The 57,312-nt window shown below is 64.9% G+C and carries 50 protein-coding genes (1 of these 50 only partly in view); 19 read left to right on the top strand and 31 right to left on the bottom strand.

From position 1 onward, the window contains the following. Positions 1-44 precede the first annotated feature (44 nt). Complete coding sequence (locus tag D2N39_RS00280; protein WP_119132756.1) at positions 45-644, top strand: hypothetical protein; 600 nt, start codon at positions 45-47, stop codon at positions 642-644. Positions 645-652: 8 nt separating this feature from the next. Here D2N39_RS00280 and D2N39_RS00285 read toward each other — a convergent pair whose 3' ends face one another. The 4 genes from D2N39_RS00285 to guaB form a co-directional block, all read right to left on the bottom strand. After that, complete coding sequence (locus D2N39_RS00285; RefSeq protein ID WP_119132758.1) at positions 653-2,974, bottom strand: hybrid sensor histidine kinase/response regulator; 2,322 nt, start codon at positions 2,972-2,974, stop codon at positions 653-655. Between the two features lie 96 nt (positions 2,975-3,070). Further along, complete coding sequence (locus tag D2N39_RS00290; RefSeq protein ID WP_119132760.1) at positions 3,071-4,219, bottom strand: RsmB/NOP family class I SAM-dependent RNA methyltransferase; 1,149 nt, start codon at positions 4,217-4,219, stop codon at positions 3,071-3,073. Beyond that, a complete protein-coding gene (locus tag D2N39_RS00295; RefSeq protein ID WP_158589752.1) occupies positions 4,216-5,001 on the bottom strand; it encodes an MBL fold metallo-hydrolase in 786 nt (261 codons plus the stop codon). Before D2N39_RS00295 ends, D2N39_RS00290 begins: the two co-directional genes overlap by 4 nt. Then, entirely contained in the window at positions 5,001-6,449 is a 1,449-nt protein-coding gene (guaB, locus tag D2N39_RS00300; RefSeq protein ID WP_119132763.1) for an IMP dehydrogenase, read from the bottom strand. The genes D2N39_RS00295 and guaB overlap by 1 nt, the downstream gene beginning before the upstream one ends. 315 nt (positions 6,450-6,764) lie before the next feature. Here guaB and D2N39_RS00305 point away from each other — a divergent pair, with 315 nt between their 5' ends. Further along, entirely contained in the window at positions 6,765-7,466 is a 702-nt protein-coding gene (locus D2N39_RS00305) for a type 1 glutamine amidotransferase (protein WP_119132764.1), read from the top strand. Here D2N39_RS00305 and D2N39_RS00310 read toward each other — a convergent pair. After that, the gene (locus D2N39_RS00310) at positions 7,463-8,467 is read right to left on the bottom strand and encodes a TDT family transporter (protein WP_119132766.1); all 1,005 of its coding nucleotides are present in this window, start codon (positions 8,465-8,467) and stop codon (positions 7,463-7,465) included. The genes D2N39_RS00305 and D2N39_RS00310 overlap by 4 nt on opposite strands. Before the next feature lie 81 nt (positions 8,468-8,548). Beyond that, a complete protein-coding gene (locus D2N39_RS00315; protein ID WP_119132767.1) occupies positions 8,549-9,340 on the bottom strand; it encodes a phytanoyl-CoA dioxygenase family protein in 792 nt (263 codons plus the stop codon). Between the two features lie 86 nt (positions 9,341-9,426). On the opposite strand from D2N39_RS00315, the gene D2N39_RS00320 reads away from it, so the two are divergent. Together D2N39_RS00320 and speB are read left to right on the top strand one after the other, a co-directional pair. Further along, positions 9,427-10,317, top strand: a complete 891-nt coding sequence (locus D2N39_RS00320; protein WP_119132769.1) for a LysR family transcriptional regulator — start codon at positions 9,427-9,429, stop codon at positions 10,315-10,317. A gap of 39 nt (positions 10,318-10,356) precedes the next feature. Then, positions 10,357-11,316 carry an agmatinase gene (gene speB, locus D2N39_RS00325; protein WP_119132771.1) on the top strand — a complete coding sequence of 320 codons (960 nt, stop codon included), beginning with the start codon at positions 10,357-10,359 and terminating at the stop codon, positions 11,314-11,316. On the opposite strand, the gene D2N39_RS00330 is transcribed toward speB, so the two are convergent. The 6 genes from D2N39_RS00330 to D2N39_RS00355 form a co-directional block, all read right to left on the bottom strand. Then, positions 11,305-12,084, bottom strand: a complete 780-nt coding sequence (locus tag D2N39_RS00330) for a hypothetical protein (RefSeq protein WP_119132773.1) — start codon at positions 12,082-12,084, stop codon at positions 11,305-11,307. The two genes, speB and D2N39_RS00330, sit on opposite strands and share 12 nt — an antisense overlap. Positions 12,085-12,228: 144 nt before the next feature. Beyond that, complete coding sequence (locus D2N39_RS00335) at positions 12,229-13,314, bottom strand: ABC transporter ATP-binding protein (protein ID WP_119132774.1); 1,086 nt, start codon at positions 13,312-13,314, stop codon at positions 12,229-12,231. 13 nt (positions 13,315-13,327) lie between these two features. Beyond that, positions 13,328-14,947 carry an alpha-amylase family glycosyl hydrolase gene (locus tag D2N39_RS00340; protein ID WP_119132776.1) on the bottom strand — a complete coding sequence of 540 codons (1,620 nt, stop codon included), beginning with the start codon at positions 14,945-14,947 and terminating at the stop codon, positions 13,328-13,330. 7 nt (positions 14,948-14,954) lie between these two features. Next, complete coding sequence (locus tag D2N39_RS00345) at positions 14,955-16,082, bottom strand: carbohydrate ABC transporter permease (RefSeq protein ID WP_119132778.1); 1,128 nt, start codon at positions 16,080-16,082, stop codon at positions 14,955-14,957. Beyond that, a complete protein-coding gene (locus D2N39_RS00350) occupies positions 16,082-17,074 on the bottom strand; it encodes a carbohydrate ABC transporter permease (RefSeq protein WP_119132780.1) in 993 nt (330 codons plus the stop codon). The genes D2N39_RS00345 and D2N39_RS00350 overlap by 1 nt, the downstream gene beginning before the upstream one ends. Before the next feature lie 81 nt (positions 17,075-17,155). Next, positions 17,156-18,505 carry an ABC transporter substrate-binding protein gene (locus D2N39_RS00355; RefSeq protein WP_119132781.1) on the bottom strand — a complete coding sequence of 450 codons (1,350 nt, stop codon included), beginning with the start codon at positions 18,503-18,505 and terminating at the stop codon, positions 17,156-17,158. A gap of 247 nt (positions 18,506-18,752) precedes the next feature. Here D2N39_RS00355 and D2N39_RS00360 point away from each other — a divergent pair, with 247 nt between their 5' ends. The 3 genes from D2N39_RS00360 to D2N39_RS00370 are packed head-to-tail and all read left to right on the top strand — an operon-like array spanning position 18,753 to position 22,089. Continuing rightward, complete coding sequence (locus D2N39_RS00360; protein ID WP_119132783.1) at positions 18,753-19,778, top strand: LacI family DNA-binding transcriptional regulator; 1,026 nt, start codon at positions 18,753-18,755, stop codon at positions 19,776-19,778. Next, a complete protein-coding gene (locus D2N39_RS00365; protein WP_233557013.1) occupies positions 19,771-21,087 on the top strand; it encodes a GH1 family beta-glucosidase in 1,317 nt (438 codons plus the stop codon). The genes D2N39_RS00360 and D2N39_RS00365 overlap by 8 nt, the downstream gene beginning before the upstream one ends. Positions 21,088-21,138: 51 nt before the next feature. Continuing rightward, the gene (locus D2N39_RS00370) at positions 21,139-22,089 is read left to right on the top strand and encodes a glucokinase (protein WP_119132785.1); all 951 of its coding nucleotides are present in this window, start codon (positions 21,139-21,141) and stop codon (positions 22,087-22,089) included. A 52-nt stretch (positions 22,090-22,141) separates the two neighbouring features. On the opposite strand, the gene D2N39_RS00375 is transcribed toward D2N39_RS00370, so the two are convergent. From D2N39_RS00375 to D2N39_RS00435, 13 genes are all read right to left on the bottom strand, one after another. After that, positions 22,142-22,927 (bottom strand): FAD binding domain-containing protein, encoded by a 786-nt coding sequence (locus D2N39_RS00375; protein WP_119132787.1) that lies wholly within the window; start codon positions 22,925-22,927, stop codon positions 22,142-22,144. 10 nt (positions 22,928-22,937) lie between these two features. After that, complete coding sequence (locus D2N39_RS00380) at positions 22,938-25,310, bottom strand: xanthine dehydrogenase family protein molybdopterin-binding subunit (protein ID WP_119132789.1); 2,373 nt, start codon at positions 25,308-25,310, stop codon at positions 22,938-22,940. Between the two features lie 58 nt (positions 25,311-25,368). Beyond that, complete coding sequence (locus D2N39_RS00385) at positions 25,369-25,854, bottom strand: (2Fe-2S)-binding protein (RefSeq protein ID WP_119132791.1); 486 nt, start codon at positions 25,852-25,854, stop codon at positions 25,369-25,371. A gap of 40 nt (positions 25,855-25,894) precedes the next feature. Then, on the bottom strand, positions 25,895-26,416 hold the full coding sequence (locus tag D2N39_RS00390) for a CoxG family protein (RefSeq protein ID WP_119132792.1): 522 nt from the start codon (positions 26,414-26,416) through the stop codon (positions 25,895-25,897). Positions 26,417-26,489: 73 nt separating this feature from the next. Further along, entirely contained in the window at positions 26,490-28,709 is a 2,220-nt protein-coding gene (locus D2N39_RS00395) for a hybrid sensor histidine kinase/response regulator (protein ID WP_119132794.1), read from the bottom strand. A gap of 6 nt (positions 28,710-28,715) precedes the next feature. Next, a complete protein-coding gene (locus D2N39_RS00400; RefSeq protein ID WP_233557014.1) occupies positions 28,716-29,849 on the bottom strand; it encodes an FIST N-terminal domain-containing protein in 1,134 nt (377 codons plus the stop codon). Between the two features lie 8 nt (positions 29,850-29,857). Further along, entirely contained in the window at positions 29,858-30,535 is a 678-nt protein-coding gene (locus tag D2N39_RS00405; RefSeq protein WP_119132798.1) for a response regulator transcription factor, read from the bottom strand. 100 nt (positions 30,536-30,635) lie between these two features. Further along, positions 30,636-32,267 carry an alpha-D-glucose phosphate-specific phosphoglucomutase gene (locus D2N39_RS00410; protein ID WP_119132800.1) on the bottom strand — a complete coding sequence of 544 codons (1,632 nt, stop codon included), beginning with the start codon at positions 32,265-32,267 and terminating at the stop codon, positions 30,636-30,638. Next, on the bottom strand, positions 32,264-34,381 hold the full coding sequence (glgX, locus tag D2N39_RS00415) for a glycogen debranching protein GlgX (protein WP_119132802.1): 2,118 nt from the start codon (positions 34,379-34,381) through the stop codon (positions 32,264-32,266). The genes D2N39_RS00410 and glgX overlap by 4 nt, the downstream gene beginning before the upstream one ends. Then, positions 34,378-35,808, bottom strand: a complete 1,431-nt coding sequence (glgA, locus tag D2N39_RS00420; RefSeq protein WP_407645516.1) for a glycogen synthase GlgA — start codon at positions 35,806-35,808, stop codon at positions 34,378-34,380. The genes glgX and glgA overlap by 4 nt, the downstream gene beginning before the upstream one ends. A gap of 76 nt (positions 35,809-35,884) precedes the next feature. Then, entirely contained in the window at positions 35,885-37,159 is a 1,275-nt protein-coding gene (glgC, locus tag D2N39_RS00425) for a glucose-1-phosphate adenylyltransferase (protein WP_119132806.1), read from the bottom strand. A gap of 30 nt (positions 37,160-37,189) precedes the next feature. Beyond that, complete coding sequence (glgB, locus tag D2N39_RS00430; RefSeq protein WP_119132807.1) at positions 37,190-39,385, bottom strand: 1,4-alpha-glucan branching protein GlgB; 2,196 nt, start codon at positions 39,383-39,385, stop codon at positions 37,190-37,192. 21 nt (positions 39,386-39,406) lie between these two features. Continuing rightward, a complete protein-coding gene (locus D2N39_RS00435; RefSeq protein WP_119132809.1) occupies positions 39,407-41,821 on the bottom strand; it encodes a glycogen/starch/alpha-glucan phosphorylase in 2,415 nt (804 codons plus the stop codon). Between the two features lie 306 nt (positions 41,822-42,127). On the opposite strand from D2N39_RS00435, the gene D2N39_RS00440 reads away from it, so the two are divergent. Then, entirely contained in the window at positions 42,128-42,562 is a 435-nt protein-coding gene (locus tag D2N39_RS00440) for an RrF2 family transcriptional regulator (protein ID WP_119132811.1), read from the top strand. Positions 42,563-42,566: 4 nt separating this feature from the next. On the opposite strand, the gene D2N39_RS00445 is transcribed toward D2N39_RS00440, so the two are convergent. From D2N39_RS00445 to D2N39_RS00455, 3 genes are all read right to left on the bottom strand, one after another. Next, positions 42,567-43,631 carry a dipeptidase gene (locus D2N39_RS00445; protein WP_119132813.1) on the bottom strand — a complete coding sequence of 355 codons (1,065 nt, stop codon included), beginning with the start codon at positions 43,629-43,631 and terminating at the stop codon, positions 42,567-42,569. Between the two features lie 63 nt (positions 43,632-43,694). Beyond that, a complete protein-coding gene (cueR, locus tag D2N39_RS00450; protein ID WP_119132815.1) occupies positions 43,695-44,087 on the bottom strand; it encodes a Cu(I)-responsive transcriptional regulator in 393 nt (130 codons plus the stop codon). After that, positions 44,084-46,504 (bottom strand): heavy metal translocating P-type ATPase, encoded by a 2,421-nt coding sequence (locus D2N39_RS00455; RefSeq protein ID WP_119132816.1) that lies wholly within the window; start codon positions 46,502-46,504, stop codon positions 44,084-44,086. The genes cueR and D2N39_RS00455 overlap by 4 nt, the downstream gene beginning before the upstream one ends. Positions 46,505-46,657: 153 nt before the next feature. Here D2N39_RS00455 and D2N39_RS00460 point away from each other — a divergent pair, with 153 nt between their 5' ends. The 3 genes from D2N39_RS00460 (at position 46,658) to D2N39_RS00465 (ending at position 47,656) form a co-directional block, all read left to right on the top strand. Further along, a complete protein-coding gene (locus D2N39_RS00460; RefSeq protein ID WP_119132818.1) occupies positions 46,658-46,861 on the top strand; it encodes a heavy-metal-associated domain-containing protein in 204 nt (67 codons plus the stop codon). Between the two features lie 208 nt (positions 46,862-47,069). Beyond that, entirely contained in the window at positions 47,070-47,207 is a 138-nt protein-coding gene (locus D2N39_RS22765; RefSeq protein ID WP_158589753.1) for a hypothetical protein, read from the top strand. 101 nt (positions 47,208-47,308) lie between these two features. Next, the gene (locus D2N39_RS00465; protein WP_119133298.1) at positions 47,309-47,656 is read left to right on the top strand and encodes a TfoX/Sxy family protein; all 348 of its coding nucleotides are present in this window, start codon (positions 47,309-47,311) and stop codon (positions 47,654-47,656) included. A 46-nt stretch (positions 47,657-47,702) separates the two neighbouring features. Here the strand turns inward: D2N39_RS00465 and ndk are convergent, their stop codons facing one another. Beyond that, positions 47,703-48,125 (bottom strand): nucleoside-diphosphate kinase, encoded by a 423-nt coding sequence (gene ndk / locus D2N39_RS00470; RefSeq protein ID WP_119132820.1) that lies wholly within the window; start codon positions 48,123-48,125, stop codon positions 47,703-47,705. A gap of 206 nt (positions 48,126-48,331) precedes the next feature. Between ndk and D2N39_RS00475 the strand changes: the two genes are divergently transcribed. The 5 genes from D2N39_RS00475 (at position 48,332) to D2N39_RS00495 (ending at position 52,582) form a co-directional block, all read left to right on the top strand. Continuing rightward, positions 48,332-48,601, top strand: a complete 270-nt coding sequence (locus tag D2N39_RS00475; RefSeq protein ID WP_119132821.1) for a hypothetical protein — start codon at positions 48,332-48,334, stop codon at positions 48,599-48,601. Between the two features lie 45 nt (positions 48,602-48,646). Then, positions 48,647-50,500 carry an ABC-F family ATP-binding cassette domain-containing protein gene (locus D2N39_RS00480; RefSeq protein ID WP_119132823.1) on the top strand — a complete coding sequence of 618 codons (1,854 nt, stop codon included), beginning with the start codon at positions 48,647-48,649 and terminating at the stop codon, positions 50,498-50,500. Between the two features lie 128 nt (positions 50,501-50,628). Beyond that, a complete protein-coding gene (locus D2N39_RS00485) occupies positions 50,629-51,249 on the top strand; it encodes a nitroreductase family protein (RefSeq protein ID WP_119132825.1) in 621 nt (206 codons plus the stop codon). A gap of 84 nt (positions 51,250-51,333) precedes the next feature. Continuing rightward, positions 51,334-51,951: a MarC family protein gene (locus D2N39_RS00490; RefSeq protein ID WP_119132827.1), complete on the top strand. Its 618-nt coding sequence runs from the start codon at positions 51,334-51,336 to the stop codon at positions 51,949-51,951. A 58-nt stretch (positions 51,952-52,009) separates the two neighbouring features. Beyond that, positions 52,010-52,582: a retropepsin-like aspartic protease family protein gene (locus D2N39_RS00495; protein WP_119132828.1), complete on the top strand. Its 573-nt coding sequence runs from the start codon at positions 52,010-52,012 to the stop codon at positions 52,580-52,582. Here the strand turns inward: D2N39_RS00495 and D2N39_RS00500 are convergent. Both D2N39_RS00500 and D2N39_RS00505 read right to left on the bottom strand, forming a co-directional pair. After that, positions 52,572-53,045, bottom strand: coding sequence for a DNA polymerase III subunit chi (locus D2N39_RS00500; RefSeq protein WP_119132830.1), 474 nt, complete (start codon positions 53,043-53,045; stop codon positions 52,572-52,574). The genes D2N39_RS00495 and D2N39_RS00500 overlap by 11 nt on opposite strands. Positions 53,046-53,049: 4 nt before the next feature. Next, entirely contained in the window at positions 53,050-54,519 is a 1,470-nt protein-coding gene (locus D2N39_RS00505) for a leucyl aminopeptidase (RefSeq protein WP_119133299.1), read from the bottom strand. Positions 54,520-54,678: 159 nt separating this feature from the next. Here D2N39_RS00505 and lptF point away from each other — a divergent pair, with 159 nt between their 5' ends. The 3 genes in view from lptF to D2N39_RS00520 are tightly spaced (each overlapping or abutting the next) and all read left to right on the top strand, a layout consistent with a single transcriptional unit that may run on beyond the window. Beyond that, on the top strand, positions 54,679-55,800 hold the full coding sequence (gene lptF, locus D2N39_RS00510; protein ID WP_119132831.1) for an LPS export ABC transporter permease LptF: 1,122 nt from the start codon (positions 54,679-54,681) through the stop codon (positions 55,798-55,800). Beyond that, positions 55,797-56,891, top strand: a complete 1,095-nt coding sequence (gene lptG / locus D2N39_RS00515; protein ID WP_119132833.1) for an LPS export ABC transporter permease LptG — start codon at positions 55,797-55,799, stop codon at positions 56,889-56,891. Before lptF ends, lptG begins: the two co-directional genes overlap by 4 nt. Then, on the top strand, positions 56,891-57,312 hold the 5' end (the start) of the coding sequence (locus tag D2N39_RS00520) for an LPS-assembly protein LptD (RefSeq protein WP_119132834.1). It continues 1,741 nt past the right edge of the window; only the first 422 of its 2,163 coding nucleotides appear in the window; its start codon is at positions 56,891-56,893; its stop codon lies beyond the right edge, outside the window. Before lptG ends, D2N39_RS00520 begins: the two co-directional genes overlap by 1 nt.

Below are 57,312 nucleotides of genomic sequence, written 5' to 3' on the forward strand. Positions count from 1 at the left end.
CGCCGGCGGGACCAAAGACGCCCCGATGTGAAAAAGAGGCAGGAATGCTCGTATTCTGGCACCAGCGGCTCACCATGCTGGCCACACCCAAGACAGGGACCACCGCAATCGAGGCCGCCCTCGAATCACTTGCGCATCTGGCAATCCAACGACCGCCGCAACTGAAACATGCCAGCCTGCGCAAGTATCACCGCTTCATCGGTCCCTGGCTGGAAAGTGCCGCCGGCGCGCCCTTCGATGTGATCGCCACGATGCGCGAGCCACTGGGCTGGCTGGGTAGCTGGTATCGCTATCGCCAGCGCGAGGATATTGGCGATGCCACCAAAAGCACCGCGGGTATCAGCTTTGATCAGTTCGTGCGCGATTACTGTTCCGACACGCCGCCGGCCTATGCCGCCGTGGGTGCCCAGTCGCAGTTTCTGGCCCCGAAGAACGAAAAGGGGCTGACACGTCTGTTTCGTTACGAACAGATCGAGGATCTGATCCACTTTCTGGAAGACCGTCTGAATTGCGAGATCATTCTGCCTCGCCTGAATGTCTCGCCGGTGATGGAACTGGGCCTGGATCCCGCAACGGAAAAGCTGTTGCGGAAAACTGCCGCGAAGGATTTTGCGCTCTACGAAACCTTGACCAACGTCGGGTGACGGTCAGATCAGTGCAATTGCTGTTGCACGGTATCGGTCAGATCGCTGAGCGAGAAAGGCTTCGGCAGGAACACCGAATTCGGAATGCGTGCCTGTGAGTGTGACAGGCAGTCCTCGGCATAGCCTGATACGAAGACCACCCGCACATTCGGCCGAGATTCCAGTGCCTGCCGCACCCAGCTTGGACCATCCATCCCCGGCATCACCACATCGGTGACAAAGATATCCACGTTCAGCGCCGGGTCCTCCAGCGTTTTCAGGGCTGTCTCGGCACTGTCCGCCTCCAGCACGGTATAGCCGCGCAACCGCAGGGCACGGCTGGCGAAGGCGCGCACCGGCGCCTCATCCTCGACCAGAAGGACAACCCCCTCGCCCTGCCGCGCCGGGTTGCGACGCCGGGCCGGACCTGGCTGCGCCGAGGTATCCGCCGCATTGATCGGGAAATACAAATGAAACACGGTGCCGAGACCGGGCTCACTATCAACAAAGATGAAACCGCCGGATTGCTTGACGATCCCATAGGCCGTGGAAAGACCCAGACCCGTACCCTCGCCCACGCGTTTGGTGGTGTAGAAAGGTTCGAAAACCTTTTGCAAACGATCCGGCGGGATGCCGCAGCCGGTATCCAGAACGCGGATCACTGCATATTCGCCTGCAGGAACGACTGCACGGTCGCGTCGCAATTCTTCTTTCAGGCTCAGCGCTTCGGTCTCTATCCGGATCGTGCTACCGTCGGGCATCGCGTCACGGGCATTCACCACAAGATTCATGAGCACCTGCTCCAGCTGCCGCTTGTCGGCGCGGATCGGCCCCAGCTCGGGCGCATGCGCAAGCCGCAGGCTTACCCTTTCCCCGACCAGCCGGTTGAGCAGATGGGTCAGATCGGACAGCAGTTCCTGAAGGTCCAGCCGTTCGGGCTTCAACGTCTGCTTGCGCGAAAAGGCAAGCAATTGCCCGACGAGGCTGGCAGCGCGGTTGGCATTCTGATGGATCTGCACCAGATCGGCATATTCGGGATCGGCCCGGTCATGGCGCAGCAGCAGCAGGTCGCAATGGCCGGAGATTGCGGTCAGCAAGTTGTTGAAATCATGTGCCACGCCACCTGCAAGCTGACCAATCGCCTGCATTTTCTGGCTTTGCACGAATTGTGCTTCCAGGGTCTTGAGGGCGGTCGCATCCGTCAGGACCGCAAGCGCCATAGGGCGCCCGCCCTCGACGATGCGGCGCAGGGTGATCTGAAAGAACCTGTCGGCAGGGCTCGTCCCGAGACGCAGCACCTCTGCCCCGCTGGGAACCCGTTCCGCCATGACATCGGCCAGCCAGTCCAGAACCGGCCGCCCCAGCCCTTCAAACAGGTCGGCAAAGCCCGTGTCTTGATCCGGGTCCAGATCAATTGCCTCGCGCGCGGCGCGATTGGCGACGCGAAGCCTGCCGTCTGCCCCGAATTTCAGCAAGGCAACGGGCACGTTTTCAAAATCCGCGCTGGACAGTTCGGTACTGCCCGGCATCGGCAAAAGATAGATTTCCCGCCGCTCCCCAGGACCTTCGATTTCGGCCAGAATTGCGCGCACCTTGCCGTCAGCGCCATCGACCTCGACTTCCTCGCCGCTCCTCAGGGTCGGCACCGGAAATATCCGGTCCAGACGCCGCGGCCGGCCACCCACCAGACGCCGCATCGCCTCGTTGCTGAACAGGATGACCCCGGCCTTGTTGGCAATCAGCATCGGCAGGCTGAGCGTTTCGGCCCCGCGTCCGACGCCTGTGCGATCCAGAAACTCCTCAAGCCGCCACAGGAACATTGCAGGCCCGATACGGTGGCAGCTAAGCCGGGTATGGGCGTTGCGTGTCACGACATCCTCGCGCGCGGCCCCGCCATTGAGGGCGCGGCTTTGCAGGCGGTAAAGCACCGATGCAGGACTGGCGAAATGATCCTGCAAGGATGCCATGAGCGTGGTTCCGTCACGCGGGCCGAACCGGGCGCGGGCCGCCGCGTTCTGAAACCGGATCACCCCGGCCCCGTCGGTCGAAAAACAGGGCGCCGCATCCTGCCCGACAAGCGATTTCAGGTCACGCTCCAGCCGTCGCAGCCGCAATACCTGCGCCAGTGTGATCCCCCGCAGCCCGAGAACCAGAAGACAGAGCGTCATGCCCACCGCCGCAGCGATCAGACGGTTCTGGCCCGGCGGCGCCAGTGCAACGGTTGCTGCGCAGCCGAGGGCCACAGCCAGCAGCACCCAGGCCCCATGCCCAAACCTTTGCGCAAAATCCGCCACCGTTTCGGCCAGTGGCCGCCGCGACAGTCCGGCGCCCACAAGAGTCCTGTCCACCATCCGCCCTCTCCGGGAATCGTCTGGCTCCATTCGGCAGGGAAAAGGTTAACCGGCGCTTAACTGCGGCCGGCCTGTCCGCAGTCTTTGCCTCGAGCTTTAGCGATCCCGCCGCAGCACGGCGACAAAGAAGCCGTCGCCGCCATCCAGCGGAGTCAGACGACGCTCCCCCTCAAGGCTCCATCCCGGCGAGCGGCCCTGAAACGCGGCAATCTGGGCCTCGTTCTCGGACCGTAAGAGCGAGCAGGTGGCATAGGCCAGCACACCACCGGGCGCGACCAGTGTGGCGATACGGTCAAGAATCTGCGCCTGCACCGCGATCACGCCAGCAAGCCGATCGGGCGTCAGCAGCCACTTGCCCTCAGGCGCGCGGCGCCAGCTGCCGGAACCCGAACAGGGCGCATCGGCGAGGACAAGATCAAAAGGACCCTGCGGCGCTTCGGTCAGCGTCACCCGTGCACCAGCCCGTTTCGCCCGTGCAGGCAGGTCGCGCATCCGGCGCGGATCGGCGTCATGGACGAACAGCTTCAGCCGCGCCCGCGCCGCCATGGCCAGCGCCTTGCCCCCCCCACCGGCGCAATAGTCGAGCACATGCTGACCATCCGCCAGCGGAAGCGCATCCACCACGGCCTGCGAGGCAACATCCTGCAACTCGACCAGCCCTTCGGCATAGGCGGCCGATCCTGCGACCTTGCGCGCACCGCCCGTCACTTGCAATGCGGTCGGTGACAACGGATGCGGGGCGGTCTCGATGCCCTCAGCCGCAAGCACCGCCTGCGCATCGGCAAGGCTGCCGCGCGTGACGTTTACCCGCAGGAACACCGGAGCACGGTGACGCAGGGCCTCCGCGATAGCAATGAAATCCGCGCCCAGATCCTGTTCCATCGCGGGTCCGAGCCAATCCGGCAGATCCTGCGCGGCGTAACCCTCGGGCACATGGCCCGCATCCGCCGATGTCACGGGCGCGGGTGCATGGCCCTCGCCAGTGAACAGCGTTTCTGGCGCCTGCCCGGCCGCGCGCAAACCGCCAAGGATCAGCCCGCGCCCGGTCTCCGCACCGCCGAGCGCGGCAAAGCTGCGCCGACAGCGCAGCGCGTCGAACACCAGATCGCGCACCGCATTGCGGTCACCCGACCCGGCAAAGCGCGAGGCGCGGCCCCAGTTTGTCAGCGCCTTTTCGGCAGGATTGCCCGCCAGGATACGGTCCAGAATGTCGATGGCGGCGGAAAGGCGGGCGGCGGGCGTCATGCGGCGACCGCGCGCCAGCCCTCGCCCGCAGGCTCCAGCCGCAGGAAAGGCAGGCCATGCGCCCCCTGTTCTTGCCCCGGAAGACGGGCATGTCCGGCACAGAAGGCCCAGCCCTCGGCCGCAATCCGCTTCAGCGCCGCAAGCCGGGTCGCCACCGCCTGCGCGGGGTCCACATCAAATTTTGTGGCGATGCGCGGGTCGGGCAGCTGGATGTCGGCGCGGTGCAGCATATCCCCCACGACAGCCACGCGATTGTCGATCACCAGCCCGATCTGGCCGGGCGTATGACCGGGCAAGGACCAGACCCGCAGCCCCGGTGCGATCTCCTCGCCATCTTGCACAAGGCGGATGCGGTCTGCGTTTTCCGACAGCACACGGCCCGATGCAGCATGATCCTGCGCGGCCCAGTAATCGGCCTCCACTGCCCCGACATGCAGCCGCGCAGCGGTATACAGATCGCTGAGCAAGCCGCCGCAGTGATCGCCGTGCAGATGGGTAAGGACCAGATCGCCGATGTCCTCCGGCGCCAGCCCCAACGCGGCCAGCGCCCCGAGAACGCGCCCACCCTTGTCACCGTAAAGTGCGCCCGAGCCGGTGTCGATCAAGACCGGCGCCGCACCGGGACGACGCAATAGATAGGCCTGCACCGGCAGCACAACGGCTTCCGGCAGCGTCGCGCCCCGCGGATCGGGAAAGAAATCCTGCCCGAACTGAACGGCCCCGTCATGGAGGCGGATCAGCTCCGCCCCATCCCAGCGCAAACTGTCGCCCGCGACCCGCATCATCCGATCCGGTAGTTCGGGCTTTCGCGGGTGATCTGCACGTCATGGACGTGGCTTTCCTTCAGCCCGGCCCCGGTGATGCGCACGAAATTGCAGCCCTGCCGCATCTCGGCCACCGTGCGGTTGCCGGTATAGCCCATGGCGGCCCGCAGACCGCCGACAAGCTGGTGGATCACGGCGGCGGCGGATCCTTTGTAAGGCACCTGCCCTTCAATCCCTTCCGGCACCAGCTTGTCGCTGGCGGCATCCTTCTGGAAGTAGCGGTCGGCCGAGCCGCGCGCCATGGCGCCAAGGCTGCCCATGCCGCGATAGCTTTTGAACGAACGTCCATTCCAAAGGATCACCTCGCCGGGGCTTTCATCGGTGCCCGCGATGGCCGAGCCGACCATGGCGCAGGAGGCGCCGCCCGCGATGGCCTTGGCGAAATCGCCCGAATACTTGATGCCACCGTCAGCGATGACCGGGATGTCACCGGCCGCGCCCGCGCTGTCCATGATCGCCGTCAGCTGCGGCACGCCCACGCCCGCGACGATGCGGGTGGTGCAGATCGAGCCGGGGCCGATGCCAACCTTTACCGCATCGGCGCCAGCGCCGATCAGCGCGCGGGTCGCCTCGGCGGTGGCGACGTTGCCCGCCACCACCTGCACGGTGTTCGACAGCGCCTTGATGCGTTCCACCGCGCGGGCGACGCCCTCGGAATGGCCGTGCGCGGTGTCGATCACCACCATATCCACACCCGCGTCGATCAGCGCCTGGCTGCGCTCGAACCCGGCATCCCCCACGGTCGAGGCGGCAGCGACGCGCAGGCGGCCGAGTTCATCCTTGCAAGCCTGCGGGTTGAGCACGCTTTGTTCGGTGTCCTTCAGGGTCAGGAGGCCGGTGAGCTTGCCCTTGCCATCGGTGACCAGAAGCTTCTCGATCCGTCGCGCCTTCATCAGGCTGATCGCCTGATCGCGGTCCACCGGCTCGCGCAGGACGGCCAGATTGTCGGCGCTCATCATCACGCTGACCGGGGTGCGGTCATCCGAGGCGAAACGCATGTCGCGGTTGGTCACAATGCCGACCACGCGCCCCTCGGCATCGACGACCGGGAAGCCGGTGACATTGTAGCGGTCCTGAAGCGCCTTGGCATCGGCCAGCGTCTGATCGGGCGTCAGGGTGATCGGCGAATAGACGATGCCGCTTTCGAACCGCTTCACCCGCCGCACCTCGCGCGCCTGCGCCTCGATGTCGAGATTACGGTGGATCACCCCAAGACCGCCCGCCTGCGCCATGGCGATCGCCATGCGTGCCTCGGTCACCGTATCCATCGCCGAGGAAATCAGCGGGATATTCATGCGGATCTGCTTCGTCACGAAGGTGGACGTATCGGCATCGGACGGCAGCACATTGCTCGCCGCCGGAACCAGAAGCACATCGTCAAAGGTGAGCGCCTCGCGAATCTCCATGGGAGCCTCCTGAACGGGTCTATGGATGGGATCGTTTGGCGCTTCCCCATTTCACGGGGCGCGCGGGAGCGCAAGGGGAAATCATGTGCGGCGCGAACGGAGAGGTCGCAAGGGGGCTTTCCGCCCCTCGCCCCTGCGGGGCTCACCCCCGAGGATACTTTTGCCAAGATAAAAGCAAGCCCGATTTACCTTGGTCCAAATATCCTCCGAGGGTGAATTGTCGAAGGCAAGAGGGGGGCGGAAAGCCTCCCATTTCGGCGGGGCTTGAGTGTGCGTCCGGGACATGCAGGATGGCGGGGCGGAACGGAGGGCAGGATGCGCGTTGCGATTGTCGAGAATACGAAGGTCACCCATCACGGTCAGGTCGGCGTGGCGCTGCATGAGGCTGCGGCGAGGATCGGGCTTTACAAGCCATGGGCCGATGGGCGCCTGCCCGAGCCTGCCGATTACGATGCGCTTGTGGTCTTCGGGGGCGAGCAGAACGCGTGCGCTGATGACAGCCACCCCTATCTGCCCGAGCTTGCCCACCGGATGCGCGCATTTTCCGATGCGGATCGCGCGGTGCTGGGCATCTGCCTTGGCAGCCAGATCCTCGCACGCGGTTTCGGGGCGGAAAATCGTATCGGCACCGCACCGGAATTCGGCTGGTGCAAGGTGGAACTGACCGATGCCGGCGCGGCAGATCCGGTTCTGGGACAACTGCCCTCACAATTCGCCAGTTTCCAGTGGCATTCCGATACATTCACCCTGCCCGCAGGTGCCGTTCATCTGGCCCGGTCAGGCGTGGCGGCACATCAGGCATTCCGGCTGGGCCGCGCGACCTATGGCACGCAGTTCCATTTCGAGGCGCATCGGGCGGTTGTGGCAGACTGGGCGCGCTGCTTTCCTGCGGCCATCGAAGATATGGCGCCGGGCTGGTTGGCCGACCGGGCCGAGGCGGCCGCGACAGCAGGTGCCGCCGCCGATCATGCGGGCCTTGCCCTTGCCCGTGCGTTTGTCGCGCAGATCCGGCCCTAGGCTTCGGCCGCATTGGTGCGGGCAGCGAGGCTTCCACCCGCCCATGCCTTCATCACACGAAACAGCACGGCGGGCACCACCCCCAGTGCCAGAACCAGCGCAATCGTGCCGGTGACATCCAGCCCTTGCAGATAAAGCGCCGAGGCGAAGGCCGCGAGCGGGAAGGTGAAGGCGCCCCACATCGGGCTGAACCCGCTGACCGTGATCCAGCGCGCAGCTCCGACCAGCGCAAGGAAGATGACCGCCGCAAGGGCCAGAAGACCAAGCGCCCAGCCATTCAGGCCAAGCAGGCTCGCCACGCTCGACAGAAGACAGGCGGGTGCCAGATGAATTGCCAGAAGCGGCCGCAGGGGGGCAGGCGGCACACGGCGGACCAACTGCACCAGCGAAACCGTCCAGATAGCCACGGCGACGAGGCCGGTCACGCCGAGGATCACCAATGCAAGCTGTGTCAGCCCCAGCGGCGCGGCACTCAGCCCCCCGATGATGAAACCCACGAAATGCAGGTGCCATGCGGGGGTGACCATGCGCGCTTCGGCCGGTCCGGTGGCGAAGCTGTAGATCAGCGCCAGCGCCAGTGCCGCATGCAGGCCAAGCCCTGCGAACAGCAGACCCTGCGCCATGCCCGGCGTATAGGGCAGCAGCGCGGCGGCGGCGAGCATCAGGCCCAGCGAACCGGCAGAAAGCCCCGCGCGTCCGGGCAGCACCCGCAGATCCTCGAACAGGACCGAGGGTCGGCGGGTCAGCTTGACCAGATAGCCGAAGGCCGCGAACAGCCACAGGGCCACAGCCGCGCCCATGACCAGCTCGCCGATCTCAACCGGCAGACCAAGGGCGGGCAGTCCCCGCCGCAGCGCAAGGCCCAAACCCAGCGCCCCCATCAGGGCCGGAAAAACAGCCGGCGGCATGCGGGCGAAAAGCGCAGGGCGGCGCGGCGGAAACTCGGGCGCCGGATAGGTCCTAGGGCGGCGGTCACGCGGGACGGGCGCGGGGTCGGGCATGGGCGGCTCCTTGAAGGTCTGCCCAAGCCCTAGCGCATCGGTTGCACACGGAAAAGTGCGTCAAAGCCGCACCCCCCGCCCTCAGCGCAAATAGGGAAACCAGTCCTCGCGCAGACGCTGACCCGGCTGCATCTCATGCCCCGGATAGGGGGGCGAAGTGCGGCCCGGCCGTTCCACATAGCGCGCATCATCGCCCACCAGCCGCAGACTGAAGGCCCGGCGCCGGGTTGCGGCATCATTGCCGCGCGCGCCATGCAGGGTGCGATAGTTGAAGGCCACGGCATCGCCCGGTTCCATCTGCCATTCGCGGATCGGCATGCCTTCGGCATCCGGGTCGGGGACCGGCATGTATTTCTCGCTGTCGGGGTAGAAGCTCGTCTCGGCCAGCCAGCGGGTCGGCAGCACCTCCTTTTCCCACAGATGCGATCCGGCAACGCAGCGCAGGCTGGCCTCGCGCACGGGGTCCAGCGGCGACCAGAAGCTGACGGTCTGCTGCCCTTCGACAAAGTAATATGGACCGTCCTGATGCCAGGGCGTCGGTTTTGTGGTGCCCGGCTCTTTCACCAGCACATGATCGTGGAACATCTGCACCCGGTCAGATGCCATCAATTGCGCCGCCACCTCGGCCACAGCGCTTTCGCGGATCACACGCTCGAACTCGGGGATACGATCCCAGTTGCAATAGTCGTCGAAGAAACGCCCCCCTTCGCCGGGTTTGAGGTTCTCGGCCGCATAGGGGCCCGGTTCTGCCATATTGCGTTCAACCCCGGCGCGCAGCTCCTCCACCCAGTCGGCCCAAAGGCCACGGACCAGAACCACCCCTTCGGTCTGGTAGGTTTCGATCATTTCGGGGGTAATCTCGATCTTCGCCATTGCGGGCCTCCTGTTGCGCTTGGCAGAAAGGTGCCGCGCGGCTAACATAGTTTCAAATAATATCTTCGCATGTTCGAGATAGATAAATGCTATCAGTTACCCTGCGCCAGTTGGAATACGCCGTAGCGGTTGCCCGCAACGGCGGAGTCACGGCTGCGGCCCAGGCGCTGAACATCAGCCAGCCCGCGCTGTCAGTCGCCCTGTCGCAGCTTGAGGCGCAGCTTGGCAAGCCGCTGTTCCTGCGCCGCCCGCGCGGCCCGGCTGTTCCCACCGCCTTTGGCCGCGATTTTCTGGAAGCGGCAGAAGCACAGATTGGTGCCATGGCGCGGTTGATGGCCGGAGAGGCCGCGCCTGCCGCGCCGGTGCGGCTCGCGGTTTTCGAGGATCTGGCGCCGGTGATGCTGGGGCCATTGCTCGCCACCCTGCCCGCCGACCTGCCCATCACACCCAGCGTGCTGGGGTTTGAGGCAATGACCGACGGCCTTGGCCGGGGCCAGATCGATCTTGCCCTGACATGGGATCTGGGCCTGCCCCAGAGCATGATCCGCGAGGAGGTTGCCCGCGTGAAACCCCATGCGGTGATGGGGCCGCGTCACCGGCTTGCCCTGCGCGCCGGGGTGTCTCTGGCGGAACTGGCCGATGTGCCGCTGATCCTCGCCGATCAGGGGCTGTCGGTCGGGCATATGCGGGCGCTGTTCGCCCGGCGCGGCCTTGCGCCCCGGATCGCGCACCGCACCGCGACGCTGGAGTTGATGCGGTCCTTCGCCGCCAACGGTCTGGGCGTCGGGCTCAGCTACACGGCGCCGGTGCCGGGACAAAGCTATGATGGCGCTGCGCTGGTCACCCGCCCGGTGCTGGATGCAGGGCCGGGGGAACCGCTTGTCATTGCGGTTGCGCGCGACAACGCGCTGTCCCCGGCCGGAACGCGGCTTGCCCGGCTGCTGGCCACCCACGGTGGCTTCTTGCCGAAAACCTGATCCCCGGTCAGGATCGCCCGAAACAACAGGGAGATTCCGATGAGCAGTCACGCCTACGAGACCGGACGCCTCAACCTGCCCTTCGTGGGCATTTCCACCTTCGGCAAGCGCCCCTATCAGGCAGACTGGAGCCGGATCGAGGCCGATGTCGCGGTGATGGGCGCGCCGTTCGACTTCGGCACCCAGTTCCGTGCAGGCGCGCGCTTTGGCCCACGGGCGGTGCGCGAAGCTTCCACCCTGTTCAGCTTTGGCCATGCCGGCGCCTATGACCACGAAGACGATTGCACCTATCTTGGCAGCGATGTCCGCATCGTCGATATCGGCGACGCCGACATCGTGCATACCGATACCGAGACCAGCCACGCCAATATCGAGGCCGGGGTGCGCGCCATCCTGAAGGCCGGTGCCTTGCCGGTGGTGATCGGCGGTGACCATTCGGTGAACATCCCCTGCATCCGCGCCTTCGACGATCAGGGACCAATCCACATTCTGCAAATCGACGCGCATCTGGATTTCGTCGATGTGCGTCATGGCGTCCGGCACGGCCATGGCAATCCGATGCGGCGCGCGGCGGAGAAGGATTATGTGACCGGGATCACCGCGCTGGGCATCCGCAATGTTTCGTCCACGACGCAAGAGGGATATGAAGCCGCGCGCGCCATGGGCGACGACATCCTCAGCGTGCGACAGGTGCGGAAGCTGGGTTGCGACGGGGTTCTGGCCCGAATCCCGAATGGCGCGCGGCTTTACGTCACCATCGACATTGACGGCTTTTGCCCCTCGATCGCGCCGGGCACCGGCACACCTTCGCACGGCGGGTTCCTTTACTACGAGGTGCTGGAGATCCTGCAAGGTGTCGCCCGTGACCACGAGATTGTCGGCATTGATCTGGTCGAGGTGGCGCCAGACTACGACCCGAGCCAATCAACGGCCATCCTCGCCGCGCAGGTCTTGCTGAATTTCCTCGGTTTCATCTTCCATGCGCGGTCACAGCGGTAACACAAGGCCGGTCGGCCCAAGGTTCACCAGCCTGGCGCCCGTGCCGAGTTTGAACCCGGCAAGGCCCGGATTGCCCGCATCGACAGGCCCAAGGTCGATGCGGGTCACACCGCGCCCCCGCAGTAGCAAAGCAGCCTGCCAGAGCATCGCGCGATGCGCCTCGATCCGACGCCCCTCTGCGCTGGTCCAGGCGATCAGGTAGCTCGCCGCTGCGCCATGGATCAGAAACATCATGGCAGCCAGCATGTCGTCCTTTCGGGATACATGCAGGATCAACCGCTCCCCCCGCCAGACTGCCAGAAACGCCGCCCCCAGATTACGATAGCCGCGCGCCCTGCCCTGCATGGTGTCTTTGTTCAACAAGTTTCCCAGGGTTGCATCACTTCCTTCTGAAATTTCTACGGAATGTGCTGCGTTCAAATGCCCGCGCCATTTCGGCGCCAGCGCCTTCCGCAGCGCCTCTGGCGGCGGGGTCAGATCCCATTCGGCATGGTGACGCGCGGTGACAAGCGGCAATATCCCCGGCCCGGTCGTCGTCGCCACGGTCAGCCCAGCGTGCTGCGCCAGAGGAGCCAGATGCACATTTGCAGGCGGTCGGTGGATCACCCGCAAACCCCGCCGCGCGATCATCTGCACCGGCACATCGTTCAGCAGCCCCCGCAGCACCTGCGCCCCCAGCAAAGCCATGGTGTCGGCATAGCTGCGGCTTTGTTGCAAGGGTGGCGCCGGCTGCAGCGCGTCCCATTCGGAATCGGTCAGACTTTCCATACAGCCATTAACCGGCCGGAAAGTTTAAGATGCGATGAAGCGGTCATGAGAAACCTGCCGCCTCCACCACGATTGACCCTCTGGGTGCCCACGCTGATCGCGTTGGCTCTTTCGGCACTGTTTCTTGCCGGATGGGCGCTGGTCTCAGCGGTAAAGCAGAGACCGCCCGTTATGGAACAGGTGCAGCTTGGCCGGATCGGCGGTCAGATGCACCTGACTATGCCGCAGACCCTGATGGATGCCCGGCAGTTTCGCCACCACCGGCGCCGCCTCGCCCGCGCGCTTGAAGTAAAGCAGCGTCACCTCGCCAAGCGCTTCGGTGATTTCCACCTCGCCGGTATAAAGCGCGGAGGTGTCACTGGGCACCATATCCTCAGGCCGGACACCAAGGTTGACCGCCAGCCCCAGATCTGCGGCGTCTGTGGGGATCGCAGCGATGGCGTCGCCTCCGCCATCCAGTTGCACCCGGGTCTCGGCGCCGGTGGCGACGATCTTGCCGGGCAAAAGGTTCATCGCCGGGCTGCCGATGAACTGCGCCACGAACTCGTTTTCTGGCCGTTCATAAAGCTCCAGCGGCGTACCGACCTGCGCGATACCGCCGCCCGCCAGCACGACGATGCGGCTGGCCAGCGTCATCGCCTCCACTTGGTCATGGGTGACGTAGATCATGGTCGAATCCGGCATCGCCTCTTTCAACTGGGCGATCTCGATCCGCGTTGCCACCCGCAGCGCGGCATCAAGGTTCGAGAGCGGCTCGTCGAACAGATAGACTTTCGGGTCGCGCACGATCGCCCGACCGATCGCCACGCGCTGCCGCTGCCCGCCCGAAAGCGCCTTGGGCAGGCGATCCAGATAGGGTGTCAGTTGGAGGATGCGAGCGGCATTATCCACCGCAGCATCCAACTCGGCCTGCGGCTTCTTCGCGATTTTCAGCGCGAATTCCATGTTCTGCCGCACGGTCATATGTGGATAGAGCGCGTAGGACTGGAATACCATGGCGATACCACGCTGTGCCGGCGGCACCTCGTTCATCCGCACGCCATCAATGGTGAAATCGCCGCCGGTGATGCGTTCAAGCCCGGCGATCATCCGCAGAAGTGTGGACTTGCCGCAGCCCGAGGGGCCGACAAACACGATCAATTCGCCCGTCTTGATGTCAAGGTCGATGTTCTTCAGAACCTTGACCTCACCATAGGCCTTCTCAACCCCGGTCAGTTTCAGATCGGCCATATGCGCCCCTCCCTCATACCCGACGGGCCAGGCAATAGTGCCAGGGCCCCAAAATCGCTTTCCCACCGTCGGCAGGTTGCCCGCCGATGTTCTGACCCACCGTCTCCCACCGGCCTTCCGGCAAGTCGATCTCTTGCGTGCCTTCGCCAAGGTTGAAGGCACAGAAAATCTCTTCACTGCCCTGGCGATGGAACCGGATCACGGCGCCCACCGCCTCGATCCCTGTCATGGTGCCCTCGCGCAGCACCGGATGGGCACGCCGGAAAGCCAGCGCGGCGCGGTAGAATTCGAGCATGGATGCCTCCACCCCCGTCTGCGCCCCGACGGCCCGCGTCAGATGTGGCGCTGTCACCGGCAGCCAGGCGCGCGGGCCAGTGGTAAAGCCACCCTGCGCATTGTCCTGCTGCCAGACCATCGGCGTGCGCGCGCCGTCGCGACCCTTGAACTCGGGCCAGAACTCGATGCCATAAGGGTCTTGCAGATCCTCAAAGGCGATCTCAGCTTCCGGCAGGCCCAGTTCTTCGCCCTGATACAGGCAGACCGAGCCGCGCAGGCACATCAGCAACGCCGTATAAGCCTTTGCACCCTCATCTGAAAGTTTCCAGCGCGTGATATGGCGCACCGTGTCATGGTTGGAATAGCTCCAGCACGGCCAGGCATCCGGGGCAGCAGCGGCCATGCGGGCAAAGGTTGCCTCCACGCCATCAGCCGTCAGTCGCTTGGGTTGCAGCATCTCGAACGGATAGCACATCTGCACCTTGTCGCCGCCCGAGGTATATTCGGCCATGATTTCCAGACCGCGCTGGGCATCACCGACCTCGCCCACCGCCGCCGCACCGTAGGGCACCAGAACGGCACGGAATTTCCGCAGGAATTCAAGGTTCTCTGGCTGGTTCTTGTCGAACAGGTGCATCTGGTGGTTATAGGGGTTCACCGCGGGCGCAATGGAATCGTTGCGCAGCTCCTTTGGAAGCGCAGGATTGTCGCGCAAGTATTTGTCTGCGAAGTAGAAGTTTATGGTATCCAAACGGAAACCATCCACCCCGCGCGCCAGCCAGAACCGTGTCACATCAAGCTGCGCTTCCTGCACATCCGGGTTGTGGAAGTTCAGGTCGGGCTGCGAAGTCAGGAAGTTGTGCAGGTAATATTGCTCGCGCCGGGCATCCCAGGACCAGGCCGAGCCGCCGAAGATCGACAGCCAGTTGTTTGGCGGCGTGCCATCGGGCTTCGCATCGGCCCAGACATACCAGTCGGCCTTCGGATTATCCCGGCTCTGCCGGCTTTCGCGGAACCACGGATGCTGGTCGGAACTGTGCGACAGCACGAGGTCGATCATCACCCGCAGGCCAAGCTCATGCGCCCGCGTCACCAGTGCGTCGAAATCGGCCAGCGTGCCGAACATAGGATCGACGTCGCAATAATCGCTGACGTCATAGCCGAAATCCTTCATCGGCGAGGTGAAGAACGGGCTGATCCAGATCGCATCGGCGCCAAGGGCCGCGATGTGGTCCAGCCGCGCGGTGATGCCCGGCAGGTCGCCGATACCGTCGCCGTTGCTGTCCTGAAAGCTGCGCGGGTAGATCTGATAGATCACCGCGCCGCGCCACCAGTCGGGGTCTTTGGGAAGGGTCATGGATCTCTCACTTCACCGAGCCGGCCAAGAGGCCGCGCACGAGGTATTTTTGCATTGCGAAGAACACGATCAGAGGCACGGCAATGGACACGAAGGCAGAGGCGGCAAGGATTTCCCATTCCCCCCCCTTGGAGCCCATCAGCTCGCGCAGGAGGCCGGTCATCACCAGTTGGTCGGGGTTGTTGCCAAGGAAGACGGTGGCAACCAGCAGGTCGTTCCATGTCCAGAGGAACTGGAAGATCGCAAAGGAGGCCAGCGCCGGAAAACTGAGCGGAAGGATGATCTTGAGGAAGATCTGGAAGTCGGTGGCCCCATCGACGCGCGCGCTTTCGATGATCTCGCGCGGCAGGCCGACCATGTAGTTGCGCAGAAGGTAGATCGCCAGTGGCAGGCCGAAGCCGGAATGCGCCAGCCAGATTCCTATGTATTCCTTGCCGATGCCAAGCTGGTTGTGCAGCTTCAGAAGCGGGATGAGCGCCATCTGCAACGGCACGACCAGCAAGCCCACCACCGCGGCAATCAGCAGCGCGCGGCCCGGAAACTCCATCCACGCCAGCGCATAGGCCGCGAAGGCCGCGATCAGGATCGGGATGATCGTGGCAGGGATCGTCACCGTCATGGTGTTGAGGAAGGCGCGGCCCAGCCCCTCGGCGAACATCACGCGGCGGTAATTGTCGAGCGTGAAGCGCGGCGGGGAGACTGAACTGACGAAGATGCGGGGCGAGCGGCCCTCGAACTGCGCGGGTGCGGTCAGGCGGTAGTCGCCATTGGACTGCACCGCCAGCTTCACCCCGTCCTTCAGATCGGCCTCGGCCCCCGGGGCGAAGGCGGCGGGCGCACGGGAATTGACCCCGAAGGCCGTGACCTCGCCCCCTGCACCGTCAAACACATTGCCGTCGATCACCCAGAGCGGCCCGTCCTGCCGTTGCGTATCTGCATCGCCGGCGCGGTAGACGATGTTCTGTTCAGCCGGGAACAAGGATCGCCACCAGCCCGAGGTGGTGATCTGGTCGCGGTCACGGAAGGACGACACCAAAAGCCCGATCGTCGGCAGCACCCACAGAAGCACCAGCGCGGCAGTGGCGAGATGCACGGCCCAGACCAGCGAGGATTTTGTTCCTGCGATATTGTCCATCAGCGCATCTCCTTCCGGGCATTGCGGATGTTCCAGATCATGATCGGCGTCACCATCAGCATGATGACCAACGCAACGACCGAGGCCCGCCCGGTATCATTGCCGCGGAACATCCAGTCGAACATGAGGTTGGCCAGAACCTGCGTCCCCCACTGGCCATTGGTCATCGCCAGCACGATGTCGAAGACCTTCAGCACGGTGATGGTGATCGTTGTCCAGACCACCGCGATGGTGCCCCAGATCTGCGGCACCTTGATGCGGGCGAAGATCTGCAAGGGTGAGGCACCGTCGAGGATCGCGGCCTCCACCGTTTCCTCGGGGATCCCGCGCAGTGCTGCGGACAGGATCACCATGGCAAAGCCGGTCTGAATCCAGATCAGCACGATCATCAGCATGAAGCTGTTGCCCGGCTCCAGCGTCAGCCAGGTTTGCGGCTGGCCACCCAGCGAGACCCAGATCGCATTGAGCATGCCGATCTCGGTCTGGCCGTCGCCGCGATAGTCGTAGATGAATTTCCAGATCACCGAGGCGCCGACGAAGGAAATCGCCATTGGCATGAAGATCATCGCCTTGGCGAAATTGCCCCAGCGGATCCGGTCGGTCAGGGCGGCGGCGATCAGCCCGAAGAAGGTCGATGCGGCAGGCACCACCAGCAGCCAAAGGATGTTGTTGCGCATCGATTCCCGGAACTTGGAATCGCTGACCAGCCAAGAATAATTGTCGAAGCCAACATAGGTCTGGCCGGAGGAATCGTGGAACGAATACCAGACCGACACGAAGACCGGATAGACCAGATAGACCGCCAGCAGCAGCACGGCAGGCATCAGGAACAGCCAGGGCCGGATCTGCGCGGCGCGGGCGATGTTGCGCCCGGCATCTGCCCCGCGCGGTGGCAGCAGCGTGTCGAGGATCAGGTTCGACAGAAAGAAATAGGCGACGCATCCGAAGACACCGATCACGATGGTGCCGCCCGCCATCAGTAGCTGTTCCATGTTTCCCCCTTGCATCGAAGGCAGCCGCAGACTTCCCGCCCGGATTGGTCCGGGCGGGACGCACTCGTTACATCGCGCGTTTTACTTCAGCGTATCCCAGGTCTTCTGGATCTCGGCCGCAACGGCGGCGGCATCCTTGCCACCGGAGTAATCGACCATTCCGGTCCAGAAAGCCCCGGCGCCGATCGGTCCGGGCATCAGGTCGGAAGCGTCAAAGCGGAAGGTGGTGGCGTTCAGAAGAATGTCGCCCATCTTCTTCAGCGTCTCGTCGCCATAAGCTTCGGGATTGACGCCCTTGTGCGGGGTCAGGAAGCCCTTCTGCGCCATCCAGACCTCGTGCGCGATGGGCGTTTCGAGGAACTGGATGAAGGCGCGCGCGGCAGGGCTGTCCTTCATCATCCCGAAAACCGTGCCCGCGCCCAGAACCGGCTGGCCCAGATCCTTGCCCGCATAGGCCGGGAAATAGAAGAAATCGGCATCCTGACCGATCACCGTGCCTTCGGGGAAGAAGGACGGGATGAAGCTGGCCTGACGGTGCATGTAGCAGGCCGGCGGCGAGGCAAACAGGCCCTTCGGGCTGTCACGGAAATCGGTGGAGGCGACACCGCCCGCGCCACCCGCCACCCAGGCGTCGTTGCGCGCAAAGGCGCCATATTCCTCGATGGCATTGACCACGACGGGGTCATCGAACTTCAGATCATTGCTGACCCAGCGGTCGTAATTCTCGGGCGAGGTGGTGCGCAGCATCATGTCCTCGACCCAGTCGGTCGCGGGCCAGCCGGTCGCCCCGCCCGAGCCAAGCCCGATGCACCACGGCGTGCCGCCGTCATCAACGATCTGCTGTGACAGCGCTTTCAGCTCTTCCATGGTCTTGGGCACTTCATAGCCCGCGTCCTCGAAATTCTCGGGCACATACCAGACCAGCGATTTCAGGTCGGCCTTGTAGAAGAAACCGTAAAGACCCGGCGTGCCGTCCTTGCCGGGGAACGTCGCCAGATCGACCCAGCTTTGCCCGGCGGCATAGTTTTCGGCCACCCATTTCGCGGTCTCGTCGCCCAGCGGCACCACAAAGCCCTTGCTGGCCAGATCGCGCAGCAGGCCAGGCTGCGGGAAGACCGCAATGTCGGGCGGCGACCCCGCCTGTGCATCAATGACGATCTGCTGTTCAAAGCTGTCGGAGCCGCTGTAGTTCACCTTGGCGCCGGTCGCCGCCTCGAAATAGGCAATGACGCTTTCGACCAGATCCTTGTCAGGGCCAAGCCATGGGCCGAGGATCGTCAGTTCCTGCCCCGACAGATCCTGCTTGAACGCCTCGAAGCTGTTCCAGTTCAGCCGCGCATCCTCGCCCGGTGCGAATTTCAGATCGCGCGCCCCGGCCTGACCGGCCAACAGGGCGATCACCGCCGCGCTTGCGCACAGGGTCCGTTTCATTGTCATCCTCCCGTTCCTCCTCCATCGGCGCTTCGATCCGGCGCCGCCTCCCTTAGCGGAATCACATTTCAAACCGCTTTGGATTGGGACAGCTAAGTCGGCGCACCCCTTGTTGTCAACGAATCTTCACTACGATCCGCAATTTCCAATCCATCAATCGCCTCTTGATCCGGTCATTTCGGCTTTGACGCCCCTGCCCCATGCCGCTAACATCCCGGCGAATTTGAAACGCTTTGGCTGAACCGACATGAACCTGAAGGAGCTTGCCCGTAAACTCGACCTCTCGCCGACCACGGTGAGCCGGGCTCTGAACGGCTACCCGGAGGTCAACGAGGCGACCCGTGAAAGAGTAGCGGCGGCAGCGCGAAAATACAACTATCAGCCGAATACGCGCGCCATTCGTCTCGCTACAGGACGTGCCATGGCGGTCGGGCATGTGATCCCCGTGGCAACCCGGCACGAGATCGTGAACCCGGTCTTTGCCGATTTCATCGCAGGCGCGGGCGAGGTCTATTCCCGCAACGGCTATGACCTGCTTCTGTCGGTCGTCCCCGATGATGACGAGGAACGCGCCTATCGGGAACTGAAATCGCGTGGCACGGTGGACGGGGTGATCGTCCATTCGCCACGCATGCAGGATGAACGCATCCCGCTCCTGCATGATCTGGGCATTCCCTTTGTTGTGCATGGCCGTGCCACCGACAGCGCCCGGCCTTACCCTTGGGTCGATGTGAACAACCGCCGTGCCTTCCAGCGCGCGACCGAATTCCTGCTGGACCTCGGGCATCGGCGCATCGCCCTGCTGAACGGGCTGGAATTCATGGATTTCGCCATTCGTCGCCGGGCGGGATATGAGGCAGCACTGGCCGCCCACGGCATCACACCGGACCCCGCCATCATGGCCGCCGAGGAAATGACGGAAACCTGCGGGCACCGGCTGGGCGTGGCGCTGCTGTCGGCTCCCAACCCGCCGACCGCCTTTCTGGTGTCCTCCATGATCATGGGGCTTGGCCTGCGCCGTGCCATCGAGGAACGCGGGCTGCGCATGGGGCGCGATGTTTCGGTCATCATCCATGACGACGAACTGAGCTATCTGCGCAATGGCGATGACGTGCCGATCTTTACCGCCACCCGGTCTTCCGTGCGCGAGGCCGGGCGTCAGGCCGCCGCGATGCTGATCGGGCTGATCCGGGGCGAGGCCGGGGCGCCGCGCGAGTTGCTGATGGAGGCAGAGTTGATCATCGGTCAATCCACGGGCCCGCATCGTGGCTGATCCGATCCCGCCGCGCGCCACCTTCCCGCCGGGCTTCCTGTTCGGTGCCGCCACCGCCGCCTATCAGGTGGAGGGCACGCGCTTCGGCGGTTGTGGCCCCTCGCACTGGGACACCTTTGCCGCAACGCCCGGCAATGTGGTGCGCGCCGAGGATGGCGCCACCGCCTGCGACCATTACCACCGCTGGCCCGAGGATCTGGACCTTGCCGCCCGCGCCCATATGGATGCCTGGCGCTTTTCGACCAACTGGTCGCGGGTGATGCCGGATGGCGTGACGGTAAACCCCGAGGGTCTGGATTTCTATGACCGGCTTGTCGATGGCATGCTGGCGCGCGGGCTCAAACCGTTCCTGACGCTCTATCACTGGGATCTGCCCGCCGCGCTGGCCGATCTTGGCGGCTGGCGCAACCGCGACACCTGCGCGCGTTTCGCCGATTTCGCCGAGGTGATGACCTGCCGAATTGGCGACCGCCTCGCCACCACCGCCACGATCAATGAGCCGTGGTGCGTGGCATGGCTGTCGCATTTCCTCGGCGCCCATGCGCCCGGCCTGCGTGACATCCGCGCCGCCGCCCGCGCCATGCACCATATCCTTCTGGCGCATGGAATGGCCATCGAACGGCTGCGCGGGCTGGGTCAGCAAGACCTTGGAATCGTGCTGAACTTCGACCGCGCGATTCCCGCCAGCGAGACGCCAGCCGACATCGCCGCCGCCACGCGGCAGGATGCAATTTTCAATCGCTGGTTCATCGAGGCCATCACGAACGGCGCTTACCCGACCGAAGCGCTGGAGGGGCTGGAGCCGCATCTGCCGCACGGCTGGCAAGACGACATGGCGGTGATCCGTCAGCCGCTCGACTGGCTGGGCGTCAACTACTACACCCGCCACATCCATGCCGCCGCCCCCGGCCCCTGGCCCGCCACGCGCGAGGTGGAAGGCCCGCTGCCGAAAACCCAGATGGGATGGGAAATCCACCCCGAGGGGCTGGAGCATTTCCTGACCCGTCTCGCCCGCGATCATGTCGGCAATCTGCCGGTCTATGTCACCGAAAATGGCATGGCGCTGGCCGAGCCGCTGGACGACGCGACCCGCATCGCCTTTGTCGCCGATCACTTGCGCGCCACGCAACGCGCCATCGCGGCGGGCGCCAATGTGCAGGGCTTCTTCTACTGGTCGATGCTCGACAATTATGAATGGGCGGAAGGTTATGAAAAACGCTTCGGCCTCGTGCATGTTGATTTCGAGACCTTGGCAAGAACCCCGAAAGCATCCTATCACGCGCTCGCGCAGGCATTGGCGCGGAACTGACGCCCCCACGGTTGCTCTGGCCCGGCACCCGCTTATGCAACGGAGGATAGCATGAGTGACCCCTTCTCGCTGGTTGCCGATATCGGTGGCACCAATACCCGCGTGGCGCTGGCAGATGGCAAGACCATCCGCGCGGACAGTATCCGCCGGTTCCGCAATGCCGAGTTTCCGGGGCTGGAAACCATTCTGCGCCGTTACCTGGACGATGCGGGGGTGAAGGATTGCGCGGGCGCCTGTGTCGCGGCGGCCGGGCCGGTGCGGCATGGTGTGGCGACCATGACCAACCTTAGCTGGACGATCGACGGCGCCGCACTGAGCCGCGCCACCGGGGCGGAACGGGTGGCGATCCTGAACGACCTTCAGGCGCAGGGGCATGCGCTCGGCCATATCGCCGAGGACAAGCTGGCCCGCATCATCGACGGCCCGGTGCAGCCCGAGGACGCCAAGCTGGTGATCGGCGCGGGCACCGGCTTCAACGCGGCCCCCGTGCATGACGCGCGCGGTGTGCGCATCGTCGCCGCCTCGGAATGTGGTCATATCAACATGCCCATCCGCACCGAGGCCGACCTGCGACTCGCCCGTTTCGTGGAAACCGCGCATGGCTTTCCGGGGGTCGAGGACGTGCTGGCCGGGCGCGGGCTGGAACGGCTTTATGCCTTCGTGCGCAGCGAGGCGGGCGACCCCGGCGAGATGTCGGCGGCCGAAATCATGGAGGCGCTGGCCGAGGGCGATGCCGCGGCCGAGGCCGCCGGGCGGCTCTACGTTCGCCTGCTCGGGGCAGAGATCGGCAATCTGGCGCTGGTGCATCTGCCCTTTGGGGGCATCTTCCTGATCGGTGGCGTCGCCCGCGCCTTCCAGCCCTGGCTTGATCGTTTCGGTTTTGCCGATGCCTTCCGTGACAAGGGGCGTTTCGCCGGCTTCATGGCGAATTTCGCCGTTTCAGTCATCGAGGATGACTATGCCGCGCTGACCGGCTGCGCGGTCTATCTGGACAATCTGTAAAATACAGAAAAGCCCGCCACTTGGCGGGCCTTTCCTTGGTATAGCATGAAGATCAGGCCGCCGCGACGGCGCGCTTGGCCAGCACCTTGCACAGATGGGCGCGATAGGGGCCAGTGCCGTGCAGGTCGCTGATCATGTTGTCGCCCGACAGGCTCAGCCCCTCCAGCGCCTCGGGTGCAAAATTCGCGCTCAGCGCGGCTTCGGCCTCGGCCCAGCGGAACACGCCATCATTCGACGCGCCGGTGATCGCCACCCGCACGCCATCGGCGAATTTGGCGACGAATACACCCGTGAGTGCGAAGCGCGAGGCCGGTTGGTTGAACTTCACATAGGCCGCCTTCTGCGGGATCGGCAGACGGACGGCGGTGATGATCTCACCCTCGTCCAGCGCGGTGGCGAACATGCCCTGAAAGTAATCGTCCGCCGCAATCTCGCGCCGGTCGGTCACGATGGTCGCCCCCGAGGCCAGCGCCGCCGAAGGATAGCAGGCAGAGGGGTCATTGTTGGCAAGGCTGCCACCAATGGTGCCCCGGTTGCGCACCGCCGGATCGCCGATGTTCCCGGCCAGCGCCGCCAGCGCCGGATAATGCGCCGCCGCCTCGGCCGCCACCGCCGCATGCGGGGTGGCGCCACCGATGACCAGCGCGCCGCCCTCGGCCTTGATGCCCTTCATCTCGGCGATGCCGGTCAGGCTGACCAGCATGTCGGGCTGGTTCAGTCGCTGTTTCAGCGTCGGAATCAGGGTTTGACCGCCAGAAAGCGGTTGCGCCCCGTCTTCGGCCAGCGCCTTCACTGCCTCGGCGATGCTGGAGGGTTTGACGAATTCGAAGTTATACATCCTGACCTCCTCAGCCGTTCAGCGCCGCCCAGACACGGGCAGGCGAAACGGGCATGTCGATATGGGTGATGTCGGTGCGGCCGGCGCGATGGAAGGCGTCGATCACCGCGTTGACCACAGCGGGGGGCGAGCCGATGGCGCCAGCCTCGCCGCAGCCCTTCACACCCAGCGGGTTATGCGTGCAAGGCGTGACGCAGCTGTGATCCACCTTGAAGAACGGCACGTCTTCGGCGCGCGGCATGGCGTAATCCATGAAGGACCCCGACAGAAGCTGGCCGTTTTCATCGAAAACGCAGTTTTCCATCAGCGCCTGACCTATGCCCTGCGCCAGCCCGCCCTGCACCTGACCTTCAACGATCATCGGATTGACGATATTGCCGAAATCGTCTGCCGCGCTGAAGGCCACAATCTCCACCTTGCCGGTTTCGGGATCGACCTCGACCTCGCAACCATAGCCGCCCGACGGATAGGTGAAGTTGGACGGATCGTAGAAGGCGGTTTCCTCCAGCCCCGGCTCCATGCTTTCCAGCGGGTAGTTATGCGGCACATAGGCGGCCAGCGTCACCCCCGACCAATCCACCGACTTGTCGGTGCCCGCGACCGAGAACTTACCGTCCTTCAGCTCGATATCCGCTTCAGACGCTTCCAGAAGATGCGCCGCGATCTTCTTGGCTTTATTGATGATCTTGTTCGTGGCCTTGACGATGGCCGACCCACCGACCGCGAGGCTGCGCGACCCGTAGGTGCCCATGCCCATCGGCGTGTTCGAGGTATCGCCATGCACGATCTCGATCTGGCCCGCGTCGATGCCGATCATCTCGGCCACCACCTGCGCGAAGCTGGTCTCATGCCCCTGACCATGGCTGTGCGAGCCGGTAAAGACCGACAGCGAGCCGGTGGCATTCACCCGCACCGTGGCGCTTTCGTAAAGCCCCGCGCGGGCGCCAAGCTGGCCCACGAGGTTCGAGGGCGCGATACCGCAGGCCTCGATATAATGCGCCACACCAAAGCCGCGCCACTTGCCGCGCGCCTTCGCCTCGGCCGCGCGCGCCGGGAAGCCCGCGTAATCCGAGATTTCCAGCAGCTTGTCCATCGTGGCGTCGTAGTTGCCCGTATCGTAGACCACGGCAACCGGGGTCTGATAGGGGAACTGGTCAGGCTTGATGAAGTTCTGCCGGCGCAGTTCGACCGGGCTAACGCCCAGCTCACGCGCCGCCTTGTCCACCAGACGCTCCAGCTGGAAGGTCGCTTCGGGACGACCCGCGCCGCGGTAGGCGTCCACCGGCACGGTATTGGTGAACACGGCCTTCACATTCACATAGATCAACGGCGTCCGATAGTTGCCCGCCATCAGCGTGCCGTGCAGCCAAGTCGGGATCGACGGTGCGAAGGTCGAGAGGTAAGCTCCCATATTCGCATAGGTTTCCGTCCGCAGCGCGGTAAAGTTGTTGTCCTTGTCCAGCGCCAGTTCGATCTTGGTCACATGGTCACGGCCCTGCGCGTCGGAAATGAAGGCCTCCGAGCGGGTCGAGGTCCATTTCACCGGCCGATTCAAGGTCTTGGCGGCGAAAGTAACGAAAGCCTCTTCCGCGTAGTGATAGATCTTCGACCCGAAACCACCGCCGACATCCGGCGCCACGACGCGCAGCTTGTGTTCGGGGATACCCAGCACGAAGGCGCCCATCAGCAGGCGGATGACATGCGGGTTCTGCGAGGTGGTATAAAGCGTGTGCATCCCGCCTGCGCTGTCGAAATCGCCGACGGCGACGCGCGGTTCCATCGGGTTGGCGACCAGACGGTTGTTCACCAGTTCCAGCGTGGTGACATGAGCCGCGTTCTTGAACGCCTCTTCCACCGCTGCCTTGTTTTCCTCGACAAACCCCCAGTCATAGCAAAGGTTTGAACCGATTTCCTCATGCACTTTCGGCGCATCGGCCGCAATCGCAGCCTTCATGTCCAGCACCGGGGTCAGTTCGGAGATGTCGACCTCCACCGCCTCGGCCGCGTCGCGCGCCTGTTCCAGCGTTTCGGCCACCACAACGGCGATCGGGTCGCCGACGTGGCGCACCTTGCCCTCGGCCAGAACCGGGTGCTTGGGCTCCAGCATCGGTTTGCCGAAACGATCGGTCACCTGCCAGCCACAGGGAATGCCACCCACGCCCGCGAAATCGGCGGCGGTGAAGACTTTCAGAACGCCGGGCATCGCCTCGGCCGCCGCCACATCCACCTTGTTCAGCGTGCCATGCGCCACATCCGAGCGCACGAACCAGGCATGGGCCTGGCCACGGATATTGATGTCGTCCGTATAGCGGCCCTTTCCGGTCAGGAACCGCACATCCTCGCGCCGCTTGGTGCTGGCGCCGATGCCACCGTCTTTCGGCATGAATACCTCCCTTGAAGCGATGCGTCAAAGACGCCCCGCAAATCCCTGTTATAGAATATTATTCCGCAGCGATCTGACCGACGTCCTGCCCGGAAGCCGCCAGCACCGCCTTGACGATGTTGTGGTAGCCCGTGCAGCGGCAGATATTGCCTTCCAGATGGTGCCGCACCTCGGCTTCGGTCGGTTTGGGGTTGTCGGCCAGCAGGGCGGCCGCGCTCATCACCATGCCCGGCGTGCAGAAGCCGCATTGCAGGCCATGGTGATCCTGAAACGCCTGCTGGATCGTCGAAAGCGAGCCATCGGTATTGGCCATGCCCTCAATCGTCTTGACCTCGGCGCCCGCCACGTCCTGCGCGAAAGTGGTGCAGCTTTTTACCGCCTTGCCGTCGATATGCACGACACAGGCGCCGCATTGCGAGGTGTCGCAGCCGACATGAGTGCCGGTCAGCCCCAGCCCTTCGCGCAAAAAGGTGGAAAGGAGCGTGCGCCCTTCCACCTCGCCGGAAACGGACTTGCCGTTCACCGTCATCGAGACTTTCGCCATTTCTTCCTCCCTGGCTTTATTGCGTGCTGGGTTGCGGTTCTCAGCTGATCAGCTTCTTGAACCAGCCCTTTTTCTGTTCCGGCGCGACCTCGTCGGCGGCGGCTTCGGCCTCGGGTTCTGCCGGGCCTTCGACGGCCTGCTGGAACCGCTCGAAGAATTCATCGGCCATCTTCTTGGCAAAGCCGTCAATGATGCGGCTGCCAAGCTGCGCCAGCTTGCCCCCGACATTGGCCTCGACCTCATAGCTCAGGCGCGTGCCCTCGGGGATCGGCTCGAACCGCACCTTGGCGCCCCCCTTTGCAAAGCCCGCTGCACCGCCCTTGCCCTCGCCGGTGATGGTCAGGCTTTCGCCTTCCACGATGTCCGAAATGGTGACGACGCCGGTAAACTTGGCCTTTACCGGGCCAACCTTCTGCACCACCACGGCCTCATATCCGTCGGCGACGCTGCCGGTCACGCTTTCGCAGCCCGGCACCGCGGCGCGCAGCATCTCCGGGTCCAGAATGGCGTCCCATACCGTCTTCGGATCGGCCTTGATGTCGCGCTGGTCAGTGAGTTGCATGAAAATCCCCCTCTGTCTGACCTACGCTAACAGCATTCCGGCGCAGGCCGCTATCAAACCATAGTCGTAAGTCTCACATCCCCGCGGGGAGTCGGGCAAGCCAGGATTCCAGTGCGCGCGGGTCCAGCGGTTTCAGAAACAGTTCCGCCCCCAGATCCAGGCAGGCACGGCGAATGCCGGTTTCGCGGCCCGCCGTGATGAGGCTGACCGGCAGATGCGGGTGCCGTGCACGGATCTCGCGCAGAAAATCAAGGCCTGATCGGCCCTCGCCAAGCTGCTGATCCACGATGAACACATCGGGCAGGATGCCGATTTCCTCGATCAGCGCCTCGGCTTCTTCGGCATTGCCGGCGTCCAGCACGGTCATGCCCCATTTTTCCAGCATCAGCCCCAGCGCGCGGCGCAGGTCGGGTTCGTTTTCGATCAGAAAGACGATGCGGTCAGGCGTGGGTCGCGCGGCGGGTTCGCTGCGCGGCGGGGCAGGCAGCGCCTCTGCCCCCGGTTCGGCGCGGGCAAGCTGCACCATGAAGCAACTGCCGCGTCCCGGTTCCGATTGCAGACCAAGCGGATGACCAAGCGCCGCGCAGGCGCGTTCGACAATGGCAAGACCCAGCCCCATGCCCTCAGAGGCAGAGGCCGGTGCATCCAGCCGGTGAAACTCGCGGAAGATGGCATCCTGATCCTCCTCCGCGATGCCGGGGCCGGTATCACGCACCTCCAGCCGGATCAGACCGCCCTGCCGCCGCGCGCCCACCAGAACCCGGCCGCGCCGGGTATAGCGCACGGCGTTGCCGATCAGATTTTGCAGAATGCGCCGCAGATAGGCCGGGTCCGACACCACAACGGCGGAACTGGGCATCACCGTCAGCCGCAGCCCCTTGGCGGCGGCGATGGCGGCAAATTCCTCGCGCAGCGGATCGAGAACGCGGTTCAGCGTCAGCGCGCGTGGCGTCACCGCCAGTCGGCCGCTTTCCAGCTTGGAAATATCCAGCAGCGCGCCAAGGATGCCTTCCACCTGCACCAGCGCATTCTGCGCCTTGGTCACCGCCTCTTCCGCCGCCGGGTCCAGTTCCTCTGCCGGGATCGAGCCAATGAACAGCTTGGCCGCCGACAAGGGTTGCAGCAGGTCGTGGCTGGCCGCCGCGACGAAACGCGCGCGGCTGGCATTGGCGCGTTCGGCATCGGCCAGCGCATCGGCCAGTTCCAGCGTGCGTTCGGTCACGCGCGCCTCCAGCGTTTCGTTCACCGCCGCCAGCGCCGCGCGCGCCGCGCGTTCGGCGGTGATGTCAGTGAAGCTGAGCACGAAGCCGCCATCCGGCATTTCCTGCGCATCGGCCTGAAGAATGAAGGGCCCGCGCCGCAACTCGAAGCTGAGCGTCTGGCGTTGCTTCGCCGACGCCCAGGAGCGCAGCACCTCGGCCGTCATGCCATCGCCAAAGCTCGCCTCGGCACCAAAGCGCTCCATCAGCGTATCGAAGGTGACACCGGGGCGGAAGCGCGTCACGGGAATCGCCAGCAGATCGCCCAGTCGCGCGTTCCAGCCCACCAGCCGGGTGGCACTGTCAAAAATGCAGACCCCCTGGCTGATATGATCCAGCGTGGCGCGGATGATGCGGGCCTGATCGTCCAGCATCTTGCCACGTTCTTCGCGTTCCAGCCGGATGATGTCGGTCACATCGGTTTGCAGGATCACGGTGCCGCCATTGGCGGTGCGATGCTCGGACACCTGCAACCAGCGGTCCCAGATCAGCCGCACGTTGAAGATGACATGGCGGTCCTGATGCCGTTTGCGCCGCCGCACCGCCCATTCGGCAGGGCTTTCCCCCTGCGGCAGGGCCATGAAGCGCGACCGGCTGACAAGGTCGATGTAATCGTCAAAGGCAAGACCGGGGCGCAGATGATCGCGCAGGTCCAGCATCTGCATGCAGAAGCGCGAGTTGCACATGACCAGCACCTCGTCGGGGCCGAACAGGGCAAAGCCCTCCTGCACCGTCTCGATGGCATCGGCGAGGTTGCGGCGCGCAGCTTCGGCCTCGTGATTGGCGTCGGCCAGTCGGGCGTTCGACTGGTTCAAAAGGTCCAGCGCGCGTTCCAGATCACGGGTGCGGGCGCGGACCTGATCTTCCAGAAGCGCCGCACGCTGGAACTGGGCATAGGCGGCGCCGCTGTCGTCGGTCACCTGTTCGACCCGCCGCATCAGCACCTCGGCAATCGCCATCAGCTTTTCGCGCTGACGCTCCGGCGGATCGGCGGGGTTCAGCAGGCTGGCGGCCCGCGGCGTCTGATCCGGCATCCCGCGTCACGCCCCCGGAGGGTAGATGGCAACGCCGGTCATGGTCTGGTTCACATGCATGGAATTGAGCTGCTCGCCATAGGTGGAGAAACCGACCACCCGATGATCGCGCAGAATGGCCGACAATGCACCGGATTTCTGTTTCTCCATCGCTTCCATCCGGCGCAGGATGCAATCACAGGCCAGAATGGCCGCTGGCGCGCTGCCGATGGCCAGTGCATCCAGCTCGCGCTGGAGGTGGGTCACCATGTCCTGCGGCTCGGCCAAGGTCAGCACCAGCCCCTCGTCGATGGCGGAAAAGAACACCAGATCGCCGTCAGGCGCGACGCGCTGGATGGCGCGCACATGATGCCGCCCGCCGATCCGCACCACCACCGGATGCGCGGCGAAGGTAAAAGTATCGAGCTGCCCCGGATCTTTCCCCAACAACCGCGCATATTCGCGCGCCGCCGGTTCGGCATTGATGCAGCGCACCGTGCGGTTGGCCGGATTGGCCTCGGTAACCACCATGCGGATTTCTGTCGGCACCAGATGGTCGAGGTTGAACACCTTCACCCGGCAGCGTGACCGCACCATGGCCAGCACCGCCGCATTGCGCAACGCGCGGCCCTCGTGAATCACGAATGTCTCGCGGAAGCGCGTGCCATCGGCGGCCGATCCGCCAAACAACGGCACCGGCCCAAGCCCCGAGGCCAGCGCCGCGGTCAACTCATCCTCGCGCGTGGACAGGCCATCGACCATCAGGAAGGCAAATTCATGTTCCCAATCCGGGGCACGTTCCGCAAGGCCATGCCGGCTGCGGATCAACCGTCCGATCAGCGCATCGCGCTCGATGGTGGCCAGATCTGGAATGAGCAGGATGTCGGTGGCGAAATATTCGGCATGAAGCCCGAAGGCCACGATACTGCCTTCGGCATAGCCTTCCGCCGAAATCTCGCCCGCCGTGGTGCAACCGATCACCGGCGCCTGAAAGGCATTTTCGGCCAGCAATGCGGCCAGATCGGCCTCGGGCGAGATGAACAGAAAGATGCAGGCATAGGGCCCCGGCCCCAGATCAGCGGCCAGACGCGCCGCAGCCCGTGGCGTATCCGCAGGCACCTGCGCCGTCGTCACCAGACCTTCGCCGATCCCCCCCAGCACCCGGCGCCTCAGCCGTTTTCCGGCATGATGGCGCTGAAGCTCGCCTCGCCGGCGATCAGCACGGCCTGAGTGCGGCTTTGCACCCCCAGCTTGCGCATGATGGCGGTCACATGTGCCTTCACCGTGGTTTCGGCAATCGACAGGTCATAGGCAATCTGCTTGTTCAGCCGCCCCTCGCAGATCAGTTGCAGGATCTTCGCCTGTTGCCGGGTCAGCAGAGCCAGCCGCGCCAGCGCCTGTTCGCGCGAGGTCACCGGCCCGTCCTCGTCATCGGGCGGAACATAACCTTCGGGCTGATAGATGCCACCGGCCCGCACCGCCTCAAACGCCGCACGGAACACCTCGCGCCTTGCGTGCTTCGGCACAAAACCTGCCGCCCCCGCCTGAAACACCGCCGCGATGACCCGGTTGTCGGCAAGGCTGGATACAACCAGAACCGGCGCAGTCCCCGCCGCGGCCTTCAGCCGGATCAGCCCGTCAAGGCCGGTCACATCCGGCAGGTTCAGATCCAGCACGACGATGTCAGGCGTTGGCGACAGTTCCAGCCGCGCCAGCGCAGTTTCAAGCCGGTCCACCGTTTCAACCTGCGCCACCCCGGCCACGGCGCGCAATGTGATCGACAGCGCGTCGCAGAACAGCGGATGATCGTCGATGATCAGCGCCGTATTTACCACACGTTCCGCCATGGCATGACCTCCGTTCCTGCGTTCAGTTTACGCCTGCACGGGCGAGTGGCAAGCAAGCCGAAAGTCGCGGTTTCAACCAGACTTCCGGCCTGCGCGAAATTCAGGTCACCACATTTGGCTCGGTTCGGCCGGTATGTGCCGCGATCTTCGCCAGTGCATGTGCCGCGCGGATCACCGGGGCCAGCGCCTCTTGCGGATCACGGTCAAGCCCCTCCGGCCCCGGCGCGTAGCGTTCCAGATAGACCCGAAGCGTCGCGCCCTCGGTTCCGGTGCCGGAAAGCCGCATCACGATGCGCGACCCGTCGGTGAACAGGATGCGCACGCCCTGCTTCTGGCTGACCGAGCCATCGACCGGATCGGTATAGGCAAAATCGTCGGCACCCGCGATCTCCATGCCTTCCACGCTTTGCCCCTTCAGGCCCGCGAGGCTGGCTCGCAGCTCAGCCATCATCGCATCGGCCTTGTCGGTAGCAATCGCCTCGAAATCGTGGCGGGAGTAATAGTTACGGCCGAATCTTGCGAAATGTTCGGCCATGATCGTGGCGACCGATTGCTGGCGCACGGCCAGAATGTTCAGCCACAGCAGCACTGCCCAAAGCCCGTCCTTTTCGCGCACATGGTCTGACCCGGTGCCAAAACTTTCCTCGCCGCAAAGCGTGGCGCGGCCCGCGTCCAGCAGATTGCCGAAGAACTTCCACCCCGTCGGGGTTTCATACTTGCCGATTCCAAGCGCATCGGCCACCAAATCGGCGGCGGCCGAGGTCGGCATCGACCGCGCTACGCCCGCCAGCCCCCGCGCATAGCCGTGCGCCAGATGGGCATTGGCGGCCAGCACCGCCAGACTGTCCGAGGGCGAGACATAGACGCCGCGCCCGACCACCATGTTGCGGTCGCCGTCGCCGTCCGAGGCCGCGCCGAAGTCGGGGGCATCGGCTCCCATCATCTCGGCCATCAGTTCATGCGCCCATGTCGGGTTCGGGTCGGGGTGCATGCCGCCGAAATCCGGCAAGGGCGTGCCATGGGTCACGGTGCCCTTGGCCGCACCAAGGCGGTTTTCCAGAATTTCCGTGGCATAGGGGCCGGTTACGGCGCACATCGCATCAAAGCGCATGCGGAAGCCACAGGCGAACATCGCCCGGATTGCCGAGAAATCGAACAGGGTTTCCATCAGCGCGGCATAATCGGTCACGCTGTCCACCACCTCGACCGCCATGCCATCCACCGTGGTGGCCCCGATGCGGCCAAGGTCGATGTCGGCCGCGTCGGAAATCCGGTATTCGGTGATCTCGGTCGTGCGCTGAAACATGGCCTCCGTCACCGCTTCGGGCGCCGGACCGCCGTTGGCCATGTTGAACTTGACCCCGAAATCCTCCTCGGGACCGCCGGGGTTGTGGCTCGCCGACATGATGATGCCGCCATCGGTTTTGTTCAGCCGGATCAAATGGCTGGCCGCCGGAGTTGACAGAACGGCATTCTGACCGACGATCACCTTCGCTGCCCCGTTGGCGGCTGCCATCTTCAGGATGGTCTGCGCCGCCCGGTCGTTGAAATACCGCCCGTCACCACCCAGAACAAAGGTCTTGCCCGCCGCGCCGCCAATGGCGTCGAAAATGGATTGCACAAAGTTTTCAAGATAATGCGCCCCCATGAACACCGGGGTCTTCTTGCGCAGGCCCGAGGTGCCCGGCTTCTGCCCGGCGATGGGCTGGGTGGCGATGGTCAATACGGTCATTCTGATCCTCGATCGAAGTCTGCCGAAAAGACAAGCACGGAATGCGCCGGAACCTCAAGCCCCGGCACGGCGGGTTCCCGCCCGGCATCCGGACGGGTGGTATCCAGTTCCAGCCGCCAGCCCGGCGCGGTATCGGGCAGCGTCAGCTGCACCGCAGACCCCGTATTGCACACGGCGAAAATCGCCTCACGGTCGGTCAGATCGCCTTCGGCTGCACGGCGCAATTCGACGCAAAGACAACGGAAGGCCGGGTCGTGCCAGTCCTCGGGCCGGGGTGTGGCGCCATCGGCGCGGCGCCAGATCACATCGGGCAGCCCGTCCACCGCGCGCGGCAACCCATGGAGAAAGCGCCGCTGCCGCAACACGCGATGATCCTGCCGCAACGCGATCAGCCGCGCGACGAAGGCGGCCAGCCCGTCATCCGCCCGCGCCCAATCCACCCAGCCGATCTCGTTATCCTGCGCATAGGCGTTGTTGTTGCCCTGCTGGCTGTTGCCGATCTCGTCCCCCGCCAGCAACATGGGCACGCCCTGCGACAGCATCAGTGTCGCCAGCAGGTTGCGTTTGCGCAGATCCCGCGCGGCGCGGATCGCCGGGTCGTCGCTTGGTCCCTCCACCCCCATGTTCGAGGAATGGTTGTCGTCATGGCCGTCGCGGTTGTCCTCGCCATTGGCGAAGTTGCGCTTGACGGTGAAGCTGACCAGATCCTCCAGCGTGAAGCCGTCATGCGCCGTCACGAAATTGACCGAGGCACAGGCGGTGCGCCCGGCCTTATCAAACAGTTCCGCACTGCCCAGCAGCCGCCGCGCCAGATCGGGCACCACGCCCGCATCGCCGCGCCAGAGCCGCCGGATGCCATCGCGGAAACGGTCGTTCCATTCGCTGAAGGGATGCGGGTAATTGCCAAGCTGATAGCCGCCGGGGCCAATATCCCACGGCTCGGCAATCAGCTTCACGCGGGCCAGCACCGGGTCTTGCCGGATCGCATCGAAAAAGCCGCCGTTGGGGTCAAACCCGTGCGGCTCACGCCCCAGAACCGAGGCCAGATCGAAGCGAAAGCCATCGACATGCATGACCTCGACCCAATAGCGCAGGCTGTCCATCACCATGCGCAGCACCATCGGATGCGCGAGGTTCAGCGTATTGCCGGTGCCGGTATCGTTGACGTAAAACCGGCCGCCATCGCGCAGGCGATAATAGCTGCGGTTGTCCAGACCGCGAAACGACAGCGTCGGGCCAAGCTCGTCGCCTTCGCCGGAATGGTTGTAGACCACATCAAGGATCACCTCGATCCCCGCCGCATGGAAACGGCGCACCATGGTCTGAAACTCCCAGACCTCGCCACGCGTCATGTAGCGCGGTTCAGGGGCGAAAAAGCCGATGCTCTGATAGCCCCAGTAGTTGTGCAGCCCCTTGGCGACCAGAAAACGGTCATCCAGAAAGGCATGGACGGGCAGCAGTTCGATGGCGGTGATGCCCAGCTTCACCAGATGGTCCAGCACCGAATCCGATGCGAGGCCAAGGAAACTGCCGCGCAGCGCCTTTTCGACCCCCTTGTGCAGCGCGGTCAGGCCCTTCACATGCGCCTCATAGATCACCGTTTCGTGCCAGGCGCGGCGCGGCGCGCGGTCCGGTCCCCAGTTGAATGACGGGTCCACCACCACCGATTTCGGCACGGCAAAGGCACTGTCACGGGTATCAAAGGACAGATCAGCGCGCGGGCTGCCAACCTTGTAACCCATCAGAGCATCCGACCATTTCAGCCGCCCGGAAAGCTGCCGCGTATAGGGGTCCAGCAACAGCTTGTGCGGGTTGAACCGATGCCCGCCTTCCGGTGCATAAGGCCCATGCACACGAAAGCCGTAAAGCGTGCCGGGGGTCAGCCCGCCGATATGGATATGCCAGATGTCTCCATCCCGGTCGCGCAGTGCAATGCGACACAGCTCACGTCGTCCATCGGGTGAAAACAGGCACAGCTCCACCCGTTCGGCATGGGCAGAGAACAGTGCGAAATTCACCCCCTCGCCGTCAAAGCTTGCCCCCAGCGGCCAGGGGCGGCCGGGAGTCAGCGCGTGACCGGCCAGCCGGTCGGGAAGGCCATGCGCCGCGATCATGGCCGCAGGATGCTGTCGTAAAGCCGGGCATAGGCGGCGGCCGAGGCCGCCCATCCCACCGGCTGCGCCATCGCGCGGCGGCGGATCTGCGCCCAGAGCTTCGGATCGGCGTAAAGCGTGCCCAACTGCCGCAGCGCGCCCGCGAAGGCGGTGGCATCGGTCGGGTGGAAGGTGATGCCGGTCGCCGTGCCCGCCGCCAGCGCCGCCGGATTGGCAGTGATGACCGTATCGGCCAGCCCGCCCACCGCCGCCACCACCGGAAGCGTTCCATAGCGCAGCCCATACATCTGCGTCAGTCCGCAGGGTTCGAACCGCGAGGGCACCAGCACCGCGTCGGCGCCCGCGAACATGCGGTGGCTCAGCCCCTCGTCATAGCCGATGCGCACGCCGACCCTGCCGGGGAAGCGCGCCGCCAGATCCAGCATCGCCGCCTCCAGCACCGGATCGCCGGACCCCAGCACGGCCAACCCGCCACCGGCCGCGATGAAATCGGGCAAGACCTCGGGCAGCAGGTCCATTCCCTTCTGATCAGTCAGCCGGCTGACCACGATGGCGAGCGGCCCCGGCACCTCCTCCAGCCCGAATTCGGCGCAAAGGGCGGCGCGGTTCGCGGCCTTGCCCTTGATCCGGGTGGCGGTATAGGGCACCGCCTCGGCCTCGGGCGACCAGACACCTTCGTCCACGCCGTTGAGGATACCCTGCACCTCCGCCGCGCGCGCCGCCACGATGCCTTGCAGCCCCATGCCGAATTCGGGGCGCATCAGCTCTTCGGCGTAACGCGGCGAGACGGTAGTGATGCGATCCGCCGTCACCATCCCGGCCTTGAGGCTCGACAGCCCGCCATAATATTCCAGCGAGGCCGCATGAAACTCATGCGCAGGCAGCCGCAGCGTGGACAGCATCGCGGCCTCGGCCCAGCCCTGAAAGGCGATGTTGTGGATGGTGATGACCGACCCCACATCGCGCGGGCCACCGAAGGCCAGATAGGCCGGGGCGAAACCCGCCTGCCAGTCATGTGCATGCAGCACCTGCGGCCGCCAGCCATCCGACAGCCCGCGCCGCGCGATTTCCGCCGCCACCCAGCTCAGCGCCGCAAAGCGCTGCGGATTGTCCGGCCAGTCGGCGCCGCCGCTGTTATAGGGGCCGCCCTCGCGGTCATAAAGATGCGGCGCGTCCAGAAGCAGCACCGCAATCCCGGCAACCTCGCCCGCCTTCACCGCGCCGCGCCCGCCGAACAGATCGTCCAGCGCAAAGACCTCGGGCCAATCGGCACAGAGCGGCCGCAGCGCCCGATAGGCCGGCAAAAGCACCCGCATCTCCCAGCCTTGCCCGGCGAGCGCGCCCGGCAGCGCCCCCACCACATCGGCCAGCCCGCCGGTCTTGACCAGCGGCACGCATTCCGACGCCACAGACAGCACCCGCTTCATCGTCGTCATCCCCGGCCCCTCATTCATACCCGAAATCGCGGGCACCGGCCCCACAAACGGCCGATGCCCCCGTCGTTTACAGCTTTGCCCGCGACCAGCGGTCGATCATGTCCTGCGTGATCAGCACCACACCGCCCTCGCTGCGCCGGAACCATTTTGCATCTTCCTCCGGGTCTTTTCCGATCACCAGACCCTCGGGGATTTTCACGCCGCGGTCGATGACGCAATGGCTCAGTTCCGCGCGGCGCCCCACATCCACCTGCGGCAGCGCGACCACATGGTCAAGCGAGGCCCAGCTATGGGTGCGACAGCCGGTGAACAGCAGCGAATTGCGCACCTCCGACCCCGAGACGATGCAATCGCCCGAAACGAGCGAGGACACCGCGTAGCCGCGCCGCCCGCCATCCTCGTCATGGATGAACTTCGCGGGCGGCACCAGCTCGGCATAGGTCCAGATCGGCCAGGAATTGTCGTAGATATCCAGCTTCGGCACAAAATCGGTCAGGTCGATATTGGCCTGCCAGAAGGCGTCGATCGTGCCGACGTCGCGCCAATAGGGTTCGTCCTCCAGCCCGGTCGTCACGCAGCTTTCGCTGAAGCGATGGGCCATGGCCTTGCCGTTCTTCACGATGTCGGGGATCAGGTCATTGCCGAAATCGTGGCTGGAGTTCGGGTCTTCTGCATCCTTCAGCAGCAGGTCGCGCAGGAAATCCCAGTTGAAGACGTAAATCCCCATCGAGGCGAGGCTGTGCGCAGGATCGCCCGGAATGGTCGGCGGGTCTTTCGGCTTTTCCAGAAAATCAGTGATCCGCCCGTCGACATCCACATGCATCACACCGAAAGCCGTCGCCTCGGCCTTGGGCACTGTCAGGCAGCCGATGGTCACATCGGCGCCGGTCGCCACATGCTGCACCAGCATGATTTCGTAATCCATCTTGTAGATGTGGTCACCCGCCAGGATGATGACATATTTCACCCCGTAGCTGTCCACGATGTCGATGTTCTGCGCCACCGCATCGGCGGTGCCCAGATACCATTTGCTTTCATCGACGCGCTGGCTGGCGGGCAGGATGTCCAGATATTCGTTGCGTTCCGCACGAAAGAAGTTCCAGCCGCGCTGCATGTGGCGGATCAGGCTGTGCGCCTTGTATTGCGTGGCAATTGCCATCTTGCGCACACCCGAGTTCAGCGCATTCGACAGCGCGAAGTCGATGATCCGGGTCTTGCCGCCGAAATAGACCGCCGGTTTGGCGCGCCGGTCGGTCAGCTCCTTCAGGCGCGAGCCGCGCCCCCCGGCCAGCACGAAGGCCATGGCCTGCGAGGAAAGTCTCTGGTTCGGTCTTGCCTTCATGGTGTCCTCCTCCGGGCCTCCTCGCCCGCACTAATGAATATCTTGCCGCAAAAAGACTGCCGACAGCGGCGGAAGCGTGATTTCGGCGGAATGCGCCTGCCCGTGATGCGGCACGGCTTCGGCGGTCACGCCGCCCATGTTGCCCCGATTGCCACCGCCATAGATTTCGGCATCGGTGTTCAGCGCCTCGGCCCATGCGCCACCTGCGGGCAGGCCAATGCGCAGGCGCCGCTCCACCGGCGTCATGTTCACGGCCACAACCACCTGCGCATCCCCCGGCGCACCCTTGCGCAGCCAGGCATAGGTTGATCCCTCGGCATCATTGGCCTCAAGCCACTGGAACCCCTCGGGGCGGCAGTCGTTCACATGCAGCGCCGGTGTCGCACGATAAAGCGTGTTCAGATCGCGGATCAGCCGTTGCATGCCGCGATGGCGGGCACCGTCGCTCGGGTCGTCCAGCAAATGCCAGTCGAGGCTCTGGCTGTAGTTCCATTCGCGCGCCTGCGCGAATTCACAGCCCATGAACAGCAGCTTCTTGCCGGGGTGCCCCCACATGAAGCCGTAATAGGCGCGCAGGTTTGCGAACTTCTGTTCACTCTCTCCCGGCATCCGCGTAAACATACTGCCCTTGCCGTGCACCACCTCGTCATGGCTGATCGGCAGGATATAGTTTTCCGACCACGCATAATGCAGGCCGAAGGTCATCTGGTGATGGTGGTATTTGCGATAGACCGGATCGCGGCCGATATAGGCCAGCGTATCGTTCATCCAGCCCATGTTCCACTTGAAGCCGAAGCCCAGCCCGCCCCAATCCGCAGGGCGCGACACGCCCGGAAAGGCGGTGCTTTCCTCGGCGACCGTCACGATGCCGGGGCATTCGCCGTATGCCACCGTGTTCATCCGGCGCAGCATGGCGATGGCTTCGTAATTCTCACGCCCGCCATCCTTGTTGGGCACCCATTGCCCCTCGCCGCGCGAATAATCGCGGTACAGCATCGAGGCCACGGCATCCACGCGCAAGCCGTCGATGTGGTATTCCTCCAGCCAGTAAAGCGCGTTGGACACGAGGAAATTCTGCACTTCGGTCCGGCCGTAATTGTAGATCAGCGTGTTCCAGTCCTGATGGAACCCCTCGCGCGGGTCGGCATGTTCGTAAAGCGGCGTGCCGTCGAACCGGCCCAGCCCGTGCGGATCGGTGGGGAAATGCCCCGGCACCCAGTCGAGGATGATGCCCAGCCCCTTGCGGTGCGCCGCATCCACTAATGCGCGGAACTCGTTTGGCGTGCCATGGCGGATGGTGGGCGCGAACAGCCCGACCGGCTGATAGCCCCAGCTTCCGTCAAAGGGGTATTCCGACACCGGCAACAGTTCGAGATGGGTAAACCCCATGTCGGCGGCATAACCGACCAGTTGTTCGGCAAGCTCGGTATAGCTGAGCATCCGGTCCCCCGGTGCGCGGCGCCAGCTTCCCAGATGCACCTCGTAAACCGAAATCGGCGCCTCGATGGAATGGCGCCCCCTGCGGTGGTTCATCCAGCCCGCATCGCCCCAGTCCGCCCCGTCAATCCGTCGCACGACCGAGGCATTCTGCGGCGCGTGTTCGCTGCCAAAGCCCACCGGATCGGCCTTCAGCGGCAGAACCTGCCCGTCCGGACCGCGGATTTCGTATTTGTAGACCGTGCCTTCGCCCAGACCGGGGATGAAGGTCTCCCATACGCCAGTCGCGCCGCGGCGGCGCATCGGGTGGCGGCGGCCGTCCCAAAGATTGAAATCGCCCACCACCGAAACCCGTTCGGCATTGGGCGCCCAGACCGCGAAATGCGTGCCCTCCGCGCCCTCATGGTCGATCACATGCGCGCCCAGCACCTGCCAGAGTCGCTTGTGCGTGCCCTCGCCCAGCAGATATTCGTCCATCTCGCCCAGCACCGGGCCAAAGCGGAACGGGTCGTCCCAGTCCCAGGTCGTGCCGCCGCCTTCCGCCCGCAGCCGGTAGTCGGCGGAAGGCACTTCGCCCGCGAACAGCCCCTGCCCCAGCGCCTGCAATTCCAGCGGATCAGGCGTCAGCGCCCAGACCTGCTCCGCCCCCGGCTGGAACACCCGCAGCACAAGGCGCTTGCCGTCATGGTGCGGGCCCAGCACGGCGAAAGGATCGCCATGCCGCCCTTCGACCAGCGCGGCCGCCTCGGTCGCCGCGATCCAGCCATCTCCTCCCCGAGCCTTGGCCATCGCTTCCTCCCGTTTCCGCCCTCAAAGGGCCGGTTCGACGGACCAGACATCCGCCATATAGCCCCGGATCGTGCGATCCGAGGAAAAGAACCCCGACCGCGCGGTATTCAGCGCGGCCATGCGCAGCCAGCGCACCCGGTCGGCATAGGCGGCATCCACCTCGGCCTGCGCGGCGCGGTAGGCGTCGAAATCTGCCGCCACGAGGAAATTATCGTGGTGCCAGACCCGGTGCACCAGTTGATGATAGCGCGAAGGATCGCCTTCCGAGAACCGCCCTTCCGCGATCATCTGCAACACATCCTGCAAGGACTGGCTGGCAAGGATGGCATCGCGGGCATGATCGGGGTTGGCGCGGCGTTTCACCACCTCCTCCGCCGTCAGGCCGAACAGGAAGAAATTCTCAGCCCCCACCTCTTGCAGGATTTCCACATTGGCGCCGTCCAGCGTGCCGATGGTCGGCGCACCGTTCATCATGAACTTCATGTTGCCGGTGCCCGAGGCCTCTTTCCCGGCGGTCGAGATCTGTTCCGACAGATCGGCGGCGGGGATCAGGCGTTCGGCAAGGCTGACGTTATAGTTCGGCGGATAGACCACCTTCAGCCGGTCCCCGATCAGCGGGTCCGAATTCACCACCGCCGCCACGTCGTTGATGAGGTGGATGATTTCCTTCGCCACCACATAGCCCGGCGCGGCCTTGCCGCCAAAGATCTTGACGCGCGGCACCCAGTCCTTTTCCGGGTTCTGCCGGATGTCATGCCAGCGGGCGATGGTTTCGAGGATGTTCAGAAGCTGGCGCTTGTATTCATGGATGCGCTTCACCTGCACGTCGAACAGCGCATCGGCCGAGACGCTGACGCCGCAATGCGCCTGCATCCAGCCCGCCAGCGCCTGCTTGTTCTGCCGCTTCGCCGCGCCGAAGGCCGTGAGGAACTCCGCATCAGCAACATGCGGTTCAAGTTCCTTCAGCCGGTCCAGATCGGCCTCCCAGCCTTCCCCGATCGTGTCGGTGATCAGCCCGGCCAGCGGGCGGTTGCACATCTTCAGCCAGCGGCGCGGCGTCACGCCATTGGTTTCGTTGATGATACGCGGGTGCAGCTTTTCCAGTTCGGGGAACAGGTTCTGCTTCACCAGATCGGAATGCAGCGCCGACACGCCGTTCACCTTATGCGCCATGATGAAGGCCAGCTCGCCCATCCGCACCTCATGGTGCTTCACGATCCCCACATAATGCGGCGGGTGGTAGGTGCGGCGGTGCCAGCTGTCGATCCGCTCGACAATCTGCATATGGCGCGGCAGCACATTGCCAAAGGTATAGGTCGCCCAGCGTTCCAGCGCCTCGGGCAAAAGCGTGTGGTTGGTATAGCCCAGACAGGCGCGCGCCACCTCCATCGCCGGATCGAACGCCATCCCGTGCTCGTCCATCAGGAGCCGCATAAGCTCCGGCCCCGCGATGGCGGGATGAGTGTCGTTCATCTGGATCGCCACATGACGCGGCAGGTCCGCCACGGCATAGCCCCCCGCCAGATGCCGGCGCAGGATGTCTTGCAGCGCGGCGGAGGTCAGGAAGAATTCCTGCTTCAGCCGCAGCTCCTTGCCCTGATAGGTGGTGTCGTCGGGGTAAAGCACCCGGCTCAGCGTGCGGGCCAGCGCCTCGGGTTCGGCGGCGGCGGCGTAATCGCCCCGGTTGAAGCGTTCAAGATCGAATTGCGTTGTGGGCTTCGCCCCCCACAGCCGCAACGTATTGGCCCATTTGCCCTGCCAGCCGATGACCGGCGTATCATAGGCTTCGGCCAGCACGGTTTCGCCGGGCTGCCAGACCTCGCGGCCCTCGCGGGTGGCGATCTCGCCCTTGAAGCCGATGGTATAGGCGGATTCCGGGCGTTCGAATTCCCATGGGTGGCGTTGGCTCAACCAATCCTCGGGCGTTTCGACCTGACGTCCGCTTTCGAACCTTTGCCGGAACAGCCCGTGTTCATAGCGGATGCCATAGCCATAGGCCGGGCAGCCCACCGTCGCCATGCTTTCCATGAAACAGGCCGCCAGCCGCCCCAGACCGCCATTCCCCAGCGCGGCATCGGGTTCATCCTCGACAATCGCGCGGAAGTCCTGCCCCAGTTCGGCCATGGCCGTTTCGGCGGTGTCGCGCAGGCCAAGGTTGATCGTCGCATCTTCCAAGAGACGCCCGATCAGGAATTCCATCGACAGGTAATAGACGCGCTTGTGTCCCGTCTCCCATGTCTTGCGGGTCGAGGCGAACCACGGCTCCACGATGCGGTCGCGGATGGCAAAGCTGAGCGCCATGCGCCAGTCATAAAGGCTGGCATGATCGGCGTCCTTGCCCAGCGTAAACGTCAGGTGGCGCAGGATGTCGGCCTTGAGATGCGTCGGCGTCAGCTCTGTCACGTCGTGTTCCAATCTGTCGAATGCCCGCCCCATCAGAACGGGAACCGCTGGCGGCGGCAAGCCGATGCGCGTTCATCGCTCCGGCGGTTCCGCACTGGTGTCATGATCCGGCGCGGCCTGCTGAAATTCTGATCCTGTTAGCGCAATCATAAGTGAAAATCACTCAATTTTTTGGCTTTTATTACAGAGCCATAGAAAACCAAACCGATTTGGGGCGAACGCAACGATTCGTCGGCTGGCTTTATGGGCGGGAAATTCAGGCATCTGATCCAGATCATTTTGCCATACACGATAGGCCGTCATACTCTTTGCGATCACGGGAAAAGGCAAAACAGCCAAATGAGACTGACCATCCGCACCAATCTGGCGATGCGCACACTGATGTTCTGCGCCGTCAATCCCGGCCGCGTTGTCCGCAAGGCCGAAATCGCTGCGGCCTGCAACGCCTCGGAAAACCATCTGGCGCAGGTTATTCACCTGATGGCGCAAAAGGGGTTCTTGCATACGGTTCGGGGGCGCGCCGGTGGCCTGACTCTGGCCCGCCCGCCCGAACAGATCGGGCTGGGCGAGGTGTTCCGCGCCTTCGAGGGGGAATTGCCGCTGACCGAATGTTTCGCGCGCGGCAACAATACCTGCCCGCTGGCGGGGTGCTGCCGTCTCAAGTGCGCCTTGGCCGAGGCGGTGGATGCCTTCTATGCCTCGCTGGACCGGCTGCGGCTGTCGGACATGATCGACGGCAATGACGCGCTGGAGCAGCTTCTGAAGGTGGCCTGACGCCTCAACCGCCCCAGGTTTCGCGCAGCACGCGCATCCAGTTGCCCCAGCGCAGCTTTTCGATCAGCGCGGCATCATAGCCATGCGCCGCCATCGCCTCCAGCAGGCGCGGAAGGCCCGCTGCATCGGTAATCCCGTCAGGGATGGCCGCACCATCGAAATCGGATCCGAAGCCCACGCAATCCTCGCCCAGCCTGTCGATCAGGTGGTCAAGATGCTGCATCACCGGCGCCCAGCCCATATCGGTGCCACGCTTGCCATCAGGGCGCAGGAAGACGGTGGCAAAGTTCAACCCCACCATCCCCCGGCTTTCGCGGATCATGGCCAGTTGCCGGTCGGTCAGGTTCCGGGTCGAGGGCGTCACCGCATGGGCGTTGGAATGGGTGGCAACCAGCGGTGCGTTGGATAATGCAGCGACATCATTGAACCCCGCCTCGTTCAGATGGCTGAGGTCGATCAGGATGCGCAGCGCATTGCATTCCCGGACCAGCCGCTTGCCCGCCGGGGTCAGCCCCGGCCCGGTATCGGGCGTGCCGGGAAACTTGAAGGGCACGCCATGACCAAAGATCGTCGGCCGCGACCACACCGGACCAAGCGAGCGCAGCCCCATGGCGTGAAAGGCGTGCAGCGCGTCCAGCCGTTCGTCAATTGCCTCGGCGCCTTCCATGTGCATGACGCCCGCAATGGCACCATCGGCCCGCGCCGCCTCGATCTCGGCCACGCTGCGGCACAGGCGGAACAGCCCGTCCGAGGACCGCTCCATCCAGAGCATATGACCGGCCATCGACAGCGCCACTGGCTGCGCCACGCCCAGCGGGATCATCGCGGGCAGTTCGATTTCATAGGGCGGGTTGTCCATCATCGCGTCGTAATCCGGCGCGCCGGGGGCGGCGGGGCTTGGGATATAGATGGCGAACATGCCGCCCGCGAACCCGCCAGCCAGCATGCGCGGCAGATCCAGATGGCCCTGCCCCTCGCCGGTCAGCCAGATCGCCTCGCGCCTGCCCGGCGCCATCTGAAGCCGCAGCAGGATGTCGTTATGGCCATCGAATACCGGCGCGGCGGTCATGGTCGTTCTCCCCTTCCGTCGTTTGGGCGGAGCCTGCCACGGGTGGCAGGGGAAGGCCAGAGCCTAACCGCGTCCCGCCGCCAGGCCGCCAAGGATCGGGCAGTCCGGTCGGCCATCGCCCGCGCAGGCGGCAACAAGATCGGAAAGCGTGCGCTGCATGGCGCGCAATTCGGCGATCTTGGTGCCGATCTCGGCCAGATGCGCCCGTGCCAGCCGTTTGACATCGGCGCTGGCGCGATCCTTGTCATCGTAAAGCGCCAGAAGCTGGCGACAATCGTCGATGGTGAAGCCAAGGCTACGGGCGCGACCGATAAAAGCGAGTTTGTGCAGATCGGTTTCGGCAAAGACACGATAGCCGTTGGCCTGACGGCGCGGGGCGATCAGGCCGATTTCCTCGTAATAGCGGATGGTTTTGGCGGGCAATCCCGCGCGGGTGGCAACCTCCTTGATGTTCATGGCCTGACCTCCACCGCCTTCAGCCGCCGCAGGCGCAAGGCATTGGTCAGCACGAAGACGGATGACAGCGCCATCGCCCCGGCTGCCAGCATCGGCGAGAGTTGCGGCCCGCCGAAGGGCACCAGAACGCCCGCCGCCACAGGGATCAGCGCGGCGTTGTACCCGAAGGCCCAGCCGAGGTTCTGGCGGATATTGCGCATGACGGCCCGGCTGACGGTGATCGCGGTGGCGACTCCGGCGGGCTGGCCCGAGATCAGCACCACCTCTGCCGCCTCGATGGCGACATCGGTGCCGGTGCCGATGGCGATGCCGACATCGGCAGCCGCCAGTGCGGGGGCATCATTGATGCCATCCCCCACAAAGGCCACGCCGGGGCGCATGTCTTCCACCGCCGCAACCTTGCCGCCCGGCAGAACCTCAGCCGCGATGCGGCTGATCCCCAGTTCCGAGCCGATGGCCGACGCCACGCGCTGCGCATCGCCCGTCACCATGGCGCTGTCCACGCCCAGATCGGCCAGCGCGACGACCGCGCCCCGCGCGCCGGGCTTCACCTTGTCGGCCACTGCGAGCACACCCAGGACCTTGCCCTCGACCGCCAGATAGATCGGGGTCTTGCCCTGAACGGCAAAGCCCTCGCCCTCGACCCGCCAGTGGTTCGGCAGATCGGGGAACATCCGCGCCGCGCCAAGCGCCACGCGCTGCCCCTCCACCGTCGCCTCGGCGCCATGGCCGGGGGTGGCACTGAAATCGCGCGCAGCCGGAACCTCCAGCCCCTGCGCGGCAGCGGCCTGCACCACCGCCAGCGCCAGCGGATGTTCCGATTGCGCCTCGACCGCCGCCGCCAGACGCAGCAGATGCGGCGAGGCCGGTTTCAGATCGGTCAGCACCGGCTTGCCCTCGGTCAGCGTGCCGGTCTTGTCAAAAGCCACGGTCTGCACCCCGGCCAGCGTCTGCAACGCCTCGCCGCGCCGGAACAGCACGCCCAGTTCGGCGGCGCGGCCCGTGCCCACCATGATCGAGACCGGCGTAGCCAGCCCCATGGCGCAGGGGCAAGCAATGATGAGCACAGAGACCCCCGCCACCAGCGCCTCGGCCAGACCGGGGCCGAAGATCAGCCACAGGATCACGGTCAGCACCGCCAGCCCCATCACCACCGGCACAAACCACAGCGTGATGCGGTCCACCACCGCCTGCACCGGCAGTTTCGCGCCCTGCGCCTGTTCGACCATGGCGATGATGCGCGCCAGCGCCGTATCGGCGCCGACATGGGTCGCCCGCATGACCAGCGTGCCGGTGCCGTTCACCGTGCCGCCGGTCACCCGGTCACCGGGGGCTTTCGCCACCGGCATCGCCTCGCCCGTCAGCATGGCCTCGTCCACCGCCGAGCGACCCTCCTCGACCGCGCCGTCCAGCGGGATGCGCTCGCCGGGGCGGATCATCAGCCGGTCACCGGGCCGCACCTGGGCCACCGGCACATCGGCAAAACCCTGCGGCCCCTCGACGCGCGCATGGCTGGGCTGCAAGCCGATCAACCCGGCAATCGCGGCCCCCGCCTGCCCGCGCGCCCGCGCCTCAAGGATACGACCGATCAGGATCAGCACGACGATCACCGCCGCCGCCTCGAAATAGACCGCCCGCGCCGCGACGGGCAGCAGATGCGGCGCGAAGGTCGCCACGGTGGAATAGCCCCAGGCGGCGGCGGTGCCGACCGCGACAAGGCTGTTCATGTCCGGCCCGCCGCGCAGCAGTGCCGGAATGCCCTTTGCAAAGAAGCGCCGCCCCGGAAACACCAACACCAGCGTCGCCAGCACGAATTGTGCGATCCAGAGCGTCTGTTGCGGCATCAGCCCCATCAGCCAGTGATGGAAGGCGGGCACGGCATGGCCACCCATCTCGGCCCCGAAAACCGGCAGGGTCAGCAGCCCGGCAATCCAGCCATCACGCTTCAGCGCCGCATATTCGCGGGCGCGGGCATCGGGCGCGGCCTCCTCCGGCGGGGTAGCGGCAAAGCCTGCCCGGCTGACCACCTCGGCCAGTTTCTCGGCCGTGGTCGCCCCCTCCCATACGGTGATCTGCGCCCGACGGGCCGCCAGATTGGCGGTGGCGTCAATCACACCGGGTTGCGCCTTCAGCACCCGCTCCACCCGCCCGGTGCAGGAGGCGCAGGTCATCCCTTCGACCGACAGGGTCAGCGTCGCCTGCCGCACGGGATAGCCCGCTTTCGCCAGCGCCCCGGCCAGCGCGGCCGGTTCGGCGGGCGCAACATAATGGATGTCGGCGCTTTCATCGGCAAGGTTGACCCGCGCCACGCGGACACCGGGCTGGGCTTGCAGCACCCGTTCGACACGGGCAACGCAAGAGGCGCAGGTCATCCCCTCGGGGCGCAGGCGAAGGGTGGATTCGGCAGAAGCGGTCATGGCGGTTTCCTTTCGCCATCGAATATGGGGCCTCCAGTAACTGGAAGGTCAACCCCCCCTGCACAAACCCTCTCGCAAACGTGGCATTCCGTCGCTGCCCCTTGACGGCGCCGCAGCCACCACGTTCATTCTGTCAATCAGAAGGAGCTTGAGATGACCGTTACCCTTTCCATCCCTGACATGAGCTGCGGCCATTGCCGCGCCTCCATCGAAACGGCGCTGAAACCGCTGCCCGGCGTGACCGGCCTCAGCTTCGACGCCGAGGCTCGCACCGCGACCGTCGAGGGCGACGCCCCTGTCGCCGCGCTGGTGCAGGCACTGGACGGGATCGGCTTTCCGGCAACCCCGAAAAACTGAGCTGCCTCGGGTGTGACAGTTTTGCACAGCCCGGCCCAATTCACGGGCTTGTGTCAAACCGCCCGCCGCGCCCATCTTGTTTGCAACGAATTTGCGACGTATTTGCCGGGAACATCGCCATTTCCCGGCCTCACGCGCGACAGAAAGCTCCGTCAGGCTTGAAGAACTGGTTACCAGTATAGTCGTGCCAAGGATACGGAGCATCATCATGGCAAAGACCCCGTCGCAACCCCAGCCGCAGCAAGGCGGCGCGTCGGTTCCCGCGCAACAGCAGGGCCAGAGCAGCGGCTCCGCCCCGCAGCAGCAGGGCGGCACCCCGATCATCCGGGACTGGGCGTCGATCTGAACCCGCGATCTTCGACATCCGCGTATCGGTGAGAACGAGTTGAAACAGCCGGGGCCAACCGTAAGGTTGGCCCCAACTTTTTTCATATGATCGGTGCCGCGATGCCTGAACCCGTCTCCTCGATCCCCAACCTTGGCCCTGCCTCCGAGGCGGCCTTTGCCCGTGCGGGCATCCATTCGGCGGAAGAGATTCGTGCCATGGGGGCCGATGCCGCCTATCTGGCGCTGATGCGGTCCGGCACGCCGCCACATTTCATCGGGTATTATGTGCTGGTCATGGGCTTGCAGGGTCGCCCGTGGAACGATTGCAAGGGCGAGGAAAAGAAGGCGCTGCGCAGCCGCTTCGACACGCTGAAGGCCGAGGCGCTGGCCGCGCCCGCGCTGTCGGGCCTGCCCCGCGCGCTGGACGAGGCGCTGGATCTGATCGGTGTCCGGCCCGCGCGCAAATGAAAAGGCCGCCCCGAAGGGCGGCCCTCATCGGCGAACCGGGCGGCAATCAGCCAACCAGTTCAAGACCCGAGAAGAAGAAGCCGATTTCGCGCTTGGCCGAGTCGGGGCTGTCCGAACCGTGGACCGAGTTTTCGCCGACCGACAGGGCGAATTCCTTGCGGATGGTGCCTTCAGCGGCATTGGCCGGGTTGGTCGCGCCCATCACTTCGCGGTTCTTGGCAATGGCGCCTTCGCCTTCCAGAACCTGAACCACGACCGGCTCGGACGACATGAATTCGCACAGTTCGCCGTAGAAGGGACGCTCCGAATGCTCGGCGTAGAACTGGCCGGCTTGCGCGGCGGACAGGTGGATGCGCTTCTGCGCGACGATGCGCAGGCCCGCTTCCTCGAATTTCGCGTTGATCTTGCCGGTCAGGTTGCGCTTGGTGGCGTCGGGCTTGATGATCGACAGGGTGCGTTCGATGGCCATGAGGCTCTCCATGTGAAAAGGCGCGGGATGTGGCCCCCCGCGCCGGTTTTGTGGGCGCCTCCTACCATGCGACGGCGATGTTGAAAAGCCCGTGACGTAACGGCGTCGGTTCCCGCCCGCTCTGCGGCGCAAGCTGCGACAAAGCGGTGCATTGCGATACCGCACTCTTTTAGTAAGGATATTGGCGAGCAAACGGAGTTCCCGCCATGCGCCTCTGCGCCACCGCCTTCTTCGCCCTTCTGGCCACCCCGCTGGCCGCCGATCCCTTCGTGATGAGCTATGAAGCCTTTGAACAGGCCGTGCCGCATATCGACCTGCCCGCCTGCCCCGTGGATCTGGACGGGCCGGGCCGGTTCTGCCGCCTGACCACCCATAACGACGCGCTGAATGTCTTTGTTTTTTCCGAAGACGGCGACCAGCCGCTTGTTGCGCTGAAAAGCTGGCCCGCCGATCTGCTGGCCGGTTTGATGGACTAGCGGCGCATTGCCGTTCCCGGCCCAAGCTGTTAGGGGCTTGGCACCATGCTGCGGATCAATGACATCACCTATGCGGTCGAAGGCCGCCCTCTGTTCGAGGGTGCCTCGGCCACCATTCCGACCGGCCACAAGGTTGGCCTCGTAGGGCGCAACGGCGCGGGCAAGACCACGCTGTTCCGGCTGATCCGGGGCGAGCTGGCGCTGGAAAGCGGCGAAATCTCCCTGCCCGCCCGCGCCCGTATCGGCGGCGTGGCGCAGGAGGTGCCTTCGTCGGCGACCTCGCTCTTGGATACCGTGCTTGCGGCGGATACCGAACGCGCCGCCCTGCTGGCCGAGGCGGATACCGCCACCGACCCGCATCGCATCGCCGAAATCCAGACCCGTCTGGCCGATATTGATGCCTGGAGCGCGGAGGGCCGCGCCTCGGCCATCCTGCGCGGGCTGGGCTTCGACGCCGAGGCGCAATTGCGCCCCTGTTCCGATTTCTCGGGCGGCTGGCGGATGCGGGTGGCGCTGGCGGGGGTGTTGTTCGCCCAGCCCGATTACCTGCTGCTGGACGAACCGACCAACTATCTGGATCTGGAAGGCGCGCTGTGGCTGGAGAATTATCTTCAGAAATACCCCCACACCGTCATCATCATCAGCCATGACCGTGGTCTGCTGAACCGGGCGGTGCAGGGCATTCTGCATCTCGATAACCGGAAGCTCACCTATTGGCAGGGCGGTTATGACCAGTTCGCCCGTCAGGCCGCCGAACGCCGCGCGGTGCAGGCGGCCGAGGCGAAGAAGGTCGAGGCGCGGCGCGCGCATCTGCAAAGCTTCGTGGATCGGTTCAAGGCCAAGGCCTCGAAAGCCGTGCAGGCGCAAAGCCGGGTGAAGATGCTGGAAAAGCTGACCCCCATCACGCCGCCGGAAGAGGCGCGCAAGATGGTCTTCACCTTCCCCGAGCCGGAAGAACTGTCACCTCCCATCATCAATATGGAAGGCGCAAGCGTCGGCTACGGCGGCAAGGCGATCCTGCGCCACCTGTCGTTGCGCATTGATCAGGATGACCGCATCGCACTTCTGGGCCGCAATGGCGAGGGCAAATCCACGCTGTCGAAACTGCTGGCGGGCAAGCTGCCTGTCATGGGCGGTGAACTGCACCGCCATGGCAAGCTGCGCATCGGCTTTTTCGCGCAGCATCAGGTGGAAGAGCTGCATATCGACGAAACGCCCCTGCAACATGTGCAGCGCCTGCGCCCCGAAGAGCATCAGGCTCGGTTGCGCGCGCGTCTGGCGGGCTTTGGGTTGATGGCGGAACAGGCCGAAACCGTGGTCGGGCGGCTGTCCGGCGGGCAGAAGGCGCGGCTGTCGCTGCTGCTGGCCACCATTGACGCGCCGCATCTGCTGATCCTTGACGAACCGACCAACCACCTCGACATCGAAAGCCGCGAGGCACTGGTCGAGGCGCTGACCGAATATCGCGGCGCGGTGATCCTCGTCAGCCACGACATGCACCTGCTGGGCCTTGTGGCCGACCGGCTGTGGCTGGTGAAGGCGGGCGCGGTCACGCCCTACGACAAGGATCTGGAAAGCTACCGCGCCGAATTGCTGGCCGGGGACGAACCCGCCAAACCGGCCGCGAAGCCTGCGGAAAAGCCGAAACGCGCCAGCCGTGACGAAATCCTGCTGCTGCGGGCCGAGGTCCGCAAATGCGAGGAACGGCTGGGCAAACTGAACGACATGCGCGACAAGCTCGCCGCCAAGCTGGCGGACCCCGAGTTGTATGAGGACAGCCGCAAGGGCGATCTGGCGGTCTGGAACAAGAAATATGCCGAGGTGATGGAGGCGCTGGATCGTGCGGAAAGCCTGTGGCTCGACGCGCAGGAAGCGCTGGAAATGGCCGGGGCGGGCTGAAGCCCCGCCCCTTGGCGCATGGGTGAACGCGAGCCCTGCATGGGCGCACAGTTTGCCCGGTTGTGCCGCCAAGCCTTTGGGCACACATACTTGCTGCAACCGCATCATAGTTCGGAAGAGGCAAGACGATGACCAACGCGACCCTGCAAACCCTGAAGAAACGCCGCACGCAATATGCGCTGGGCAAGAAGCTGCCGCTGTCCAATGAGGCGGTCGAGGCGCTGATCAAGGAGGCCGTGCGGCTTTCGCCCTCGTCCTTCAACTCGCAAAGCTCGCGCGCCGTGATCCTGTTCGGCGAAGCCTCGGAACGGTTCTGGGAAATCACCACCGAAGCCCTGCGCGCCATCGTTCCGGCCGAGGCTTTCGCGCCGACCGAAGGCAAGATGAAAGCCTTCGCCGCCGGTGCGGGCACTGTGCTGTTCTATGAAGATCAGGCCACCGTGAAGGGCCTGCAAGAGCAGTTCCCGCTTTACGCCGATGCCTTCCCCGGCTTCTCGGAACATTCGGCGGGCATGGCACAGCTCGCGGTCTGGAACGTGCTGGCCGATGCCGGAATCGGTGCAAGCCTCCAGCATTACAACCCCGTGGTGGATGCCGCCGTGGCGAAAGAATTCGACATCCCCGCAACCTGGAAGCTGCGCGCGCAGATGCCCTTCGGCTCGCACGAGGGCGGGTTCGGTGACAAGACCTTCATCGAGGATGACAACCGCTTCCGCACCTTCGACAGTCTGGCCGTCGCCGCCGAATGATCGCATCGGGGCGCCCTGTCACGGGCGCCCCATTGCCTTGCGGCCTGATCCGGTCCACCATGCGCGACGCGCACAGGGCAGGACATGATCGACACCGCTTTTCTGATTACCGCTTTCGCCACGCTGTTCGTGGTGATCGACCCGCCGGGTCTGGTGCCGCTGTTCATCGCGCTGACCCGTGGCATGGATGTCGAACGCCGCCGTGCCATGGCGCTGCGGGCCTGCGTCATCGCCACCATCCTGCTGACGGCCTTCGCGCTGATGGGCGAGGCGCTTCTGGGCTTCATCGGCATCTCGATGCCCGCCTTCCGCATCGCGGGGGGCATCCTTCTGTTCCTGACCGCGCTGGACATGCTGTTCGAACGCCGCACCCAGCGGCGCGAGGGGCAGCATGCCGACCCCGACCATGACCCTTCGGTCTTTCCGCTGGCCACGCCGCTGATCGCCGGGCCGGGCGCCATCGCCACGATGATTCTGCTGATGGGGCAATCGGGCGGCGGCTGGGGCGGCGCCGCACAGGTGCTGGGTCTGCTGCTGGCGATGATGGTGGCCACCTTCCTGTTCCTGCTGGCCGCCCCGCCCATCGAGCGTGCGCTGGGCCGCACCGGCACCGTGGTCATCACCCGGCTTCTGGGCATGTTGCTGGCGGCGCTGTCCGTCCAGTTCGTCATCGACGGTGTGCGCGGCACCGGGCTGATCTGACGCCGCGCCCTTGCGCCCTGCCCGCCTGCGCCCCAGATCGGGGGAAAAGGAGACCCCGATGGACGGCGATTTCACCGCACGCATACTCTACCTCGGCCTTCTGGTCGCCGCTGTCGGCGGCTGGGCCATGGTTGAATATCGCGGTCGGCTCGGCGCCGGTCTGCGCACGCTGGCGGCATGGGGGATGATCGTGGTCGGGCTGATGGCAGGCTATGGCCTCTGGACCGACATGCGCAGCAGCATCCTGCCGATGCAGCAGGTTGAAGGCCAAAGCATCCATATCCCCCGCGCCGCAGACGGGCATTTCTACCTGACGCTAGAGGTCGGCGGTCGCAGCGTCCCCTTCATGGTCGATACCGGGGCCACCAATATCGTGCTGTCGGCCCGCGATGCAGCGCGGCTGGGCGTTGCAACCGAGGGCCTTGTCTACATGGGCGAGGCCAATACCGCCAATGGCACCGTGCGCACCGCGCGGATCTGGCTGGAGGATGTGCGGCTTGGTCCCTTCCACGACGACAGCCTGCCCGCCTATGTCACGGATGGCGCAATGGATGGCTCGCTGCTGGGAATGGATTACCTGCGCCGCTACCGGATGGAGATTGACGGCAACCAGATGATCCTCAGCCGGTAGTTTCCGCCGGCCGTTCGGTCTGCATGGCCCAGCGGCCGGATTCCTCGGACCAGTATTGCAGATGCACGCCCTCACCCGCGAGCCGCTTCCAGAGGCCGCGCGCCGCATTCACTGCGCCCTGATCCTGCCCGTCGAACAGAACCCAGACCCGTTCAAGACCTGCCGCCTCGCCTGGTTGCGGCTCGGCCCCGTCAACCAGCATCAGCGCCCGCGCGCCATTCGCCACCAGGCCAAGTCCCAGAAGCAGGGGCTGGGCCGCCTCGCGCCCGGTGCCCTCAAGACCATGCGGCAGGAACCCGTCTTCCGGTTCCAGCCACAGCTTTTCGTCCAGCCACTCCAGCCGACCGCGATCAGTGCCGCGCAGCATCACCCGCCAGCCCTGACCCAGCGCCCGCCCCGCAAGCTGCGTCACCGTTTCCGGCACACCGCTGCGGGTCAGGTGGTAGAACAGCACACGCGACATGCGCTTACTTCTCGAACCTGTCGCGGATCATCCGGTTCAGCGCCGCCACGCCCCAGCCGGTCGCCCCCTTGGGCGCCAGTGCCGTATCGGCCTGCAACAGCGCGGTCCCCGCGATGTCGAGGTGAATCCACGGCGTTTCCGCCTTCACGAAGCGTTGCAGGAACTGCGCCGCGGTGATCGAGCCGCCATCGCGCCCGCCGATATTCTTCATATCCGCGATGCGCGATTTCAGCTTTGCGTCATAAGCGTCGCCCATCGGCATGCGCCATGCGCCCTCACCCTCGGCTTTGGCGGCCTTCAGGAACTGTTCGCAGAAGGCATCGTTGTTCGAGAATACGCCGGTATTTTCATGCCCCAGCGCCACGATGATCGCGCCCGTCAGCGTGGCAAGGTCGATCACGCCGCAGGGGTTGAAACGCTCCTGCGCATACCACAGCACATCGGCCAGAACGAGCCGCCCCTCAGCATCGGTATTGATGACCTCGATCGTATCGCCCTTCATGGATCGCACCACATCGCCCGGACGCTGCGCGCGCCCGTCGGGCATGTTCTCCACCAGCCCGACCAGACCCACGACATTCGCCTTGGCCTTGCGCAGTGCGAGCGTCCGCATGACGCCCGCCACCACACCGGCGCCGCCCATATCCATGGTCATTTCTTCCATGCCGCCCGCGGGTTTGATGGAAATGCCGCCGGTGTCGAAAACGACGCCCTTGCCGACCAGCGCCAGCGGTGCCTCGTCCTTCGCGCCGCCGCGCCAGTGCATGACGACGACCTTGGACGGGCTTTCCGAGCCCTGCCCCACGCCCAGCAGCGCGCGCATGCCCAGCTTCGTCAGATCCTCTTCCTCAAGGATCTCGACATCCAGCCCCAGTTCCTGCATCGCGGCCAGACGGGCGGCGAAATCATAGGTGGTCAGCACATTGGCCGGTTCGTTCACCAGATCGCGGGTGAAGAACACACCTTCCGCCAGCGCAGCCAGCGGTGCCGCCTCGGCCGCCGCCGCCTCGGGGTTCGGCACCATCAGCGTCACCGGGCCGGGCACTTTCGCGCTGCCGGTCTTGTGCGCGGTGAAGTCATAGGCCCGCAGCGCCAGCCCGAACGAGAGTTCGGCCAGATGGCGCCCGCCTTCGGCCAGCACCAGCGTCCCGGCCTCGGACAATGCACGGCCGATGGCGCCGCCCGCCTTGCGGGCCTGCGCCACATCGGCCTTGCGGTCCAGCTTCACCACCTGCACCGCCTCGGCCGCCAGGCCCGCAGGCCAAGCTAGCACCGTGCCCTCGCCCGCTTTCTGATCCACAAAGGCGGGCGCCGCCAGATAACGCGCCAGCGCGCCCTTCATCAGCCGGTCAAGCCGCCGCCCGGCCGCGCCCAGCTTGCCCCCCTCGTCCACCACCACAACGATACGGCCCGTGGCCTTGGCCAGCACCTCGGCATCGACGGGCTGGAACTGGATCGGAACGGGATGCGACATATTCATTCTCCGGCTGTCGGTCTTGCTCGCCCCCATGAAACCGGGCGGGCTTTCGCCGCGAGGCTAGCCGCCCGCGCCCGCCTTGACCAGATAGCAGTTTTCCCCGCCGGGGATTTCGGCTAGCGTCGCGCCCGTTCCGGGGTTGAAGCGAGGGTCCGCGTGTCGAGATTCGACAGATATCTGCTGTCGCATTTGCTGGCGTTGTTCGGGTTCTTCTCGCTGGTGCTGGTGGCGATCTACTGGGTCAACCGGGCGGTGGGGCTGTTTGACGAGCTGATCGGCGACGGCCAGTCGGCGCTGGTCTTCCTTGAATTCTCGCTGCTGACCCTGCCCAATGTCATCCGGCTGGTGCTGCCGATTTCCGCCTTCGCGGCAACCGTTTACGGGGTGAACCGCCTGATGGCCGACAGCGAGCTGATCGTGATGCAGGCCACGGGCTTTTCCTCGTTTCGGCTTGCCCGGCCCGTCCTGTGGTTCGGGCTGATCGTGGCGCTGATGATGCTGGTCCTGATGCACGTTCTGGTGCCCGCCAGCCGCACCATGCTGGCCAGCCGGTCGGCAGAGATCGCGGAAAACGTCACCTCGCGCTATCTGTCCGATGGCGAATTTATGCATCCGTCCAAGGATGTGACGCTGTTCATCCGGGAAATCACCGATACCGGCGAATTGCGCGACCTGTTCATCGCCGACAACCGCGATCCGGCAGCGCGGTCAGTTTATACCGCCAGCCGCGCCCTGCTGGCGCGCAGCGATACCGGGCCGAAGCTGATCATGTTTGACGGCATGGTCCAGAACCTTTCGGGGGCGGAACGTCTTTCAGTCACCCGGTTTCAGGATTTCACCTATGACCTTGGCCGCCTGATCGAGGCTGGCGCCCTGCCAAGACGCGACGTCGAGGATCTGTCCACGCCTGACCTGCTGCGCGCAGATCCGGCGCTGATCGCAGAAACCGGCGAAAGCCGCGCGGCCTTTCTCAGCGAGGCACATGCGCGCTTTGCCATGCCCTTCCTTGGCACGGCGGCGGCATTGCTGGGCTTTTCGGCGCTGCTTCTGGGCGGGTTTTCACGGTTCGGCCTGTGGCGGCAGATCGGCGTCGCTGTAGGTCTGTTGATCTTCGTGCAACTGATCCACACCACCGCCATGTCGCAAAGCCTGCGCAATCCGATGGCATGGCCGCTGGTCTATGCCGCGCCGCTGACCGGGCTTGTGCTCTCCGGCCTGCTGCTCTGGTGGTCGCAGCGTCCGCGCAGGCGCCCGAAACTGCCGGAGGCCACAGCATGACGCTAAGCCTTTATGTCGCGCGCCGCTTCCTGTGGATGTTCGTGCGGGTTTTCCTGATCTTCTTCGGCATCCTCATGCTGATCGACATGCTGGAGCAGTTGCGCAGGTTCTCGGACAAGGGCGCCGGGCTGGCGCAGGCCGCGCAACTGGCGCTGATGAATGTGCCGGACAGCCTTTACCGCATCCTGCCGCTGATCATGATCCTGTCGGCCATTGCGCTGTTCCTTGGCCTGTCGCGGTCGTCGGAACTGGTGGTGGTGCGGGCAGCGGGCCGGTCAGGCTTGCGGTTCCTCTTGTCGCCGGTCATCGTGTCGCTGCTGATCGGCGCCTTCGCGGTTGCGGTGCTCAATCCGCTGGTGGCGGCGACGACCAAGGAATATGACGTGCTTTATGCGCGCTATGCACGAGGGGCGGAACGGGTGCTGTCGGTATCGGACGAGGGGCTCTGGCTGCGTCAGGGCGGCGGCGGGTCGCAGACCGTGATCCATGCCGAACGCGCCAGCGCCGACGGCACGCGGCTCTTTGGCGCCACCTTCCTGTCCTTCGATGAAACCGGCATCCCGCGCGAACGGGTCGAGGCCGCCGAGGCACAGCTTGAACCCGGCGCTTGGGCGCTGGTCGATGCGCGGCGCTGGCCGCTGGATGCCACAAACCCCGAAGCGGCGGTGGAAACCATGACAAGCGGGAAGTTTGCCTCCGACCTGACGGCGGCCGCCATCCGCGACAGCTTTGGCAGCCCCTCGGCCATCCCGGTCTGGGAACTGCCCGGCTATATCCGGGGGCTGGAACGCGCAGGTTTTACGGCGCGCAACCATCAGGTCTGGTTCCAGATGCAGCTTGCGCTGCCTCTGCTGATGACCGCCATGGTGCTGATTGCGGCAGGCTTCACCATGCGGCATGCGCGCTTCGGGCGCACCGGAATGCTGGTCCTGTTCGCCATTCTTGGCGGTTTTGCCATCTTCTTCCTGCGCAACTTCGCGCAGGTTCTGGGTGAAAACGGCCAGATCCCGGTTGCCATGGCGGCCTGGACACCGCCCGTCACCGCCACGCTTTGCGCCATCGGACTGCTGCTGCATCTGGAGGATGGCTGATGCGCTGGCGTGCTTCCCTTTTCGCGCTGGCGCTGGCGGTCCTTCCGCTGGGAGGTCAAGGCCAGACAGTTGACCGCGCGACACTGACCGCCAGTCAGGTATCGGTCAGCGGCGACAGCCTGCTGGTCGCGCAAGGCGATGTCGAGGTGCGCTATCGCGGTCAACGTCTGCGGGCGCAACGCATCGTCTATGACCGCGCGGCCGACCGGCTGCGGTTCGAGGGGCCAATCTACCTCAGCGACGAGAAGGGCAATTTCGTCCGCGCCGAAACTGCCGACCTCAGCGCCGATCTGACCGAGGGTGTGCTGAACTCTGCCCGCATGGTTATGAACCGGCAGATGCAGATCGCGGCGCGGCAGATGTTCCGCGCAGGCGGGCGCTATACGCAGTTGACCGATACCGTCGCCTCCTCCTGTCAGGT

Source organism: Gemmobacter lutimaris, assembly GCF_003570715.1.
GTDB classification, from domain to species: domain Bacteria; phylum Pseudomonadota; class Alphaproteobacteria; order Rhodobacterales; family Rhodobacteraceae; genus Gemmobacter; species Gemmobacter lutimaris.

Excerpts from the sequence above, each read along its gene's own strand:
- D2N39_RS00280 (WP_119132756.1), top strand. The coding sequence starts at position 45 with ATGCTCGTATTCTGGCACCAGCGGCTCACCATGCTGGCCACACCCAAG.
- D2N39_RS00285 (WP_119132758.1), bottom strand. The coding sequence starts at position 2,974 with ATGGTGGACAGGACTCTTGTGGGCGCCGGACTGTCGCGGCGGCCACTG.
- D2N39_RS00290 (WP_119132760.1), bottom strand. The coding sequence starts at position 4,219 with ATGACGCCCGCCGCCCGCCTTTCCGCCGCCATCGACATTCTGGACCGT.
- D2N39_RS00295 (WP_158589752.1), bottom strand. The coding sequence starts at position 5,001 with ATGCGGGTCGCGGGCGACAGTTTGCGCTGGGATGGGGCGGAGCTGATC.
- guaB (WP_119132763.1), bottom strand. The coding sequence starts at position 6,449 with ATGGAGATTCGCGAGGCGCTCACCTTTGACGATGTGCTTCTGGTTCCG.
- D2N39_RS00305 (WP_119132764.1), top strand. The coding sequence starts at position 6,765 with ATGCGCGTTGCGATTGTCGAGAATACGAAGGTCACCCATCACGGTCAG.
- D2N39_RS00310 (WP_119132766.1), bottom strand. The coding sequence starts at position 8,467 with ATGCCCGACCCCGCGCCCGTCCCGCGTGACCGCCGCCCTAGGACCTAT.
- D2N39_RS00315 (WP_119132767.1), bottom strand. The coding sequence starts at position 9,340 with ATGGCGAAGATCGAGATTACCCCCGAAATGATCGAAACCTACCAGACC.
- D2N39_RS00320 (WP_119132769.1), top strand. The coding sequence starts at position 9,427 with ATGCTATCAGTTACCCTGCGCCAGTTGGAATACGCCGTAGCGGTTGCC.
- speB (WP_119132771.1), top strand. The coding sequence starts at position 10,357 with ATGAGCAGTCACGCCTACGAGACCGGACGCCTCAACCTGCCCTTCGTG.
- D2N39_RS00330 (WP_119132773.1), bottom strand. The coding sequence starts at position 12,084 with ATGGAAAGTCTGACCGATTCCGAATGGGACGCGCTGCAGCCGGCGCCA.
- D2N39_RS00335 (WP_119132774.1), bottom strand. The coding sequence starts at position 13,314 with ATGGCCGATCTGAAACTGACCGGGGTTGAGAAGGCCTATGGTGAGGTC.
- D2N39_RS00340 (WP_119132776.1), bottom strand. The coding sequence starts at position 14,947 with ATGACCCTTCCCAAAGACCCCGACTGGTGGCGCGGCGCGGTGATCTAT.
- D2N39_RS00345 (WP_119132778.1), bottom strand. The coding sequence starts at position 16,082 with ATGGACAATATCGCAGGAACAAAATCCTCGCTGGTCTGGGCCGTGCAT.
- D2N39_RS00350 (WP_119132780.1), bottom strand. The coding sequence starts at position 17,074 with ATGGAACAGCTACTGATGGCGGGCGGCACCATCGTGATCGGTGTCTTC.
- D2N39_RS00355 (WP_119132781.1), bottom strand. The coding sequence starts at position 18,505 with ATGAAACGGACCCTGTGCGCAAGCGCGGCGGTGATCGCCCTGTTGGCC.
- D2N39_RS00360 (WP_119132783.1), top strand. The coding sequence starts at position 18,753 with ATGAACCTGAAGGAGCTTGCCCGTAAACTCGACCTCTCGCCGACCACG.
- D2N39_RS00370 (WP_119132785.1), top strand. The coding sequence starts at position 21,139 with ATGAGTGACCCCTTCTCGCTGGTTGCCGATATCGGTGGCACCAATACC.
- D2N39_RS00375 (WP_119132787.1), bottom strand. The coding sequence starts at position 22,927 with ATGTATAACTTCGAATTCGTCAAACCCTCCAGCATCGCCGAGGCAGTG.
- D2N39_RS00380 (WP_119132789.1), bottom strand. The coding sequence starts at position 25,310 with ATGCCGAAAGACGGTGGCATCGGCGCCAGCACCAAGCGGCGCGAGGAT.
- D2N39_RS00385 (WP_119132791.1), bottom strand. The coding sequence starts at position 25,854 with ATGGCGAAAGTCTCGATGACGGTGAACGGCAAGTCCGTTTCCGGCGAG.
- D2N39_RS00390 (WP_119132792.1), bottom strand. The coding sequence starts at position 26,416 with ATGCAACTCACTGACCAGCGCGACATCAAGGCCGATCCGAAGACGGTA.
- D2N39_RS00395 (WP_119132794.1), bottom strand. The coding sequence starts at position 28,709 with ATGCCGGATCAGACGCCGCGGGCCGCCAGCCTGCTGAACCCCGCCGAT.
- D2N39_RS00405 (WP_119132798.1), bottom strand. The coding sequence starts at position 30,535 with ATGGCGGAACGTGTGGTAAATACGGCGCTGATCATCGACGATCATCCG.
- D2N39_RS00410 (WP_119132800.1), bottom strand. The coding sequence starts at position 32,267 with ATGACCGTATTGACCATCGCCACCCAGCCCATCGCCGGGCAGAAGCCG.
- glgX (WP_119132802.1), bottom strand. The coding sequence starts at position 34,381 with ATGATCGCGGCGCATGGCCTTCCCGACCGGCTGGCCGGTCACGCGCTG.
- glgA (WP_407645516.1), bottom strand. The coding sequence starts at position 35,808 with ATGAAGCGGGTGCTGTCTGTGGCGTCGGAATGCGTGCCGCTGGTCAAG.
- glgC (WP_119132806.1), bottom strand. The coding sequence starts at position 37,159 with ATGAAGGCAAGACCGAACCAGAGACTTTCCTCGCAGGCCATGGCCTTC.
- glgB (WP_119132807.1), bottom strand. The coding sequence starts at position 39,385 with ATGGCCAAGGCTCGGGGAGGAGATGGCTGGATCGCGGCGACCGAGGCG.
- D2N39_RS00435 (WP_119132809.1), bottom strand. The coding sequence starts at position 41,821 with ATGGGGCGGGCATTCGACAGATTGGAACACGACGTGACAGAGCTGACG.
- D2N39_RS00440 (WP_119132811.1), top strand. The coding sequence starts at position 42,128 with ATGAGACTGACCATCCGCACCAATCTGGCGATGCGCACACTGATGTTC.
- D2N39_RS00445 (WP_119132813.1), bottom strand. The coding sequence starts at position 43,631 with ATGACCGCCGCGCCGGTATTCGATGGCCATAACGACATCCTGCTGCGG.
- cueR (WP_119132815.1), bottom strand. The coding sequence starts at position 44,087 with ATGAACATCAAGGAGGTTGCCACCCGCGCGGGATTGCCCGCCAAAACC.
- D2N39_RS00455 (WP_119132816.1), bottom strand. The coding sequence starts at position 46,504 with ATGACCGCTTCTGCCGAATCCACCCTTCGCCTGCGCCCCGAGGGGATG.
- D2N39_RS00460 (WP_119132818.1), top strand. The coding sequence starts at position 46,658 with ATGACCGTTACCCTTTCCATCCCTGACATGAGCTGCGGCCATTGCCGC.
- D2N39_RS22765 (WP_158589753.1), top strand. The coding sequence starts at position 47,070 with ATGGCAAAGACCCCGTCGCAACCCCAGCCGCAGCAAGGCGGCGCGTCG.
- D2N39_RS00465 (WP_119133298.1), top strand. The coding sequence starts at position 47,309 with ATGCCTGAACCCGTCTCCTCGATCCCCAACCTTGGCCCTGCCTCCGAG.
- ndk (WP_119132820.1), bottom strand. The coding sequence starts at position 48,125 with ATGGCCATCGAACGCACCCTGTCGATCATCAAGCCCGACGCCACCAAG.
- D2N39_RS00475 (WP_119132821.1), top strand. The coding sequence starts at position 48,332 with ATGCGCCTCTGCGCCACCGCCTTCTTCGCCCTTCTGGCCACCCCGCTG.
- D2N39_RS00480 (WP_119132823.1), top strand. The coding sequence starts at position 48,647 with ATGCTGCGGATCAATGACATCACCTATGCGGTCGAAGGCCGCCCTCTG.
- D2N39_RS00485 (WP_119132825.1), top strand. The coding sequence starts at position 50,629 with ATGACCAACGCGACCCTGCAAACCCTGAAGAAACGCCGCACGCAATAT.
- D2N39_RS00490 (WP_119132827.1), top strand. The coding sequence starts at position 51,334 with ATGATCGACACCGCTTTTCTGATTACCGCTTTCGCCACGCTGTTCGTG.
- D2N39_RS00495 (WP_119132828.1), top strand. The coding sequence starts at position 52,010 with ATGGACGGCGATTTCACCGCACGCATACTCTACCTCGGCCTTCTGGTC.
- D2N39_RS00500 (WP_119132830.1), bottom strand. The coding sequence starts at position 53,045 with ATGTCGCGTGTGCTGTTCTACCACCTGACCCGCAGCGGTGTGCCGGAA.
- D2N39_RS00505 (WP_119133299.1), bottom strand. The coding sequence starts at position 54,519 with ATGTCGCATCCCGTTCCGATCCAGTTCCAGCCCGTCGATGCCGAGGTG.
- lptG (WP_119132833.1), top strand. The coding sequence starts at position 55,797 with ATGACGCTAAGCCTTTATGTCGCGCGCCGCTTCCTGTGGATGTTCGTG.